Annotated in this window: 51 protein-coding genes and 1 tRNA gene (2 of these 52 only partly in view); 30 read left to right on the forward strand and 22 right to left on the reverse strand. The window is 62.2% G+C overall.

The genetic code is table 11. The features are described 5' to 3' along the window. On the forward strand, window positions 1-1,148 hold the 3' portion of the coding sequence (locus VXM67_RS00035) for a peptidoglycan DD-metalloendopeptidase family protein (RefSeq protein WP_023382643.1). The gene continues 274 nt to the left of window position 1, outside the view; the window shows 1,148 of its 1,422 coding nt (coding positions 275-1,422); its start codon lies beyond the left edge, outside the window; the stop codon is at window positions 1,146-1,148. A 4-nt stretch (window positions 1,149-1,152) separates the two neighbouring features. Next, complete coding sequence (locus VXM67_RS00040) at window positions 1,153-2,244, forward strand: anhydro-N-acetylmuramic acid kinase (RefSeq protein WP_367237426.1); 1,092 nt, start codon at window positions 1,153-1,155, stop codon at window positions 2,242-2,244. A gap of 57 nt (window positions 2,245-2,301) precedes the next feature. Here VXM67_RS00040 and erpA read toward each other — a convergent pair whose 3' ends face one another. Then, window positions 2,302-2,652, reverse strand: coding sequence for an iron-sulfur cluster insertion protein ErpA (gene erpA / locus VXM67_RS00045; protein ID WP_023382645.1), 351 nt, complete (start codon window positions 2,650-2,652; stop codon window positions 2,302-2,304). A 145-nt stretch (window positions 2,653-2,797) separates the two neighbouring features. Next, window positions 2,798-3,832, reverse strand: coding sequence for an N-acetyl-gamma-glutamyl-phosphate reductase (argC, locus tag VXM67_RS00050; protein WP_367237427.1), 1,035 nt, complete (start codon window positions 3,830-3,832; stop codon window positions 2,798-2,800). Between the two features lie 142 nt (window positions 3,833-3,974). Between argC and hemJ the strand changes: the two genes are divergently transcribed. From hemJ to VXM67_RS00080, 6 genes are all read left to right on the forward strand, one after another. Continuing rightward, window positions 3,975-4,400, forward strand: a complete 426-nt coding sequence (hemJ, locus tag VXM67_RS00055) for a protoporphyrinogen oxidase HemJ (protein WP_023382647.1) — start codon at window positions 3,975-3,977, stop codon at window positions 4,398-4,400. 27 nt (window positions 4,401-4,427) lie between these two features. Next, complete coding sequence (locus tag VXM67_RS00060) at window positions 4,428-5,384, forward strand: nitronate monooxygenase family protein (RefSeq protein ID WP_023382648.1); 957 nt, start codon at window positions 4,428-4,430, stop codon at window positions 5,382-5,384. Between the two features lie 67 nt (window positions 5,385-5,451). Further along, window positions 5,452-6,234 (forward strand): SDR family oxidoreductase, encoded by a 783-nt coding sequence (locus VXM67_RS00065; RefSeq protein WP_027907295.1) that lies wholly within the window; start codon window positions 5,452-5,454, stop codon window positions 6,232-6,234. A gap of 64 nt (window positions 6,235-6,298) precedes the next feature. Next, the gene (locus VXM67_RS00070) at window positions 6,299-6,637 is read left to right on the forward strand and encodes a histidine triad nucleotide-binding protein (protein WP_023382650.1); all 339 of its coding nucleotides are present in this window, start codon (window positions 6,299-6,301) and stop codon (window positions 6,635-6,637) included. Between the two features lie 65 nt (window positions 6,638-6,702). Further along, window positions 6,703-7,350 carry a 2-polyprenyl-3-methyl-6-methoxy-1,4-benzoquinone monooxygenase gene (coq7, locus tag VXM67_RS00075; protein WP_023382651.1) on the forward strand — a complete coding sequence of 216 codons (648 nt, stop codon included), beginning with the start codon at window positions 6,703-6,705 and terminating at the stop codon, window positions 7,348-7,350. Between the two features lie 10 nt (window positions 7,351-7,360). Further along, entirely contained in the window at window positions 7,361-8,401 is a 1,041-nt protein-coding gene (locus tag VXM67_RS00080) for a DUF2157 domain-containing protein (RefSeq protein ID WP_367237428.1), read from the forward strand. An 80-nt stretch (window positions 8,402-8,481) separates the two neighbouring features. Here the strand turns inward: VXM67_RS00080 and VXM67_RS00085 are convergent, their stop codons facing one another. Next, window positions 8,482-8,904 (reverse strand): OsmC family protein, encoded by a 423-nt coding sequence (locus VXM67_RS00085; protein WP_004376171.1) that lies wholly within the window; start codon window positions 8,902-8,904, stop codon window positions 8,482-8,484. A 189-nt stretch (window positions 8,905-9,093) separates the two neighbouring features. Between VXM67_RS00085 and crp the strand changes: the two genes are divergently transcribed. Then, on the forward strand, window positions 9,094-9,738 hold the full coding sequence (gene crp / locus VXM67_RS00090; protein WP_367237429.1) for a cAMP-activated global transcriptional regulator CRP: 645 nt from the start codon (window positions 9,094-9,096) through the stop codon (window positions 9,736-9,738). Here crp and VXM67_RS00095 read toward each other — a convergent pair. The 4 genes from VXM67_RS00095 to VXM67_RS00110 all read right to left on the reverse strand — a co-directional run bounded on the left by VXM67_RS00095 (window position 9,735) and on the right by VXM67_RS00110 (window position 12,990). Then, on the reverse strand, window positions 9,735-10,439 hold the full coding sequence (locus VXM67_RS00095; protein WP_027907297.1) for a lipoate--protein ligase family protein: 705 nt from the start codon (window positions 10,437-10,439) through the stop codon (window positions 9,735-9,737). The genes crp and VXM67_RS00095 overlap by 4 nt on opposite strands. Before the next feature lie 68 nt (window positions 10,440-10,507). After that, entirely contained in the window at window positions 10,508-11,341 is an 834-nt protein-coding gene (trpC, locus tag VXM67_RS00100; RefSeq protein ID WP_023382655.1) for an indole-3-glycerol phosphate synthase TrpC, read from the reverse strand. After that, window positions 11,338-12,387, reverse strand: coding sequence for an anthranilate phosphoribosyltransferase (gene trpD / locus VXM67_RS00105; RefSeq protein WP_023382656.1), 1,050 nt, complete (start codon window positions 12,385-12,387; stop codon window positions 11,338-11,340). The genes trpC and trpD overlap by 4 nt, the downstream gene beginning before the upstream one ends. Before the next feature lie 9 nt (window positions 12,388-12,396). After that, window positions 12,397-12,990, reverse strand: a complete 594-nt coding sequence (locus VXM67_RS00110) for an aminodeoxychorismate/anthranilate synthase component II (RefSeq protein WP_027907298.1) — start codon at window positions 12,988-12,990, stop codon at window positions 12,397-12,399. A 381-nt stretch (window positions 12,991-13,371) separates the two neighbouring features. On the opposite strand from VXM67_RS00110, the gene estP reads away from it, so the two are divergent. Then, the gene (gene estP / locus VXM67_RS00115) at window positions 13,372-15,261 is read left to right on the forward strand and encodes an esterase EstP (RefSeq protein ID WP_023382658.1); all 1,890 of its coding nucleotides are present in this window, start codon (window positions 13,372-13,374) and stop codon (window positions 15,259-15,261) included. 99 nt (window positions 15,262-15,360) lie between these two features. Here estP and trpE read toward each other — a convergent pair whose 3' ends face one another. From trpE to VXM67_RS00160, 9 genes are all read right to left on the reverse strand, one after another. Further along, window positions 15,361-16,842 carry an anthranilate synthase component I gene (gene trpE / locus VXM67_RS00120; RefSeq protein WP_023382659.1) on the reverse strand — a complete coding sequence of 494 codons (1,482 nt, stop codon included), beginning with the start codon at window positions 16,840-16,842 and terminating at the stop codon, window positions 15,361-15,363. A 70-nt stretch (window positions 16,843-16,912) separates the two neighbouring features. Continuing rightward, the gene (locus VXM67_RS00125) at window positions 16,913-17,731 is read right to left on the reverse strand and encodes a phosphoglycolate phosphatase (protein WP_367237430.1); all 819 of its coding nucleotides are present in this window, start codon (window positions 17,729-17,731) and stop codon (window positions 16,913-16,915) included. Continuing rightward, a complete protein-coding gene (gene rpe / locus VXM67_RS00130) occupies window positions 17,728-18,402 on the reverse strand; it encodes a ribulose-phosphate 3-epimerase (RefSeq protein WP_023382661.1) in 675 nt (224 codons plus the stop codon). Before rpe ends, VXM67_RS00125 begins: the two co-directional genes overlap by 4 nt. A 132-nt stretch (window positions 18,403-18,534) precedes the next feature. Further along, window positions 18,535-19,362, reverse strand: a complete 828-nt coding sequence (locus VXM67_RS00135; protein WP_023382662.1) for an ABC transporter permease — start codon at window positions 19,360-19,362, stop codon at window positions 18,535-18,537. An 11-nt stretch (window positions 19,363-19,373) separates the two neighbouring features. Next, the gene (locus tag VXM67_RS00140) at window positions 19,374-20,621 is read right to left on the reverse strand and encodes an ABC transporter permease (RefSeq protein ID WP_023382663.1); all 1,248 of its coding nucleotides are present in this window, start codon (window positions 20,619-20,621) and stop codon (window positions 19,374-19,376) included. Between the two features lie 138 nt (window positions 20,622-20,759). Then, on the reverse strand, window positions 20,760-21,794 hold the full coding sequence (locus VXM67_RS00145) for an ABC transporter substrate-binding protein (protein ID WP_023382664.1): 1,035 nt from the start codon (window positions 21,792-21,794) through the stop codon (window positions 20,760-20,762). A gap of 40 nt (window positions 21,795-21,834) precedes the next feature. Then, window positions 21,835-22,959, reverse strand: a complete 1,125-nt coding sequence (locus VXM67_RS00150; RefSeq protein WP_023382665.1) for an ABC transporter ATP-binding protein — start codon at window positions 22,957-22,959, stop codon at window positions 21,835-21,837. 306 nt (window positions 22,960-23,265) lie between these two features. Next, a complete protein-coding gene (locus VXM67_RS00155) occupies window positions 23,266-23,898 on the reverse strand; it encodes a response regulator transcription factor (RefSeq protein ID WP_177325270.1) in 633 nt (210 codons plus the stop codon). 7 nt (window positions 23,899-23,905) lie between these two features. Then, a complete protein-coding gene (locus tag VXM67_RS00160; RefSeq protein ID WP_202675671.1) occupies window positions 23,906-26,293 on the reverse strand; it encodes a PAS domain S-box protein in 2,388 nt (795 codons plus the stop codon). A gap of 95 nt (window positions 26,294-26,388) precedes the next feature. Here VXM67_RS00160 and VXM67_RS00165 point away from each other — a divergent pair, with 95 nt between their 5' ends. Continuing rightward, window positions 26,389-27,387, forward strand: coding sequence for an alpha/beta hydrolase family protein (locus VXM67_RS00165; protein ID WP_023382668.1), 999 nt, complete (start codon window positions 26,389-26,391; stop codon window positions 27,385-27,387). Window positions 27,388-27,450: 63 nt separating this feature from the next. Here VXM67_RS00165 and VXM67_RS00170 read toward each other — a convergent pair whose 3' ends face one another. The 3 genes from VXM67_RS00170 to VXM67_RS00180 are packed head-to-tail and all read right to left on the reverse strand — an operon-like array spanning window position 27,451 to window position 29,892. Beyond that, window positions 27,451-28,215, reverse strand: a complete 765-nt coding sequence (locus tag VXM67_RS00170; protein WP_023382669.1) for a TerB family tellurite resistance protein — start codon at window positions 28,213-28,215, stop codon at window positions 27,451-27,453. A gap of 1 nt (window position 28,216) precedes the next feature. After that, window positions 28,217-28,888 carry an N-acetylmuramate alpha-1-phosphate uridylyltransferase MurU gene (gene murU / locus VXM67_RS00175; protein WP_027907301.1) on the reverse strand — a complete coding sequence of 224 codons (672 nt, stop codon included), beginning with the start codon at window positions 28,886-28,888 and terminating at the stop codon, window positions 28,217-28,219. Further along, window positions 28,885-29,892: a phosphotransferase gene (locus VXM67_RS00180; protein ID WP_104883188.1), complete on the reverse strand. Its 1,008-nt coding sequence runs from the start codon at window positions 29,890-29,892 to the stop codon at window positions 28,885-28,887. The genes murU and VXM67_RS00180 overlap by 4 nt, the downstream gene beginning before the upstream one ends. A 130-nt stretch (window positions 29,893-30,022) precedes the next feature. On the opposite strand from VXM67_RS00180, the gene VXM67_RS00185 reads away from it, so the two are divergent. The 11 genes from VXM67_RS00185 to VXM67_RS00235 all read left to right on the forward strand — a co-directional run bounded on the left by VXM67_RS00185 (window position 30,023) and on the right by VXM67_RS00235 (window position 43,977). Next, a complete protein-coding gene (locus VXM67_RS00185; RefSeq protein WP_023382672.1) occupies window positions 30,023-32,827 on the forward strand; it encodes an LPS-assembly protein LptD in 2,805 nt (934 codons plus the stop codon). Continuing rightward, window positions 32,808-34,127, forward strand: coding sequence for a peptidylprolyl isomerase SurA (gene surA, locus VXM67_RS00190; protein WP_023382673.1), 1,320 nt, complete (start codon window positions 32,808-32,810; stop codon window positions 34,125-34,127). The genes VXM67_RS00185 and surA overlap by 20 nt, the downstream gene beginning before the upstream one ends. Continuing rightward, window positions 34,124-35,113: a 4-hydroxythreonine-4-phosphate dehydrogenase PdxA gene (gene pdxA, locus VXM67_RS00195; protein WP_367237431.1), complete on the forward strand. Its 990-nt coding sequence runs from the start codon at window positions 34,124-34,126 to the stop codon at window positions 35,111-35,113. The genes surA and pdxA overlap by 4 nt, the downstream gene beginning before the upstream one ends. Next, a complete protein-coding gene (gene rsmA, locus VXM67_RS00200) occupies window positions 35,110-35,910 on the forward strand; it encodes a 16S rRNA (adenine(1518)-N(6)/adenine(1519)-N(6))-dimethyltransferase RsmA (RefSeq protein ID WP_023382675.1) in 801 nt (266 codons plus the stop codon). The genes pdxA and rsmA overlap by 4 nt, the downstream gene beginning before the upstream one ends. A 145-nt stretch (window positions 35,911-36,055) precedes the next feature. Then, window positions 36,056-36,436, forward strand: a complete 381-nt coding sequence (gene apaG / locus VXM67_RS00205) for a Co2+/Mg2+ efflux protein ApaG (protein WP_023382676.1) — start codon at window positions 36,056-36,058, stop codon at window positions 36,434-36,436. Continuing rightward, window positions 36,436-37,302 carry a symmetrical bis(5'-nucleosyl)-tetraphosphatase gene (locus VXM67_RS00210; protein ID WP_027907303.1) on the forward strand — a complete coding sequence of 289 codons (867 nt, stop codon included), beginning with the start codon at window positions 36,436-36,438 and terminating at the stop codon, window positions 37,300-37,302. Before apaG ends, VXM67_RS00210 begins: the two co-directional genes overlap by 1 nt. Window positions 37,303-37,316: 14 nt before the next feature. Then, a complete protein-coding gene (gene glpE, locus VXM67_RS00215; protein WP_023382678.1) occupies window positions 37,317-37,649 on the forward strand; it encodes a thiosulfate sulfurtransferase GlpE in 333 nt (110 codons plus the stop codon). A gap of 282 nt (window positions 37,650-37,931) precedes the next feature. Beyond that, window positions 37,932-39,854 carry a PrkA family serine protein kinase gene (locus VXM67_RS00220; RefSeq protein ID WP_023382679.1) on the forward strand — a complete coding sequence of 641 codons (1,923 nt, stop codon included), beginning with the start codon at window positions 37,932-37,934 and terminating at the stop codon, window positions 39,852-39,854. A gap of 119 nt (window positions 39,855-39,973) precedes the next feature. After that, the gene (locus tag VXM67_RS00225) at window positions 39,974-41,245 is read left to right on the forward strand and encodes a YeaH/YhbH family protein (RefSeq protein WP_023382680.1); all 1,272 of its coding nucleotides are present in this window, start codon (window positions 39,974-39,976) and stop codon (window positions 41,243-41,245) included. Then, the gene (locus VXM67_RS00230) at window positions 41,242-42,810 is read left to right on the forward strand and encodes a SpoVR family protein (protein WP_023382681.1); all 1,569 of its coding nucleotides are present in this window, start codon (window positions 41,242-41,244) and stop codon (window positions 42,808-42,810) included. Before VXM67_RS00225 ends, VXM67_RS00230 begins: the two co-directional genes overlap by 4 nt. 60 nt (window positions 42,811-42,870) lie before the next feature. Further along, a complete protein-coding gene (locus tag VXM67_RS00235) occupies window positions 42,871-43,977 on the forward strand; it encodes a multifunctional CCA tRNA nucleotidyl transferase/2'3'-cyclic phosphodiesterase/2'nucleotidase/phosphatase (protein ID WP_202675674.1) in 1,107 nt (368 codons plus the stop codon). 62 nt (window positions 43,978-44,039) lie between these two features. On the opposite strand, the gene folK is transcribed toward VXM67_RS00235, so the two are convergent. Together folK and folB are read right to left on the reverse strand one after the other, a co-directional pair. Further along, window positions 44,040-44,549, reverse strand: coding sequence for a 2-amino-4-hydroxy-6-hydroxymethyldihydropteridine diphosphokinase (folK, locus tag VXM67_RS00240; RefSeq protein ID WP_023382683.1), 510 nt, complete (start codon window positions 44,547-44,549; stop codon window positions 44,040-44,042). Continuing rightward, window positions 44,540-44,896, reverse strand: a complete 357-nt coding sequence (gene folB / locus VXM67_RS00245) for a dihydroneopterin aldolase (protein ID WP_027907305.1) — start codon at window positions 44,894-44,896, stop codon at window positions 44,540-44,542. Before folB ends, folK begins: the two co-directional genes overlap by 10 nt. 74 nt (window positions 44,897-44,970) lie before the next feature. Between folB and plsY the strand changes: the two genes are divergently transcribed. After that, window positions 44,971-45,540, forward strand: coding sequence for a glycerol-3-phosphate 1-O-acyltransferase PlsY (gene plsY, locus VXM67_RS00250; protein ID WP_023382685.1), 570 nt, complete (start codon window positions 44,971-44,973; stop codon window positions 45,538-45,540). A gap of 15 nt (window positions 45,541-45,555) precedes the next feature. Here the strand turns inward: plsY and tsaD are convergent, their stop codons facing one another. Then, window positions 45,556-46,581 carry a tRNA (adenosine(37)-N6)-threonylcarbamoyltransferase complex transferase subunit TsaD gene (gene tsaD, locus VXM67_RS00255; protein WP_023382686.1) on the reverse strand — a complete coding sequence of 342 codons (1,026 nt, stop codon included), beginning with the start codon at window positions 46,579-46,581 and terminating at the stop codon, window positions 45,556-45,558. A gap of 205 nt (window positions 46,582-46,786) precedes the next feature. On the opposite strand from tsaD, the gene rpsU reads away from it, so the two are divergent. From rpsU to VXM67_RS00290, 7 genes are all read left to right on the forward strand, one after another. Continuing rightward, window positions 46,787-47,002 carry a 30S ribosomal protein S21 gene (gene rpsU, locus VXM67_RS00260; protein ID WP_003255575.1) on the forward strand — a complete coding sequence of 72 codons (216 nt, stop codon included), beginning with the start codon at window positions 46,787-46,789 and terminating at the stop codon, window positions 47,000-47,002. Window positions 47,003-47,295: 293 nt separating this feature from the next. Continuing rightward, complete coding sequence (gene dnaG / locus VXM67_RS00265) at window positions 47,296-49,278, forward strand: DNA primase (RefSeq protein ID WP_023382687.1); 1,983 nt, start codon at window positions 47,296-47,298, stop codon at window positions 49,276-49,278. Window positions 49,279-49,345: 67 nt separating this feature from the next. Beyond that, complete coding sequence (rpoD, locus tag VXM67_RS00270; protein ID WP_023382688.1) at window positions 49,346-51,196, forward strand: RNA polymerase sigma factor RpoD; 1,851 nt, start codon at window positions 49,346-49,348, stop codon at window positions 51,194-51,196. A 119-nt stretch (window positions 51,197-51,315) separates the two neighbouring features. Then, complete coding sequence (locus VXM67_RS00275; protein WP_023382689.1) at window positions 51,316-55,059, forward strand: bifunctional diguanylate cyclase/phosphodiesterase; 3,744 nt, start codon at window positions 51,316-51,318, stop codon at window positions 55,057-55,059. Between the two features lie 16 nt (window positions 55,060-55,075). After that, window positions 55,076-55,152: transfer RNA gene (locus VXM67_RS00280), tRNA-Ile, on the forward strand. A 166-nt stretch (window positions 55,153-55,318) separates the two neighbouring features. Next, entirely contained in the window at window positions 55,319-55,780 is a 462-nt protein-coding gene (locus tag VXM67_RS00285; RefSeq protein WP_023382698.1) for an Lrp/AsnC family transcriptional regulator, read from the forward strand. A 276-nt stretch (window positions 55,781-56,056) separates the two neighbouring features. Continuing rightward, window positions 56,057-57,479: the 5' portion of an NAD(P)/FAD-dependent oxidoreductase gene (locus VXM67_RS00290; protein WP_104881124.1), read on the forward strand. The gene runs 260 nt beyond the window's last position; the window shows 1,423 of its 1,683 coding nt (coding positions 1-1,423); the start codon lies at window positions 56,057-56,059; the stop codon falls past the right edge of the window.

Here is a 57,479-nt window from a genome sequence, read left to right on the forward strand (position 1 = left end):
CCCAGCAAGCCCCGGAGGGCCAGCCGGAAACCGCAGCCAAGGACCCTGCCCACCGCGAAGTCACCGTGGCCCGTGGCGATACCCTGTCCACCCTGTTCGCCAAGGTCGGCCTGCCGGCGAACGCGGTCCATGACCTGCTGGCCAGCAACAAGCAAGCCAAGCAGTTCACGCAACTCAAGCATGGCCAAGTCCTGCAGTTCGAACTGGACAAGGATGGCCAACTGGCCAGCCTGCACAGCAAGGTCAGCAACCTGGAAACCATTCGCCTGAGCAAGACCGCCAAGGGCTATACCTTCGACCGCGAGATCAGTAAACCGATCGTGCGCACCGCCTACGCCCATGGCGTGATCAAGAGCTCGCTCTCTGCTTCCGCCCAGCGCGCCGGCCTGTCCCACAGCATGACCATGGACATGGCGCGAGTACTTGGCTACGACATCGACTTCGCCCAGGACATCCGTCCAGGTGACGAATTCGACGTGGTCTACGAACAGAAGGTCATGGATGGCAAGGTCATCGGCACCGGCAACATCCTGTCCGCTCGCTTCACCAACCGCGGCAAGACCTACACCGCCGTGCGCTACACCAACAAGCAGGGCAATACCAGCTACTACACCGCCGACGGCAACAGCCTGCGCAAGGCGTTCATCCGTACCCCAGTTGACTTCGCCCGCATCAGCTCGCGCTTTTCCGCTGGGCGCAAGCACCCGATCCTGAACAAGATCCGTGCGCACAAAGGCGTCGACTACGCAGCCCCTCGCGGCACGCCGATCAAGGCTGCCGGTGACGGTCGCATCGAGCTGGCCGGGCGTCGTGGCGGTTACGGCAACACCGTGATCATCGCCCACGGCAACCGCTACAAAACCCTCTACGGCCATATGCAAGGCTTCGCCAAGGGCATCAAGACCGGCAGCCAGGTCAAACAGGGCCAGATCATCGGCTACATCGGTACCACCGGCCTGTCGACCGGACCGCACCTGCATTACGAGTTCCAGGTCAATGGCGTGCACGTCGACCCATTGAGCCAGAAAGTGCCAATGGCTGACCCGATCGCCAAAGCCGAGCGCCAGCGCTTCCTGCAGCAAAGCCAACCCCTGATCGCACGCATGGATCAGGAAAAGGCCACGCTGCTCGCAGCCAACAAGCGCTGAGCCCATGGCGCTTTATCTGGGGGTAATGTCCGGCACCAGTCTCGATGGCCTGGACATCGCCCTGATCGAACAACGCGAGCAGCCCCGCCTGCTCGCTACCCACTACCTTCCGATGCCCTCAGACCTGCGCCAGGAGCTGCTGAGCCTCTGTGCCAGCGGCCCTGACGAGATCGCACGCGCTGCCCTCGCAGAAAACCGCTGGGCCAGCCTCGCCGCACAGGGCATCCGTCATGTACTGGCCAAGCAAGGGCTCGAGGCTGCTGCAATCCGCGCCATCGGCAGCCACGGCCAGACCATTCGCCATGAACCCTCTCGTGGCTTCACGGTACAAATCGGCAACCCAGCCCTACTCGCCGAACTGACCGGTATCAGCGTGGTAGGTGACTTTCGCCGTCGTGACGTCGCTGCCGGCGGTCAAGGCGCCCCGCTGGTGCCTGCATTCCATGAAACCTTGTTCGGCCACCTCGGCCAGCGCTTGGCAGTGCTCAACGTGGGCGGTTTCAGCAACCTCAGCCTGATCGAGGTCGACAGCCCGGTGCACGGTTTCGACTGTGGCCCAGGCAACGTGTTGATGGACGCCTGGATCGAGCGCAAGCGCGGGCCTTCCTATGATGCCGATGGCGCTTGGGCTGCGAGCGGACAGGTGCAGGTTGACCTGCTCAGCGCACTGCTCAGCGATCCGTTCTTCGCCGGCAGCGGCCCGAAAAGCACTGGCCGTGAGGTGTTCAACCTGCAGTGGCTCGATGGCCACCTGACTCGCCTGCCCCAGTACCGCGATGAAGATGTGCAAGCCACGCTACTGGAACTGACCTGCCGCAGCATCATCGAGTCGCTTCGCAATGCCCAACAGAGCACAGAAGCCCTGCTGGTTTGCGGCGGCGGGGCCCACAACAGAGCACTGATGGCGCGACTGGCTACCTTGCTGCCCGACGCCAAGGTCAGCAGCACAGCCGCCCATGGTGTGGACCCGGACTGGGTCGAAGCGATGGCCTTCGCCTGGCTCGCCCATTGTTGCCTGGAGGGTATTCCTGCCAACCGCCCCAGCGTCACGGCGGCACAAGGGCTGCGCATATTGGGTGCGATCTACCCGGCTTAGTCCCCTGCAGAAAGCAAAACGCCGCGCAATTGCGCGGCGTTTTCGTATGGCCGAAGCTCAGATCGAGAACGAGGAGCCACAGCCACAGGTGGTAGTAGCGTTGGGGTTCTTGATCACGAAGCGCGAGCCTTCCAGGCCTTCCTGGTAGTCCACCTCGGCACCCGCCAGGTACTGGAAGCTCATTGGGTCGACGACCAGGGAAACGCCTTCGCGCTCGACGATGGTGTCATCCTCGGCCACATCTTCATCGAAGGTGAAACCGTACTGGAAGCCCGAGCAGCCGCCACCCGTCACGAATACACGCAACTTCAGGCGATCGTTGCCTTCCTCGGAAACCAGGGTCTTCACCTTTTGCGCAGCCCCGTGAGTGAACTCCAACGCGGTGGGGGTGAAGGTTTCGACGCTCATGTTGATTCTCCCGGCGCACTGCCGCCATAAAACTCGATGGTGCGCATTATCCGCTTCTCCGAGAAAATCGGTCAAGAATTGTGCTGCTTTAGTCGCGCCCAACAAAAAGGCCCGCACAAGGCGGGCCTCAGGAACGAGCTTGCGCTTACGGCAGCAGGCCGGCGTGGGACAGCCCCATGCGCTCGTCCAGGCCGAACAGGATGTTCAGGTTCTGGACAGCCTGGCCGGATGCGCCCTTGACCAGGTTGTCGATGACCGACAGCACCACCACCAGGTCGCCGCCCTGCGGACGGTGAACCGCAATACGGCAGACGTTGGCGCCTCGCACGCTGCGGGTTTCCGGGTGGCTGCCGGCTGGCATCACGTCGACGAACGGTTCATCGGCATAACGCTTCTCGAACAACGCTTGCAGGTCGACCGAGGTGTCGAGGACGTTCGCGTACAGGGTTGCGTGAATGCCGCGGATCATTGGCGTCAGGTGCGGCACGAAGGTCAGGCCGATGTCTTTCCCGGCCGCCAGGCGCAGGCCCTGGCTGATTTCCGGCAGGTGACGGTGCCCCTTGACCGCATAGGCCTTCATGCTCTCACCAGCCTCGCAGAACAGTGAGCCTACGGCAGCGCCACGGCCGGCACCGCTAACGCCCGATTTGCAGTCGGCGATCAATCGCGACGGATCGGCCAGCCCAGCTTCGAGCAGCGGCAGGAAGCCCAGTTGGGTAGCGGTCGGGTAGCAGCCCGGCACTGCAATCAGACGCGCCTGGCGAATCTTCTCACGGTTGACTTCAGGCAAGCCGTATACCGCATCCTTGAGCAGCTCGGGTGCACCATGCGGCTGGCCATACCACTTGCCCCATTCCACGGCATCCTGCAGGCGGAAGTCGGCGGACAGGTCGATCACCTTGGTGCCGGCAGCCAGCAACTCGCCGGCCAGGGCGTGTGCAACGCCATGGGGGGTGGCGAAGAACACGACGTCGCAGGCACCCAGCGTCTTGCTGTCCGGCACACTGAAGGACAGGCCATCGTAGTGGCCACGCAGGTTCGGATACATGTCGGCAACCGCCACGCCCGCCTCGGAGCGCGAAGTGATGACCGCCACCTCGGCCTGTGGATGCTGTGCCAGCAGACGCAACAGTTCGACGCCGGTGTAACCCGTGCCGCCGACGATACCGACCTTGATCATAACGCTTGCCCCTTATCAACGAGCCGACTGGAAAGCGCACGATGATAGGGGGGCACGCCGCCTGTAACAACTCTTGGGGTGCCCCTTTGGGCGCTTGAGCTCTACTATCTGACGACCGTGAAAACCTGAAGGAACTCCCTCCATGCTTTATCTATGGATCAAGGCACTGCACATCATCAGCGTGGTCTGCTGGTTTGCCGGCCTGTTCTACCTGCCAAGATTGTTCGTCTACCACGCCCAGAGCCAGGACAGCATCAGCCAGGAACGCTTCATCACCATGGAGCGCAAGCTGTATCGGGGCATCATGAACCCGGCGATGATCGCCACGTACGTGTTCGGCGCCTGGATGCTCTACCTCACTCCGGGCTGGCTCAGCCAAGGCTGGCTGCACGCCAAGCTCACCCTGGTGATCCTGCTGACCGGCTACCATCATATCTGCGGCGCCCAGCGCAAACGCTTCGCCAGCGGCAGCAATACCCGCAGCCATGTTTACTATCGCTGGTTCAACGAGGTCCCTGTGTTGTTCCTGTTGGGCATCGTGATTCTCGTGGTGGTCAAACCGTTCTGACGACAAACCTGCCCGCAGGAGCCCTCCATGCCTTTGCCTGCCTCGCTTGAGCAACGCCTGCGCCTCCCGGTGGTCGCAGCGCCGATGTTCCTGATCTCCAACCCGCGCCTGGTCCTGGCTTGCTGTGCCAATGGCGTGGTGGGTAGCTTCCCAGCCCTGAACCAGCGCGACAGTGCCGGATTCAAGCGCTGGCTCGAAGAGATCGAGCAGGCTTTGCAAGCAATGGCCGCGCCAGCGCCCTACGCCGTCAACCTTATCGTCCACCCTACCAACCCTCGCTTGCAGGCTGACCTGGCTTTGTGCGTCGAGCACCGAGTGCCGATCGTCATCACGAGTCTTGGTGCGGTGAAGGAGGTGGTGGATGCCGTGCACGGCTATGGCGGCGTGGTGTTCCATGACGTCACCACACGGCGCCATGCCGAAAAGGCCGCCGAGGCTGGCGTCGATGGCCTGATCGCGGTAGCCGCCGGGGCTGGCGGTCACGCCGGCACCTGGAGCCCCTTCGCGCTGGTCGCGGAGATCCGCCAATTCTTCGACAAGACCGTGCTGCTGGCAGGCTGCATCAATCATGGCCATCAGATCCTCGCCGCCCAGCTATTGGGGGCAGACCTTGCCTACATGGGCACCCGCTTCATCGCCACGGCCGAAAGCCAGGCGCAGCCACAGTACAAACAGATGCTGCTCGATGCCCGTGCCGCGGATATCGTGCACACCCCAGCGGTGTCCGGCATTCCTGCCAGCTTCCTGCGCCAAAGCCTGCAGCAGGCGGGGTACGACATGGCCACCCTCGAGCGCGGCCACGAACAAGGCAAGCTCAAGCCGATCGACGACGAAGCCAAGGCATGGAAGACGGTATGGTCTGCTGGCCAGGGCGTGGGTGATATTCAGGACGTGCCTGGTGCAGCGGCACTGATCGAGCGCCTGCACGGCGAGTACCGGGCGGCTCTGGACCACAGCCTGGCGCTGCGTGACAAGGCCCTGTAGCAAAAGGCAACACCTTGCCTGACCAAGCTGTACACTAGGCGCCCTCTTCAGCCCCCAGGAGCCTTGCATGACCCGTTACGCCATGATTACTGGTGCTTCCAGCGGCCTGGGCCTGGCCCTGGCGGAAGCCCTGGCGCGGCGCGGTCGCAATTTGATCCTGGTAGCGCGCCAGCGCGAGACCCTTGAGCCGGTCGCCATCGAGCTCACCCAGCGCTTCGGCGTCGAGGTGCTGTTCCGCGCCTGCGACCTCAGCCAACCCTTGCGACTGTCAGGTTTCGTATTAGAGCTTGAGGAAGGCGAGCGGCGCATCGACCTGCTGGTGAACTGCGCCGGGCTGCGCAGCTATGGGCCATTTCTCGCCCATGAATGGGCCGACGAGCAAGATCTGCTGGAGGTCAACATCCTGGCCATGAGTCGCTTGTGCCACGCGATTGGCAACCTGATGGCGGTGCAAGGTGGCGGGCAGATTCTCAACGTCGCGGGACTGGCCAGCGCGGCCCCCGGCCCTTGGATGGCGACTTATGCCGCCAGCAAGGCCTATGTACTGAGTTTTTCCGAGGCACTGCGCGAAGAGCTCAGGCGCACGGGCATCAAGGTCTCGGTACTCAATCCTGGTCCCGTGCGTTCGTCCAGGCGCCCCATCCCGAGGCTCGAAGGCAAATCCCGTTGCCTGACGCCCGAAGAAGTTGCGCTTTACACCGTAAGAGCCCTCGACAAGAACCGCGCGCTGATCACCCCTGGCCGACGCAACCGCTGGCTGGCCTTCGTCCCACGCCTGCTGCCGCGCTGGCTGGTACGCAAGCTCGCAGGAGTGCTGCATCGGCGCTACTGCCCGATCGGCATGGAATAGCCACTGGGCGAGCGGCGCCCGGCTGAGTAAACTCGGCCCGGAACCTCACCATGGAGCAAGAGCTGTGGACGACTTATTCACCAGAATCATCAACCGGGAGATCCCGGCGAAGATCATCTATGAGGACGACCAGGTTCTGGCGTTCCACGATATCGCCCCCCAGGCGCCAGTGCATTTTCTGGTTATCCCGAAGAAACACATCCGCACCCTGAACGACCTGACCGAAGAGGACAAGGGCCTGGCCGGCCACATCCTGTTCACCGCCCAGCGCCTGGCCAAGGAACTTGGCTGTGAAGACGGCTTCCGCGTGGTCATGAACTGCAACGAACTGGGTGGACAGACCGTCTATCACATCCACATGCATGTGCTTGGCCAACGCCAGATGCACTGGCCTCCGGGCTGATCCAGGGCAAGCGACCCTGATCCGATTGCGGTAAACTGTCGGGCACACTCTAGCGGAGGTGCCCGATGGCTACCGAACGTCACTACTCGCCGCTCGACCGCTTGTTGCTGCAGGCCGATACCGCCATGCGCACCTTGCTGCCTTTCAGCGGCCAACCTTCCCGACCCTCCCCGGCCATCGTCCAGCCAGATGTCGAACTGGATGAAAGCCAGGCTCGTCACATCGCCGGCCTGATGCGGGTCAACCATACCGGTGAGGTGTGCGCCCAGGCGCTGTACCAGGGCCAGGCCCTGACGGCCAAGCTGCCGCAGGTACGCAAGGCCATGGAGCATGCCGCCGAGGAAGAAGTCGACCACCTGGCCTGGTGCGAACAGCGCATCCGCCAACTGGGCAGCCACCCGAGCGTGCTCAACCCATTGTTCTATGGCATGTCGTTCGGCATTGGCGCACTCGCCGGCCTGGTCAGCGACAAGGTCAGCCTGGGCTTCGTGGCTGCCACCGAGCATCAGGTGTGCAAGCATCTGGACGAGCATCTGGAACAGATCCCGCAAGAGGACGAGAAATCGCGCGCCATTCTCGAACAGATGCGCGTCGACGAAGAGCAACATGCCGAATCGGCCCTCGAAGCCGGTGGTTACCGTTTCCCCGCACCTGTGCGCTTTGGCATGAGCCTGCTGGCCAAAGTCATGACCAAGAGCACCTATCGCATCTAGGGCCAATACCATGACGGACCGCATCGACGCCAAGGACCTGGCGCGCGCCGTGCAAGCCGGCATCCTCCAGCCGGGCCAGGACCAGGCCCTGCTGGCATTCCTGCAACAGCCTCCGGTCCCACGCGGCACGCTGCAACTGGCCCACGTGGCGTTCTATTTCGGCGCCCTGCTGATCATGGGTGCCATGGGCTGGTTGCTGACCGAAGCCTGGATGCGTATTGGCGACGGCGCCCTGCTGGCCATCGCCATGCTGTACATCGTGCTAATGACCCTCTTCGCGCTCGGCCTGCAACGACGCCATCAACCCATCGCTGCCGGGGTGCTGGCCGCGGTCGCGGTAAGCATCGTGCCGCTGGCCGTCTTCGCCATCGAGCGTATGGCGGGGTGGTGGCCCATGGGCGACACGCAAACGGATTACCACCAGTACTACCGCTATGTGCAAGGCGGTTGGCTGTTGATGGAGGCCGCCACGGTGCTGGCAGGGCTGCTCATGCTGCGCCTGATCCCCTACCCGTTCATCGTCATGCCGATCGCCTTGGCCTTGTGGTTCATGTCGATGGACCTGAGCGAATGGTTCTACGGCTCGCCGTTGAGCTGGGAGCAACGCCGCACGGTATCACTGTGGTTTGGCCTTGGGCTGCTGCTGGCGGTGTTGATTCTGGACGGACGCACCCGCCAGGATTATGCCCACTGGGGTTATCTGGCCGGGCTGGCGGCATTCTGGGGCGGGCTGACATTGCTGGACAGCGGGAGCGAACTGGGCAGGGCGATGTACTGTGTGATCAACCTTGGGCTGATGGGCATGGCGGTGCTGCTGCGCCGACCGGTCTTCATGGTGCTCGGCGCGCTTGGCGTGGCGGCATACCTGGGTTACTTGTCGTACGACGTGTTCGCCGAATCCCTGTTATTCCCGGTAGTACTGACCTTGATCGGGCTGGGAGTGATCGGCCTGGGTCTGGCGTATCAGAAACGGCGAGAACAACTGAGCCAGGCCGTCCGGGGGCGCTTGCCGCAATGGTTGCTGACTGCCCTGCCAGCACTGCGAAATTGACGACTGCCGGCAAGCCCGCCCTTACAGGCTTGCACCCTCCTTGCCGGCGATGGGCTGCAAAGCAGCCCAAAGGGTGAAAATCAACCCAGCTCTACGATCTCGTAACCGTGGGTGATCTCAACGCCTGCACGCTCCAGCATGATCGATGCCGAGCAGTATTTCTCCGCCGACAGTTCGACAGCCCGTTTTACCTGGGCCTCTTTCAGACCACGCCCCTTCACCACGAAGTTCATGTGGATCTTGGTGAACACTTTCGGGTCTTCACTGGCGCGCTCTGCCTCCAGGAACGCTTCGCAGCTTTCCACTGCCTGGCGCGACTTTTTCAGAATGCTCACTACGTCGAAGCTGCTGCAGCCACCGAGGCCCAGCAGGAGCATTTCCATCGGGCGCACGCCCAGATTGCGACCACCCGCTTCGGGCGGACCGTCCATCACCACGACATGGCCGCTCCCGGACTCGCCGAGGAACATCGCTTCACCGGCCCACTGGATGCGTGCCTTCATCTATCCGGACTCCTAAATATCGGAAAAGGGTGTCAGCTTAGACCTTGTGTGGCTGTCGGAAAAGATCAAGACGTGTCGCAATTGTGCCGAAACATCCCACAGTGTCTGATAAGCTGGCGCCAAATGACTGGCGTCAACCGTCAGGCATCCTAGAAAAAGCTCATACCTCACATCGAACAGGATTTCGTGATGGTTGCCTCAGCCCTACCCGCCAAGATCAAGAACATCGATAAACTGCTGGTCCACTGCCAACGCCGCCGTTATGTCGCCAAGAGCAACATCATTTGCGCGGGTGATCGGGCCGAGACGCTGTCGTTCATCATCAAAGGGTCGGTCACCATCCTGATCGAAGACGACGAAGGTCACGAGATGATCATCGCGTACCTCAACAGTGGCGACTTCTTTGGCGAGTTGGGCCTGTTCGAGCCCGTGGGTAGCGATCAGCAGCGCAGCGCCTGGGTTCGCGCCAAGACCGAATGCGAGGTGGCGGAGATCAGCTACGACAAGTTCCGCGAACTGTCGCGCCACGACCCGGACATCCTCTATGCCCTGAGCAGCCAGATGGCCCAACGCCTGCGCAACACCACGCGCAAGGTTGGCGACCTGGCCTTCTTCGATGTGACAGGCCGAGTGGCGCGCTGCCTGCTCGACCTGTGCAAGCAACCCGACGCCATGACCCATCCGGATGGCATGCAGATCAAGATCACCCGTCAGGAGATCGGTCGCATCGTCGGCTGTTCGCGGGAGATGGTCGGCCGCGTCCTGAAGGACCTCGAGGAACGCAGCCTGGTGCAGGTCAAGGGCAAGACCATGGTGGTCTACGGAACACGCTAGTCCCTGGGCAGTTTCGCCAGCTCATCAGCATAGGCTTGCGACAAGCGCTCGAACCAGGGCGCTTCGGGCACCACTTCATGCAAAGCGATATGGCTGTCGGCGCGGCAGCGCTGCTCCAGGTCGCAACATTCGTTGAAACGGTTGACGGCCGCGACCATCGACTCCCGCTCGTTGTCCAGCAGCAGGGCGCCATGGACCAGCACCACGGCCCGCTTGCCACCCAGTCCCTGGCGCCAGCGCTGAGCGGTGCCGACCAGTTTGCGGCCGTTGAGGTTGACGTTGAAACGCCCGTCGCAGAAAGCACCGTCGATTTCGCCCACCGAAGCCACGCCACCCCATTCGCGCAGCACATCGCACAAAGGCAGGCACAGGCGCTCGTAGGCATGCTCGATTCGCCCATGGTCGCCTTCGCTGCGCGGTGCGACGTAGACCAGCGCGACATTCACCGTCGCGTGGGACTGTGGCACCGGCTCACCACCGGTTTCCCGCAGCAGCACAGGCCATCCGGCAATCGCCAACTCGGCGCATGCAGCCTCGAAGTTTTCCAGCCGGCTCATGCGCCGTGGCATCACCAGGGCATGATCGGTGGGGCGCCAGAACAGCACGCCAGCGTCACGCTCGCCGCGGCAGACGGCCGCCAGCAGTTCCTGCTCGGCGTGCAGGCCTTGTTCGACAGTCAGTGCCAGGGGTTGATCGGTCATCCTTTCACCTTTGTTAGCAGCCATGGCAGGCCTACAAAAAAGCCGGCAATACGCCGGCTTCGTTTCGATCAGTCCAGTTGCTGAACAGTCTTCTTGACCTGATCAGGGAAGAACAACCGCTGCAGCTCCAACCCTGGTTGCTCGGCACGCATGAACGCCTCCCCCACCAAGAAGGTGTAGACCTCGTTGATTTCCATCAGCTCGACGTCAGCACGGTTGAGAATGCCGCTTTCGGTAATGGCCAGGCGATCACGTGGGATGCGCGGCAACAAGTCGAGGGTGGTCTCCAGGCTCACCTCGAAGGTGTGCAGGTTACGGTTGTTGACCCCCACCAACGGCGTATCGAGCGTCTTCAGTGCACGCTCCAGCTCGTCGCCGTCATGCACTTCGACCAGGACATCCAGGCCGACCTCCTTGGCCGTGGCGGCCAGCTCAGCCATCTTCACGTCGTCCAGCGCCGACACGATCAGCAGCACGCAGTCGGCGCCCAAGGCACGAGCCTCGACGATCTGGTACGGGTCGACCATGAAGTCCTTGCGGATCACCGGCAGCGAAACGGCGGCGCGAGCTTGCTGCAGGTATTCGTCGGCGCCTTGGAAGTAGTCCACATCGGTCAGCACCGACAGGCAGGTCGCCCCACCCTTTTCGTAGCTGACGGCAATGTCCGCCGGCACGAAGTCCTCGCGGATCACACCCTTGCTCGGCGAGGCCTTCTTGATTTCGGCAATGACCGCCGCCTGCTTGCGCTTGGCCTGCTCGATCAGGGCATTGGCAAAACCTCGGGGCGCATCGGCCGACTTGGCCAGACGCTCCAGTTCGGCAAAGCTTACGCGCGCGCTGCGCTCGGCCACTTCCTGGAATTTGCGGGCGATGATCCTTTCCAGCACCGTCGGCACACTCATGCTTCGTTCTCCACCTTGAATACCGCCGTAAAGGCACCCAGCTCCTGCAGCTTCTCCCAGGCAAGCCCGGTGTGCAGCACGTCATGGGCCAGTTCCACACCCGACTTGAGGCTCATTGCATGGTCTGCGGCATACAACGCCGCGCCCGCATTGAGCACGATCATTTCGGCGGCTTTCTGCCCGTTCTCAGTCTTGCGACGACCCAAGGCATCGCGTATCAGCGCCAACGAGGCCTCCGGGCCTTCGACAGCCAGGCCATGCAGGCTCTGGCTCTTCATGCCGAGGTCCTCCGGTTCGACCCAGTACTCGGTGATCTGGTCATTCTTCAGTTCGGCCACGAAGGTCGGCGCGGCCAGGCTGAATTCGTCCAGACCGTCCTTCGAATGCACCACCAGCACATGCTTACTGCCCAGGCGTTGTAGCACTTCGGCCAACGGACGGCACAGGGCCTGGGTAAACACGCCGACCACCTGGTGTTTCACACCGGCCGGATTCGTAAGCGGGCCGAGCATATTGAACAGGGTACGCAGCCCCAGGTCACGGCGTGGGCCAGCCGCGAACTTCATTGCCTTGTGGTGGCTCTGAGCGAACATGAAGCCGATCCCCAGGCTGTCGATGCAACGGGCGACCTGGGTTGGATTCAGATCCAGGTAGACTCCGGCGGCCTCCAGCAGGTCCGCGCTGCCGCTCTTGCCGGAGACAGCACGGTTGCCGTGCTTGGCCACAGGGCACCCCGCCGCCGCGAGGACGAAGGAGGATGCGGTGGAAACGTTGAAGATGTTGGCGCCATCACCGCCGGTACCGACGATATCGACCACGCCATCGAGGCTTTGCAGCTCGACCTTGTCAGCCAGTTCGCGCATCACCGAGACCGCACCGACAATCTCGTCGATGCTCTCGCTCTTCATGCGCATGCCCATCAGGAAGGCGCCGATCTGCGCTTCGCTGCATTGGCCGGTCATGATCTGGCGCATGACATCGCGCATTTCTTCGGTGCTGAGGTCAAGGTGGCCGACGATACGGCTCAACGCGCTCTTGATATCCATGTTCGGTCCTTAGCGGCGGCCGCCGGTCTGCTTGAGGAAGTTGGCGAACAGCTCGTGGCCCTGCTCGGTCAGGATCGATTCAGGGTGGAACTGCACCCCTTCGATGTTAAGCGTCTTGTGGCGCAAGCCCATGATCTCGTCGACCGCGCCATCTGCGTGGGCGGTCCAGGCGGTCACTTCCAGGCAGTCAGGCAAGGTTTCGCGCTTCACCACCAGGGAATGGTAGCGGGTCACGGTGAGCGGATTGTTCAGGCCGGCGAACACACCCAGGTCGCGGTGCAACACCGGGCTGGTCTTGCCATGCATCACCTGACGCGCCCGCACCACATCGCCGCCGAAGGCCTGGCCGATGGACTGGTGCCCCAGGCAGACGCCAAGGATTGGCAGCTTGCCGGCGAAATGCAGGATGGCCTCGATGGACACACCCGCTTCGCTCGGTGTGCATGGACCAGGCGAGACGACGATGCGTTCCGGATTGAGGGCTTCGATCTCGGCGATGGTCATTTCGTCGTTGCGAATGACCTTTACCTCGGCACCCAGCTCGCCAAGGTACTGAACAACGTTGTAAGTGAATGAGTCGTAATTGTCGATCATCAGTAACATCGGGATGAACCTCTTGAATCTACTGACTTTTGAATTCGAATCTTCCTACACGCCAGAACAAGCGCAAATGCAGCCGCATCGTGCGGTGGCGGGTGTTACAAAGAGGAAGACAAACGGGGGCGGGCCGGACTTGCCGGCAGGAGATAAAGTCAGGCGCGCCAACGCCAACGGGCGTGGGCCTTGATTACTCGCATCAAGAGTTTGCTGACGATCAACACAGGATAGGTCTCGCTCATACGTCCCGGCACAGTAGCTTACCGGGGCGCCTGGCGCAATATGCCCGTAAACACGGGGTAACGAATGGACTTGTGAGAAAAGACCTTTGCTTTGTTAAGGTCAATCGGGCTGTTCCGATAAAAACAATGAGAAGGATATCTACCCATGCAACGTTCGCATTTCCTGCGCTTCACCCTCTGTACGCTCGCGCTGGCCTGCAGCCAAGCCCTGGCAGCTCCTTCGCCATATTCCACCATGATCGTGTTCGGCGACAGCTTGAGCGATGCCGGCCAGTTTCCCGATCTACTGGGAGGCACTGATGGCATGCGCTTCACCAACCGTGACAGCGACGGCAACTTCGCCCCCGTCTCGCCGATGATCCTCGGAGGACAACTGGGGGTAGCGCCAGCAGACCTCAACCCTTCCACCTCCTTCGGAATTCGCCCGGATGGTAACAACTGGGCGGTTGGCGGCTACACGACCCAGCAAATACTGGATTCGATCACCGGCACCTCTCAATTGATCATTCCCCCTGGCAACCTGGGAGCGGGCACCGTGATTCGTCAGCGACCTGGCTACCTGGCCAATGGCCTGCGCGCAGACCCCAACGCGCTCTACTACCTGACCGGTGGCGGCAATGACTTCCTCCAAGGCCTGGTGAACACCCCCGCGGACGCGGCGGCAGCCGGCGCACGCCTGGCCGCCAGCGCCCAGGCGCTACAGCAAGGAGGGGCACGCTACATCATGGTCTGGCTACTGCCAGACCTCGGCCAGACCCCGAACTTCAGCGGATCGCCCTTGCAAGGCGCCCTGTCACAGCTGTCGAGCGTGTTCAACCAATCGCTGGTCGGCCAGCTCGGGCAGATCGACGCCGAGATCATCCCACTGAATGTTCCCGTGCTACTGCAAGAAGCCGTCACCGACCCGAGCCAATTCGGCCTGGCCACAGGACAGAACCTGATCGGCACCTGCTACAGCGGCAACAATTGCGTTGCAAACCCCGTGTATGGCGCCAACGGCACAGCGCCCGACCCAACCAAGCTTCTTTTCAACGACTCAGTCCATCCGACCATTGCGGGCCAGCTACTGATCGCCGACTACGCCTACTCGATTCTCTCCGCCCCATGGGAACTGACACTGCTGCCAGAAATGGCTCACTCCAGCCTCCGGGCACACCAGGACGAGCTGCGCAACCAGTGGCAGACGCCTTGGCAAGGCGTAGGGCAATGGCAACCGTTCGTTGCAACCGGTGCCCAGGACCTGGACTTCGACGAGCAAGGCAGCGCTGCCAGCGGTAACGGCCATGGCTATAACCTGACGCTGGGCGGCAGCTACCGGTTGAATGACGCTTGGCGACTGGGGCTGGCGGGCGGTGTGTATCGGCAAAAGCTGGAAGCAGGTGCACAGGACTCGAATTACAAGCTCGACAGCTACCTGGCCACTGCCTTCGCCCAGTTCAGACAGGACCGCTGGTGGGCCGATACCGCCTTGAGCGCGGGCCACCTGGACTACCGCGACCTCAAGCGTACCTTTGCCCTGGGGGTGAACGACCGTAGCGAGAAAGCCGACACCGATGGCGAGGCCTGGGCAGTCACCGGCCGCCTGGGCTACAACCTGGCAGCAGCCAGCAGCACCTGGCAACTGTCACCCTTCCTCAGCGCCGATTATGCGCGGGTGAAGGTGGACGGCTACGACGAGAAGAGCGGACGTTCGACGGCGCTTGGCTTCGATGACCAGGAACGTACTTCACGACGCTTGGGGCTGGGGTTGTTGGGCAGTGTGCAGGTATCGCCGAGCACCCGGCTGTTCGCCGAGGTGGCGCGCGAGCATGAGTTCGAGGATGACCAGCAAGAGGTGACGATGCACCTGACCAGCTTGCCGGCGAACGAGTTCACACTGACCGGGTATACGCCGAACAGTAACCTCACCCGGGCCAGTGTGGGACTGACCCATGAGTTGACGGCCGGGGTGCATCTGCGAGGGAACTACACCTGGCGCAAGAGCGATGAGTTAACGCAACAAGGGATGAGCCTGGGGATCAGCGTCGACTTCTAGGACGGTGGGGGCCGCTTAGCGGCCCTTTTGCGACATCAGGCCGCTTCAACTGCTTGGAGACTGCGAAAGGGCTGCAAAGCAGCCCCAGATGCCGACGAACTACTTGGCAGAGGTCTGCTCAGCCAGCGCCACTGCCCGGAACATCGCCCGGCGCTTGTTGATGGTTTCTTCCCACTCCAGTGCCGGTACCGAGTCGGCAACGATGCCCCCGCCAGCCTGCACATGCAACTCGCCGTCCTTTATCACCGCCGTGCGAATGGCGATGGCTGTGTCCATATTGCCGTTCCAGGCAAAGTAGCCCACCGCCCCTCCGTACACACCCCGCTTGACCGGCTCGAGTTCGTCGATGATCTCCATCGCACGAATTTTCGGCGCCCCCGACAAGGTGCCCGCCGGCAGGATCGCCCGCAGCGCATCCATGGCGGTCAGGCCTTGGCGCAGTTGGCCAGTGACATTGGACACGATGTGCATCACGTTCGAGTAGCGTTCGATCACCATCTTCTCGGTCAGGCGAACGCTACCGGTCGAGGACACGCGCCCCACATCGTTGCGACCCAGGTCGATCAGCATCAGGTGCTCGGCGATCTCTTTCTCGTCCGACAGCAGGTCGTCTTCCAGCGCCCGGTCGGCTTCTTCGGTAGCGCCGCGCGGGCGAGTGCCGGCAATCGGGCGCACGGTGACCAGGTTGTCTTCTACCCGCACCAGCACTTCGGGCGAGCTGCCAACGACATGGAAGTCACCAAAGTTGAAGAAGTACATGTAGGGCGTCGGGTTGAAGCAACGCAGCGCACGGTAAAGGTCGATCGGCGCGGCCTTGAAGTCGATGGACATCCGCTGCGACGGCACCACCTGCATGCAGTCGCCCGCCAGGATGTATTCCTTGATCCGCCCAACCGCGTTCTCGTAGTCATCACGGGTATAGCTGGAGCGGAATTCCGGCTCGGCCGCCAGCGGGCCGCTCAAGTCCAGGCCACGGCGTGGCGTGATCGGTTGACGCAGGGTTTCCAGCAAACCCTGCAGGCGCGCCTGGCCCTGCTCGAAAGCCTGCTCCTCGGTCGGGTCGACCAGCACGATCGCATGCATCTTGCCCGCCAGGTTGTCGAACACCACCACGGCGTCGGACACCATCAGCAGAATGTCCGGCACGCCCAGCGGATCTGGGTTTGGGCAAGCGCCCAGACGCTTCTCGACATAGCGCACGCAGTCATAGCCGAAGTAACCGACCAGGCCGCCATTGAAGCGCGGCAGGCCAGGGATGTCGGCGACCTTGTAGCGGTCCTTGAAGGTTTCGACGAACGCCAGCGGGTCTTCCACATCGTGGTTTTCCACTTCGACGCCGTCTTGCAGGATGCTCACATGGTAGCCATGTACACGCATCACGGTGCGCGACGGCAGACCGATCATCGAGTAACGGCCCCACTTCTCGCCGCCCTGCACCGATTCGAGCAGGTAGGAATTGGGTTGGTCAGCCAGTTTCAGGTAGATCGACAGCGGCGTATCGAAGTCGGCCAGGGTTTCACAGGCCAAGGGGATGCGGTTGTAGCCGGCAGCGGCCAAGCGCAGGAATTCTTCGCGGGTCATGGGTAGCCTCGTGGCAAGCAGCAATGGGTTCGGGCAAGCGGACGGACCGGCAGGCGCCGGTGGGCAGAAGTCAGGCGCGCCAGCGCCAACGGGCCAGGGCCTTGATGACTTTCATCCAGAATTTGCCAGTAACCGCCACGGTGGACTCTCTGTCTTGTGAGGCTTGAAGGTCCGCCAACGTTATCCCAGTGGCCAGGTCTACGCAACCAGGCAGCAGGGCGCGCAGGTCGTCGACCACCAGATTGGGTGATTCGTCGTGAATCGGCCGACCGTGGTTGTAGCCATAGGTCAGGCCGACACACTTCACCCCTGCCGCCTTGGCCGCCAACACATCGCTGCGCGAGTCGCCGACGAACAATGACTGCTCGGGGGCAACGCCGGCCATTTTCATGACGAACAACAGCGCGGCTGGGTCTGGCTTCTTCTGGGGCAAGGTGTCGCCGCCGATGATCCAGCGGAAATATCGACCGATTTTCATCTGGTCCAGCAGAGGGCCGACGAAACGCTCGGGCTTGTTGGTGATCAACGCCATCTCCACGCCCTGCTTGCGCAGCCAGCGCAGGGTGTCCTTCACACCGGGGTAGATTTCCGTCAGCTCATGGCTTTGGGCATAGGCGTCCATGAACAGCGCCAGCCCTTGCTCGGCCAGTGCCTCATCCACACCCTCATGCTCGATATCGCCGGCCAGCGCACGGCGCACCAGGACCTGGGCACCATTGCCCACCCATTGGCGCACCGCATCGAGGCCAGCCGGCGGTCGCCCGAGTTCGAGCAGCATACGATCCACAGCGGCGGCCAGGTCGGGGACGGAGTCGATCAAGGTACCGTCCAGATCGAACATCACCAGCCTGGGCAGCGCCCCTGGGAACAGCTGCTCGAAGCCGCTCATGGGCGTGCCTGGGCCAGTTCGGCGCGCATCGTGGCGATGACTTGCTCATAGTCCGGGGCGTTGAAGATCGCCGAGCCGGCAACGAAGGTATCGGCACCAGCAGCGGCGATTTCACGGATGTTGTTGACGTTGACGCCACCGTCGATTTCCAGACGGATATCACGCCCACTGGCGTCGATCAGGGCACGAGCCTCGCGCAGTTTGTCGAGGGTGCCTGGGATGAACTTCTGCCCGCCGAAGCCTGGGTTGACGCTCATCAGCAGGACCATGTCGATCTTGTCCATCACGTACTTCAAGGCGTCCAGGCTGGTGGCCGGGTTGAACACCAGTCCAGCCTTGCAGCCGCCGTCCTTGATCAGTTGCAGCGAACGGTCGATGTGCTGGGAAGCTTCCGGGTGGAAGGTGATGTAGGTAGCGCCGGCCTCGATGAAATCGCCGATGATGCGGTCGACCGGGCTGACCATCAGGTGCACGTCGATCGGCGCGGTCACACCGTACTTGCGCAGCGCGCTGCAGACCATCGGGCCGATGGTCAGGTTGGGGACGTAGTGGTTGTCCATGACATCGAAGTGAACGATGTCGGCCCCAGCGGCCAATACCTTGTCGACGTCCTCGCCCAGACGGGCGAAATCGGCGGAAAGAATGGAGGGGGCAATAGCGTAGGGCTGCATGGCGCACCTGTTGGCAGAATCACGGTGGTGCGCATTGTAACTCAGGGAAACGGATCGGGGCTGATTAGCATCAACCTGTACCGACCTCTTAACAACTAACGCCGCGAAGAGGTCGGTACCGCCACCCCATGATCAGGCGGGTTGTTGGGTTCTGAGCTTCTCGCTACGCCCACGCAACCACTCCAGGGTCAGCAACAACACTACCGAGAAGGCAATCAGCAAGGTCGCCGCCGCGGCAATGGTCGGGCTCAGGTTCTCGCGGATCCCGCTGAACATCTGCCGCGGCAGGGTCGCCTGCTCGGGGCCCGCCAGGAACAGCGTCACCACCACCTCATCGAACGAGGTGGCGAACGCGAACAGCGCCCCCGAGATCACGCCCGGCGCAATCAGTGGCAGCGTCACACGACGGAACGTCAGCAGCGGCGAGGCGCCAAGGCTGGCTGCCGCCCGGACCAGGTTGTAATTGAAGCCCTGCAGGGTGGCCGATACCGTGATGATCACGAACGGCACACCCAGCACCGCATGCACCAGGATCAACGACACGAAGCTGTTGCCCATCCCCAGCGGTGCGAAGAACAGGTAACTGGCCACACCGATGATCACCACCGGCACCACCATCGGCGAAATCACCAGTGCCATCACCAGCGACTTGCCGGGGAAGTCGCCACGCGTCAGGCCGATGGATGCCAAGGTGCCGAACACCATGGCCAGCACGGTAGCCGCCGGGGCGACGATGATGCTGTTCTTCAGCGCGCGCATCCATTCGGCCGAGGCGAAGAAGTCGTGATACCACTGCAGCGAGAAGCCTTGCAGCGGGTAGACTAGGAAACTGCCGCTGTTGAACGACAACGGCACGATCACCAGCACCGGCAATACCAAAAACAGCAGGATCAGGCCGCAAAGAATGCGCAGGCTGTAGAACCAGACCCGCTCCACGGGCGACATGTAAGGGCTCAGCATGACAAGGCTCCTCAGCTCAGGCGCAGACGGCTGGCGCCGACCAGCCAGCTATAGATCAGGTACAACAGCACGGTCGCTAGCAGCAACAGCCCGCCCAGTGCGGTGGCCATGCCCCAGTTGATGCTGGTGTTGGTATAGAAGGCCACGAAGTAGCTGACCATCTGGTCGTTCGGGCTGCCCAGCAGCGCCGGGGTGATGTAGTAGCCGATCGCCAGGATGAACACCAACAGGCAGCCGGCGCCCACACCCGCGTAGGTCTGCGGGAAGTACACACGCCAGAAGCTGGCGAACGGGTGACAACCCAGCGAGATCGCCGCGCGCATGTAGCTCGGCGAAATGCCCTTCATCACGCTGTACAACGGCAGGATCATGAACGGCAGCAGGATGTGAACCATCGAGATGTATACACCGGTACGGTTGAACACCAGCTCCAACGGCTCATCGATGATGCCCATCGCCATCAACGCGCTGTTGATCAGGCCGCCCGATTGCAGCAGTACGATCCACGCCGCTACCCGCACCAGGATCGAGGTCCAGAACGGCAGCAGCACCAGGATCATCAGCAGGTTGCTTTGCCGGGTCGGCAGGTTGGCCAGCAGGTAGGCCAGCGGGTAGGCCAGCACCAGGCAGATGGCGGTGATCACCACACCCATCCACAGGGTGCGGGCGAAAATATCCAGGTAGATGGCTTGATCGGGGGTGGCCTTGGCCAGTTCACCGAGGTCATCGATACGGTGATCGAGCGAAGCCAGCAGGTAGAACGAGGTGACCGAACTGGTGTTGCGACGGATCGCCTGCCAGTAGGCCGGGTCGCCCCAACGCTCGTCGAGGGCCTGCAAGGCATCTTTATAGGAAGCAGGCTCGGCCTTGAACGGCAGTGCCCGTGCAGTCTTGGCCAACAGGCTGCGGTAGCCGGCCAGCTCCATGTTCAGGCGCTTGGAGAGGTCGCCCAATGTCTGGTTCTTGCGCGATTCGGCCAGGTCCTGACTCAGCGCCTTATAGACGTCCTCGCCAGGCAGGCTCTTGCCGTCCCACTGGCTGATCACCTCGACCGTACGCGGCAGGCCGCCCACCACTTCCGGGTTGCCGACGCTCTTGTACAGCAGCGCCGCAATCGGCACCAGAAACACCAGCAGGAGAAACAGCGCCAGCGGCGCGATCAACGCCTGCGCCTTCCAGCGGTTGACCCGCTCGGCGTGCTTGAGGCGCTGCTTGAGACTTGGACCTGCGCCTTCGTTTAGGGGCACTGCAATGGCCATGGCGAACTCCGCGAAACAGAAAAACGGGGGGCGCTGTCGCCGCCGGGTAACGGCGACAGGTTGAGGCTGTGGTGCAGCCCATCGCCGGCAAGCCGGCTCCTACGGACCTGTAGGAGCCGCGCAGCGGCTCCAAGTCGATTACTTCTTCGCCGCCCAGGCGTTGAAGCGCTGCTCCAGCTGCTCGCTGTTGTCAGCCCAGAAGGCCACGTCGATCTGCACCTGGTTGGCGATGTTTTCAGGTGTGGTCGGCATGTCTTTCTTCACCGCATCGGCCAGCAGCGGTACCGCCTTGGAGTTGGCAGGGCCGTAGGCGATGTTCTCGGAGTAGGTTTTCTGCTGCTCGGGCTGGACGCTGAAGGCGATGAATTTCTTCGCCTCTTCGACGTTCTTGGCGCCCTTCGGAATGGCCCAGGCGTCGAAGTCGTAGATACCGCCGTTCCACACCACCTTCAGGTTGCTTTCCTTCTGCACCGCGGCGATACGGCCGTTGTAGGCCGAGCTCATGACCACGTCACCCGAAGCCAGGTACTGCGGCGGCTGGGCGCCGGCTTCCCACCACTGGATGCTTGGCTTGAGCTGGTCGAGTTTCTTGAAGGCACGGTCCACGCCCTCTTTGGTACCGAGCACCTGATAGACGTCCTTCGGCGCAACACCGTCGGCCATCAGCGCGAACTCGAGGGTGTACTTGGCGCCCTTGCGCAGGCCGCGCTTGCCTGGGAATTTCTTGGTGTCCCAGAAATCAGCCCAGCTGGTCGGCGCGGTCTTGAGTTTGTCGGCGTTGTAGGCCAGTACCGTGGACCACACGAAGAAACCGACACCGCAAGGCTGGATGGCACCCTTGACGTAGTCGCTTTCGTTGCCGAACAGCGCAGGGTCGAGCTCCTCGAACATCCCCTCGTCACAGCCACGGGCCAGCTCTGGCGACTCCACCTCCACCAGGTTCCAGGACACGCTGTTGGTGTCGACCATGGCTTTGACCTTGGCCATTTCACCGTTGTACTCACCCGCAACGATCTTGCCGTTGCCAGCCTTTTCCCACGGCTCGTAGAACGCTTTGACCTGGGCCGCCTTGTTGGCACCACCGAACGACACCACGGTCAGGTCCGCCGCCATGGCCTGGCCGGCGGCGAACAGCCCCAGGGCCAGGGCGGTCAGTTTCAACTGCTTGCGCATTCTTATTCTCTCCACAGTACAGGGTTGGTGAAACACTCCATCAATGGGCTTCGGCAATCGGATCGAGCGCGCGGGCGTGCTCCACCTCCCAGCCCAGCGGTACCACATCGCCCACGGCCAGCGCCGGGTCGAGTTCGGCAATCGGCTGTTTGACGAAAAAGTCAGCCTTGCCGCAAACCTCAAGGCGCACACGCACGTGGTCGCCCAGATAGATGAATTCGGCCACCCGGCCAGAGAAGCGGTTGACACAGCGTTCGCTGTGGCCGTTCAGGCGCACGCGTTCAGGACGGATAGACAGCGTGACCGGCTCGCCGGCCTGGCCGACATTCACCGCCAGCGCCTCGACCCGCTCGCCACGCCCGAGCTGCACCTGGCAACGCTTGCCATCGCTGCCCAGTAACGTGCCGTTGATGCGGTTGTTTTCGCCGATGAAGTTGGCGACGAAGGTATTGCAGGGTTCTTCATACAGGGTGCGAGGGTCGGCGATCTGCTGGATCTCGCCCTGATGGAACACCGCTACCCGGTCAGACATGGTCAGCGCCTCGCCCTGATCGTGAGTCACGTAGACCACGGTCACACCCAGCCGCTGGTGGATGTGCTTGATTTCCATCTGCATGTGTTCGCGCAGCTGTTTGTCCAGCGCCCCGAGCGGTTCGTCCATCAATACCAACTGCGGTTCGAACACCAGTGCCCGGGCCAATGCCACGCGCTGCTGCTGGCCGCCGGACAACTGCCCGGGGTAGCGCTTGGCGAAGGCATCGAGCTGGACCATGTTCAGCACGCGCTTGACCCGCTCGCTGATGTCAGTCTTGCTCAGGTTGCGCACGGTCAGGGGGAAGGCCAGGTTCTCGGCCACGGTCATGTGCGGGAACAGCGCGTAGTTCTGGAACACCATGCCAATGTCGCGCTTGTGTGGCGGCACGTTGTTGATCGAGCGACCGGCCAGCTGGATCTCGCCTGCGGTAGGGGTTTCGAAGCCGGCCAGCATCATCAGGCTGGTGGTCTTGCCCGAACCGGAAGGGCCCAGCAGGGTCAGGAACTCACCCTTGCGGATGTCCAGGTTGAGGTCTTTGACGATCAGCGACTCGCCGTCGTAGCTCTTTTGCACACCACGGAAGCTGACCAGCGTCTCGCTGGTGGCCGCGTTCGAATTCGCCTCGCTCATGCCTGCACCTTCTTGTTGGATGACTGCGTGGATACAGACTAGACAAGGTGCAAGCCCCCGAAAATCGGGGGCACTGAGAGAATGCCATCATCCGGATGGAAGACTTCTTGTAGGGATTGCCCTACAAAGATGGCGGGATTGAGATAGCCCGAAGGCCAAATGCCACCGCTGTGTGGCAGCGAGTCCACCCGCGAAGACGCCAGCCCAAGCGCTACAACACGGCAGGCCAGGCGCTTTTCGCCGGTAAAACCGCTCCTGCAGCGTGCACAGCCGTACCTCGGATCGTTGCTGTCGCAACCAGAACAGTCACAACAGCTTGTGCTCCATGGCGTACTTCACCAGCTCTGCCAGCGAGTTGACCTTGAGCTTCTGCATCAGCCGCGCTTTATGGGTACTGATGGTCTTGCTCGAAAGCGCCAGCTGCTGCGCGATGTCATTGACGTTGGCCCCCTGAGCCAGGCGCTCGAACACGGAAAACTCACGCTCGGAGAGCAACGTGTGCAACGGCCGAGTCTCGGTCAGGCCTACCTCGAACACCATGCGGTCGGCCAGGGCCGGGTCGATGTAGCGCCCACCTCCAGCCACCCGGCGTATGGCAGTCAGCAGCAAGGCCGGGTCACTGTCCTTGGTGGCATAGCCCGCCGCACCGGCCTTGAGCGCGCGCGCCGCCATCTGGGCTTCGTCGTGCATCGACAGCATGAGAATCGCTGGGGCGTCGTTGAGCGCGCGTATCCGCGGGATGGCTTCCAGGCCATTCACACCGGGCATGGAGATATCCAGCAAGACCACCTCGCAGGGGGTATGGCGCAGGGTTTCCAGCAATTGCTCGCCGTTACTGGCCTCCCCCGCCACCTGCATGTCCTTGGCCAGGCCAATGAGCTGCTTGATGCCTTCACGGACAATGGTGTGGTCTTCGGCCACCAACACTCGAATCACGATCGTTCTCCTACTCCAACGGAATGGCCACGCTCAGGCTGGTGCCCTCGCCCGGTTCACTGTCCAGGGTCATGCTGCCACCAAGCATCAGCACCCGCTCGCGCACACCCACCAGACCGAACGAGGTCGGTCGGGCCTGGTCGCGACAAAAGCCCACGCCATCGTCACTGACCGTCATGCGCAACTGCCCTGCTTCGCGCACCAGTTCGATTTCCACGCTGTGCGCCTGGGCATGACGCATGACGTTGGTCAGGGCTTCCTGGAGGATGCGGAACAGCCCTGTGGCTTTGGCATCGCTCAATGCTGGCAGATTATCCGGCACTTGCACCAGGCAAGGTATCTGCGTGCGCGCTTCGAAGCGACGGGCCTGCCACTCGATGGCCGAGGCGATACCGGCATCGAGAATGGGCGGCCGCAAGGCAGTGGCGACATCACGCACCAACTGGAACAACTGGGCAATCAGGCGCTTCATGCTGGCAAGGCGCTCGTTCAGGCCGGGGTCCAGTTCGGCATAGGCCAGTTCGCACATCGACAACTCCAGCTTGAGCACGGTGAGCATCTGCCCCAGTTCGTCGTGCACTTCCCGGGCGATACGCGCCTTTTCTTCCTCACGCACGCTCTCCAGGTGCGCCGACAACTCACGCAGTTGCTCCTGGGACCGCGCCAGGGCCAGTTGGGCCTGCTTGCTCTGGGAAATGTCCCAGACGATGCCGTCCCAGACCACCCGACCACTGGCCAGGCGCCGGGCACTGGCCTTGATGTCGGCCCAACGCTCTTCGCCCTCACGGGTCAGGATGCGCCCTTGCCAGGACCAGTCCTGCCCTGAGGCGATGGCCAGGTCCTGCACCTGATGATAATTCGCCCGGTCTTCTGGATGGACCAGGTTACGCAAGCCCATTTGCGGATGCTGGATCTGCGCGGGCGTATAACCCACCAGCGCCTCGCTGCCCTCGCTGATGTAGGGAAACTCCAGGTCGCCCTCGGCAGGGTCCGGTTCCAGTCGGAACACCAGCCCTGGGACGTTGCCCGCGATACCCTTGAGCCGCGCATCGCTTTCACGCAGCGCCGCCAAGGCGCGATGGCGTTCGGTGACGTCAGCCAGGTACACGACCAAGTACTCGGCATCGCGAAAGCGCAGGAAACTCAGCGACAACTCGACCGGAATCAGGCTGCCGTCGGCATGCAGGCAACGCGTCTCGAACTGCCTGACGCCGCCATCGCCAGCACGCGCCGCCCGCCACAAGTCCAGCCAGCGGTCCATGTTCAGGCTCGGCTCGAAGTCGATCAGCGGACGGTCCAACAACTGTGCCTCGCCATACCCGAGCATGCGCTCGACAGCATGGTTGGCATAGCGGATGTGACTGTCCCAGTTAACCCACAGGATCCCCACCGTGCTTTGGTCGATGGCGAATTGGCTCAGGCGCAGGGCTTCTTCGCGGGTCTGGCGTTGCGCCAGGGTTTCGCGGGTGGCCAGGAGGCTGCGCTCGACCTGGCGCTGCTGGCGACGCTGCCAGGCCAAGGTAGCCAGGGCACACAGCAGCAACAGGCCCAACAGTAATGTCAGGTTCTGCCAGAAGCCGGCCGACTCGCTGAAGCGGGGATACTTGGGCTGCAGCCAGCGCTGGTGCAACTGCTCCAGCTCCTTGGCCGGCATGGCCTGCACGCCGCGTTCGAGCACATCGGCCAGCAGTGGCCAGTCGCGGCGCGAACCGATGCGCAGCAGTTGCGGAAGACCGATATCGCCGACCACCGCCAGCTCGCCGAACTCAGTTTCGCGAGACAGCCGACTGAGCTGGGCTTCATCCACCACTGCATAGCTGGCCTGGCCGCCGACCACCAATTGCAGCGCCTCGCGCTCGTTGGGCACCCCTTGCAGGTTAAGGTTGGTGTAGTTGCCACGCAGATAATCAGCCAGTGCGCTCGGCATGCGTACCGCTACACGCTCATGAGCCCCGAGCTTCTCCAGCTCGACAGCCACTGCGCCGGTACGTGTCCCTACCACCAGTTGCGGCACACGCATGTAGGGGTCGCTGAACAGCCACAAGCGCAGGCTTGCCGGCGTCTGGGTCAGGCCGGGGGCAAAATCCACCTCGCCGGCCTGCAGGGCATGCTCGAGACTGGACTGGTCGGGGAAGTTGCGCCAGGTCAGATCCAGGCGCAGCGCTTGCGCCAACCCGTTCACCAGTTCGACGTTGGCCCCATACAGTTGCTGCAGGCGCCGGTCGAACTGGGCATAGGGCGCCTGCAGCACAATGCCGACCCGCAGACTGCGATGGGCCTCGAGCCATTGCTGCTGGGCCGGTTCCAGTGCCACCGGCGCAGGCGCCTGTGACCCAGCAAAGGCGATCAAGGGCAGCCATAACCAGCCGATAACCAACAGGCGACGCACTCGCTTCATCTACACGCTCGTCTTGGCAAGGGCGGCCATGCAGCATGGCCGTCGCGGGCAAATACTATTAGGCTGCCGGGATCATTCTGGCCTTGGGTTGATTCATGTCCACACTTTATCGCACGACGCTGGCAATGTGCTGCCTGGCCTCGCTTCTACCGTTCGGCGCCATGGCAGCCGACGCCGAACAACCGCAGGCCGCAACCGAAACGCCGGCCACCGCCGCCTCGCGCGCCCCCTTGCTCGAACGCAGCCAGGAAGATGCCCTGGCCCTGGAGCGCCTGGTGCCCAAAGCCGAACAACGCACCTTGCAAGCGGGTGCGGACAGTTTTCTGGCCCTTTGGAAACCGGCTAACGACGGTGACCCACAAGGCGCGGTAATCATCGTACCCGGTGCCGGCGAAACGGCCGACTGGCCCAACGCGGTGGGGCCGCTACGGCGCAAGTTCCCGGATGTCGGCTGGCACAGCCTGAGCATTACCCTGCCAGACCTGCTCGCCGACAGCCCGTTGGCACGGGTCGAAGAAAAGCCGGCCACCCCCGCTGAACAAGCCAAGGGCGAAAGCGCACCGGCCAAGGCCACACCAGACGATGCCAATGCCAACGTCGCCCAGGCCACCGCAGCCGACGCCGACACCGCTGAAAGCACCAATGCCGAAGAGGCCGACCAGCAGGCCGATGTGGCTGACGCCGAGCGCATCTTCGCCCGCCTCGACGCTGCGGTGGCTTATGCACAGCAGCAAAATGCCCGCAGTATCGTACTGATCGGCCATGGCAGCGGGGCATATTGGGCGGCGCGCTACCTGAGTGAAAAACAACCACCCCAGGTGCAGAAGCTTGTAATGGTTACGCCGCAGACACCGGCGCGAGTCGAGCACAGCCTGGACAGCCTGGCACCGAGCCTGAAAGTACCGACCGCCGACCTTTATTACGCTACCCGAGCCGGCGACAGTCGGGCCGCCGCACAGCGTCTGCAGGCGAGCAAGCGGCAGAAGGACAGCCAGTACCGACAGTTGACGCTGACGGCGATTCCGGGCAACCAGGCAGCCGAACAGGAGCAACTGTTCCGACGGGTGCGCGGGTGGATCAGCCCACAGGAGTGATCAGCCCAGGCCATTCTGCCCTATCGCCGGCAAGCCGGCGCGGGGTCTTTGCAGGATTGGGCGTCAAAGCCCGCGGCGCTTGCGAATCAACGCATAGGCCAGGTGCAGCTCGCGAGTTCGCTCGGTCGCTTCACGCACCTGGGCCGGGCTGGCTCCGCTGCCTGCCAGTTTGTCCGGATGATGCCGGCTTACCAACCGACGGTACGCCTGCTTGACCTGCGCGCCTTCGGTGTCGGCCTCGACCCCCAATAGGCGCAGGGCCGCCGCATACGTCATGGCGCCACCCTGGACACTGGATTTACGCGGCTCGTACTCCAGCGACATCGCCTGTACCTGACGCCGGCTAAGCCCCAGCTTCTGGCCCCAGTCCAACAACAAGTCACGCTCGCGCTGACCGGCCTTGCCATCGGCCCAGACCATTCGCCAGCAGGCGCGCAACGTACCTTCCGCCGCATGCGGCTGCTCGCGAATACGGCGCAGGTGCCCCGCTAGCCGGTCTTTGCCGGACTTACCCCGGTTGAACGCAGCGATGGCGCGCAATCTGGCGGGTTCAGCCAAGTCCAAACGCACCATTTCTTGTCGCGCTTGCTGAATGTGCTGCTCCGCCACCCGGCCATCGCTCTTGGCCAGACGCCCAAGCAGAACGAACAACAACTCCTCATCACGCAAGGCCGGGCGGCCACCCAGGCGCTCGCGCATGTCCTCCCAACCTTGCAAACGCAGGCGCCGGTCCATGGCCTGGCCCAGCAAAGCCCCCAGCAAGGCACCGGGAATGCTGGCCACCGCAAACCCGGCCCCAGCCCCTATCACCGTGCTCGGCCACCACATGTCAGGTGCGCTCGAGGATCAGACGCTCGGCCTCGGCAAGGCGCTCGCGGGTGCCCACATCGACCCAATGGCCAGGGTGATGCTCACCACTGACCTTGCCCTGGCCCATGGCCTGGCGCAACAGCGGGGCGAGCTTGAACGCGCCCGGCTCGCAACCGTCGAACAGTGCCGGTGCCAGTACCGAGATGCCGCTGAAGGTCAGCGTTCCGGGCGCGTCGTCGCCATCGACCACCTGCTCGCCTACCAGGCGGAAGTCGCCGCGCCCGTGATGGCCAGGGTTGTCGACCAGCACCAGATGCGCCAGGCCCTGCAGCGGCGCTCGCAAGCGCGCGAAGTCGTAATCGGTCCACACATCGCCGTTGACCAGCAGGAACGGCGCTTCGCCCAACAGCGGCAAGGCCTTGAAGATACCGCCCCCAGTCTCCAACGGCTCGCCCTCGGGCGAATAACGGATACTCAGGCCAAATTGACGGCCATCACCCAAATGGTTTTCGATTTGCTGGCCGAGCCAGGCGTGATTGATCACCACCTCGGTGAAGCCGGCGGTCGCCAGGGCGCGCAGGTGGTACTCGATCAGAGGCTGGCCGGCGACCGGCAACAGGGGCTTTGGCGTATGCAAGGTCAGCGGACGCATCCGCTCACCCTTGCCAGCCGCCAGGATCATTGCCTTCATGCACGCGCTCCGGCTTTCAGTTCGGCGATCAGCTCACCCAGTTCCGCCAATTCGGGCCGGCGACCAATCACTTCCTCTATATAGGCGAAGAAACGCGGAACGTCGGCCAGGTAGCGTGGTTTCCCGTCACGATGGCAAATCCGCGCGAAGATACCGATCACCTTGAGGTGGCGCTGCACGCCCATCAGGTCACTGGCGCGCTGGAACGCCTCGAACGAATCCTGCACCGCAATACCCGCGGCCCGCGCTTTCTGCCAGTAGTCGCGCAGCCAGCCCTCTACCCGGGCCTGCGGCCAGCTGAGGAAGGCATCCTTGAACAGACAGGTGATGTCATAGGTCACCGGACCGTAGACCGCGTCCTGGAAATCCAGCACACCAGGGTTCGGCTCGCTCTGCATCAGGTTGCGTGGCATGAAGTCGCGGTGCACCAGCACCTTTGGCTGGGCCAGGGCACTGTCGATCAGCATCTGGCTGACGCGCTTCCAGGTAGCTTGTTGGGTTTCATTGAAGGCAAGCCCCAGCTCACGCCCCACGTACCACTGCGGGAACAGTTCGACTTCACGGCGCAGCAAGGCATCGTCATAGCTCGGCAGCGGTGCATCCATTGGTAGGCGCTGGAAGGCCAGCAACGCGTCGATGGCGTCGTGGAACAAGCTGTCGGCGTTATCGGCGTCGATGACGTCCAGGTACGTCTGACGGCCCAGATCGCCCAGCAGCAGGAAGCCACGCTCCAGGTCTTCGGCGTGAATCACCGGCACATGGACATTGGCGCTGGCCAGCAAGTGGTCGATGGCAACGAAGGGCCGGCAATTTTCCTGCGGCGGTGGCGCATCCATGATCACGAAGCTCTGGCCCGCGCCCTGCCAGCGGAAGTAGCGGCGGAAGCTGGCGTCGCTGCTGGCGGCGGTCAGGCTGCCCTCAGCGGCGTTGATATGGAAAAGTTGTTCGAGCTGCTCGGCGAGCCAGACAGTCAGTTGTTGCAGGCGTACATCGTGATCAGGCATTACAAGGGTCTCCGACGGCCCTAGCCGTCAAGCGGGTCATGCTTTATTATCCAGCATCTTTTTCAGACCATCGAGAGGCGTGCGGCCCCACACGCGGGCAGATGGCACGCAGGAAGCCCGGACTAATAAGATGGCATTGAAATCCCCCGCGTTTCGTAGAAAGTTTCCGTTGCTGGTGACCGGCGGTCTGCTGGCCCTGCAACCTCTGGCCACGTCGTACGTGGTGGCAGCCGAGCAGTTTGACTGCCAAGTGTCCGCCTCCGGTGGTTGGGACTGCAAGCCCAAAACCCCTGTCAGCAACCTTCCGCCGCGCCCGGTGCACGAAGGTGCTGCCGTCAGTTCCGGTACCGAGGCCGAAGCCGCCGATGCCGGCGACAAGCCTGTGCTGGTCACCGAGAGCAAGGGCCGCGGCCTGAAGTCGCGTAGCGAAGACTACAGTCACCTGGACTGGGTTCCGCGCGAAAAGCTCACCGCAGCCCAGCTGGCCGAAACCGGCCCGTATTGCGGTGGCGCCTATATCGAACCGACCCGTCCTGGCATGGCCGACACCACGCCCAAGGACGAGTCGCCGACCTACATCAACGCCAAGGTCTCCAAGTACCAGCAGGAGCAGCAGATCGCGACGCTCGCCGGTGATGTGGTCATGCGCCAGGGCAGCATGCAGGTCGAAGCCGACGAAGCCAACCTGTATCAGGCCGAGAACCGTGGCGAGCTCAAGGGCAACGTCAAGATTCGCGACAATGGCTCGTTGGTGGTTGGCGACGAAGCCCAGATCCAGCTCGACACCGGCGAGGCCCAGGTCGATAACGCCGAATACGTGATGCACAAGTCGCATATCCGCGGCAACGCCCTGTACGCCAAGCGTGGCGAAAACGCCATCATCCGCCTCAAGGATGGTACGTACACCACGTGCGAACCGGGCAGCAATGCCTGGCAGCTGAAGGGCAACAACATCACCCTGAACCCGGCCACCGGCTTCGGTACCGCGACCAACGTCACCCTGCGGGTCAAGGATTTCCCGGTGTTCTACACACCGTACATCTACTTCCCGATCGACGACCGTCGCCAGTCCGGCTTCCTGCCGCCGTCGTTCAGCTCGACCAGTGACAGCGGCTTCACGCTGGTCACGCCGTACTACTTCAACCTGGCCCCGAACTACGACGCCACGTTGTACCCACGCTACATGACCAAGCGTGGCCTGCTGATGGAAGGTGAGTTCCGCTACCTGACCAAGTCCAGCGAAGGCCAGTTCGGCGGTGCGTACCTGAACGACAAGAACGACGATCGCAAGGACCAGACTGATTACAAGGATCAGCGCTGGATGATCAACTGGCAGCACAAAGGTGGCCTGGACGAGCGCCTGATGACTGAGGTTGATTACACCGACATCAGCGATCCGTTCTACTTCCAGGACCTGGAAACCGACCAGATCGGTGTTGAAAGCCGTGACGTGGTGAACCAGCAGGGGGCACTGACCTACCGTGGCGACACCTACCGCGCGCGCCTGAATGTGCATGCCTACGAGATGGCGACCATCTCCCGGATCACGCCGTATGATCGTCTGCCGCAGATCACCTTCGACGGCAAGTTGCCGTACAACCCGGGTGGCCTGGATTTCACTTACAAGACCGAGGCGGTTCGCTTCGATCGTGATCTGAAAACCGGTCCGGTGTTCAATGAAGATGGCGTGCTCGATACCACTGCTGGCGCAGATGGCCGCAGGCTCGACGAGAACATCTTCGGCCTGGCTCGTGCCAACGGCACCCGTCTGAACCTGGCGCCTGCCGTCAGCTTGCCGATGGAAGCCAGCTATGGCTTCTTCAAGCCGACGCTGAAGTACGTCTACACCCATTACGACCTGGACCTGGACAGCAAGGGCAAGACCGACCTGGCCAACGCCAGCGCCACTACTCGTGACCTGCGCGGCGACTTCTCCAGCAGCCAGGAACGTAGCGTTCCGGTATTCAGTGTCGACAGCGGCCTGTACTTCGACCGCGACACCCAGTACTTCAGCAAGAACTACCGCCAGACCCTCGAACCGCGTCTGTTCTACCTCTACGTGCCGTATGAGGACCAGAAAGACATCCCGGTCTTCGACACCAGCGAAACCTACTTCAACTACAGCTCGCTGTTCCGCGACAACCGCTTCAGCGGTGGCGACCGCATCGGCGACGAGAACAAGCTGTCGTTGGGCGTGACCTCGCGCTGGATCGAAGAAAACGGCTTCGAGCGCCAGCGCGTCAGCGTCGGCCAGGCCCTGTACTTCCAGGACCGCAAGGTGCAGATGCCAGGCATCGACTGGCGTACCCGTTCGGACTCGCAGACCGATGTCTCGCCGTACGCACTTGAGTACATGTTCGCCTTCAACCGCGATTGGCGCCTGAACGCCGACTACAACTGGGACCCGGACACCCACAGCCCTCGCTCGGGTAGCGCGGTGTTCCACTACCAGCCGGAAGACAACCCGAACAAGATCGTCAACCTGGGCTATCGCTACCGCAACGACCTGGTCCGCTATGACCAGCTGACCGGTACCTGGCAGGTCGGCGGTGGCGACTACGGCACTCCGGGCAGCCCGAACTACATCAAGGACTACTACAAGATCGAGCAGCATGACTTCTCCGTCATTTGGCCGATCGTCCCGCAGTGGAGCGTCATCGCTCGCTGGCAGCACGACTACAACCGCAACCGCACCCTGGAAGCCATGGGCGGTTTCGAGTATGACAACTGCTGCTGGAAGCTGCGCCTGATCAACCGTTACTGGATCGACTACGACGACTTCAGCCAGGCCGTTCCGGACAACGAAAAAGGCGACCATGGCATCTTCCTGCAAATCGTGCTGAAAGGCCTCGGTGGCGTGGTAGGCAACAAGGTCGAGTCGTTCCTCGATGAAGGCATTCAAGGTTACCGTACACGTGAAGACCAAGCTTATTGATCGTCTGCGCCCGCTGCTGGTGGGCGCTGCACTGCTGAGCAGCGCGGTTCACGCCGCGGTGCAACCTCTGGACCGTGTGGTGGCCATCGTCGACAACGACGTGGTCATGCAAAGCCAACTGGACCAACGTGTCCACGAAGTCCAACAAACCATCGCCAAGCGCGGCGGCGGCGTGCCGCCGACCGGCGCCCTGGAGCAGCAGGTACTGGAACGCCTGATCGTCGAGAACCTGCAACTGCAGATCGGCGAACGTTCCGGCATCCGCATCACCGATGAAGAACTGAACCAGGCCATCGGCACCATTGCCCAGCGCAACGGCATGTCCCTGGACCAGTTCCGCGCCGCCCTGGCCCACGACGGCCTGTCGTTCGATGACGCCCGCGAGCAGGTCAAGCGCGAGATGATCATCAGCCGTGTGCGCCAGCGCCGTGTGGCCGAGCGCATCCAGGTGTCCGAGCAGGAAGTGAAGAACTTCCTTGCCTCGGACCTGGGCAAGATGCAGATGTCGGAAGAGTATCGCCTGGCCAACATCCTCATCCCGACCCCGGAAGGCGCCAATTCGCAAGACATCCAGAACGCTGCCCGCAAGGTTGGCGACGTGTACCAGCAACTGCGCCAAGGCGCGGACTTCGGCCAGATGGCGATTGCCAACTCAGCCAGCGAAAACGCCCTGGAAGGCGGCGAGATGGGCTGGCGTAAAGCGGGCCAACTGCCGCCGGAATTCGCCAAGCTGCTGAGCACCATGTCCACTGGCGACATCACCCAGCCACTTCGCATTCCCAGCGGCTTCATCATCATCAAGCTCGAAGAGAAGCGCGGTGGTAGCGAGAACGTGCTGCGTGACGAAGTCCACGTGCGCCATATCCTGATCAAGCCGAGCGAAATCCGCAGCGAAGCGGCGACCGAACAACTGGCGGAGCGCCTCTACGAGCGCATCAAGAATGGCGAAGACTTTGGCGAGCTGGCCAAGAGCTTCTCGGAAGATCCGGGTTCGGCGCTCAACGGCGGCGACCTCAACTGGGTCGACCCGAACAGCCTGGTTCCCGAGTTCCGCGAGCAGATGGCCAACGCCCAGCAAGGCGTAGTGACCAAGCCGTTCAAGACCCAGTATGGCTGGCACGTTCTGGAAGTGCTGGGCCGTCGCGCCACCGACAGCACCGAGCAAGCTCGCGAAATGCAGGCGATGAACGTTCTGCGTAACCGCAAGTACGACGAAGAGCTGCAGACCTGGCTACGCCAGATCCGCGACGAAGCCTACGTTGAAATCAAGCTGCCTGGCGCCGACCAGGCCACCCAGTGAAGCCGCTGCGCTTCGCCGTCACCCCCGGTGAACCAGCCGGCATAGGCCCGGACCTGTGCCTGCTGCTCGCCGCCGACGCCCAGCCCCATCCCCTGATTGCCATCACCAGCCGTGACCTGCTCGCCGAGCGGGCCACGCAGCTGGGGTTGGCGGTCGATCTGCTGCCGGTTGCGCCGGGCCAGTGGCCCGACCAGCCCGCACCTGCCGGTAGCCTGTACGTATGGGATACCCCCCTGGCAGCGCCCGTGATACCAGGCCAGCTCGACAAGGCCAATGCCGCCTTCGTCCTGCAAACCCTGACGCGCGCTGGCCAAGGCTGCCTCGACGGGCATTTTGCCGGGATGATTACAGCCCCCGTGCACAAGGGTGTGATCAACGAAAGCGGTATCGCCTTTTCCGGCCATACCGAGTTTCTCGCCGAACTGACGCATACCGCCCAAGTGGTGATGATGCTGGCCACACACGGGCTGCGCGTGGCCCTGGTGACCACGCACCTGCCACTTCGCGATATCGCCGATGCCGTCACCGCCGAGCGCGTGGAGCGGGTCATCCGCATTCTCCACGCTGACATGCGCGACAAGTTCGGCGTCGCCCAGCCACGCATCCTGGTATGCGGGCTCAACCCCCATGCGGGTGAAGGCGGCCATCTGGGCCGCGAAGAAATCGACATCATCGAACCAACCCTGGCACGCCTGCGCACCGAAGGCATGGACCTGCGTGGCCCGCTGCCAGCCGATACCCTGTTTACCCCCAAATATCTGGAGCACTGCGACGCGGTGCTGGCGATGTACCACGACCAAGGCTTGCCCGTACTCAAGTACAAAGGCTTCGGCGCCGCGGTCAACGTGACGCTGGGCCTGCCGATCATCCGCACCTCGGTCGATCACGGCACCGCCCTGGACCTCGCCGGTACCGGCAAGGTCGACACCGGCAGCCTGCGGGTCGCGCTGGAAACCGCCTACCAGATGGCCGAGAACCGACCATGAACGAGCACTACCAACACCGCGCGCGCAAGCGCTTCGGCCAGAACTTCCTGCACGACGCCGGCATCATCGACCGCATCCTGCGCGCCATCAACGCCAAGGCGGGTGAACACCTGCTGGAAATCGGCCCGGGCCAAGGCGCACTCACCGAGGGCCTTTTGGGCAGCGGCGCACAACTGGATGTGGTCGAACTGGACAAGGACCTGGTGCCGATCCTGCAGCACAAGTTCGCCGGTCGCGATAATTTCCGCCTGCACCAGGGCGATGCCCTGAAGTTCGATTTCAATCAGCTGGGCGTACCGCCCCGCAGCCTTAAGGTAGTCGGCAACCTGCCCTACAACATCTCAACCCCGCTGATCTTCCACTTGCTCAGCCATGCCGGGCTGATTCGCGACATGCACTTCATGCTGCAGAAAGAAGTGGTCGAGCGCATGGCCGCTGGCCCCGGCGGTGGCGATTGGGGCCGTCTGTCGATCATGGTGCAGTACCACTGCCGCGTGGAGCACCTGTTCAATGTCGGCCCGGGCGCGTTCAACCCGCCACCGAAGGTGGATTCGGCCATCGTCCGCCTGGTCCCCCATGAAGTGCTGCCGCACCCGGCCAAGGATGCGCAACTGCTCGAACGCGTGGTGCGCGAAGCCTTCAACCAGCGCCGCAAGACCCTACGCAACACCCTCAAAGGCCTGCTCGACAGCGCGGCCATCGAAGCTGCGGGTGTGGACGGCAGCCTGCGCCCTGAACAACTGGACCTGGCGGCCTTCGTGCGCCTGGCTGACCAGTTGGCGGATCAGCAAGCCTGATATCGCTTGTACCTCCCCTATCGCCGGCAAGCCGGCGATAGGGGCGGCCCTGACAACACCGATCCCCGAGCCCTTCTACCGCTGGCCCTCCCCCCGCTCAATGGCCTAGACTGCATTATTGCGTCAGTTCTCCCAAGGCCTTTGCATGTCCGATCCCCGCTACAAGATCGACGTCAGCGTCGTGACCCGTTATCTCAAAGACCAATCCGACCCCGAAAACAGTCGCTTTGCCTTCGCCTATACCATCACCGTGCAGAACAACGGCCTGGTCAAAGCCAAGCTGATGTCTCGTCACTGGCTGATCACCAACGGTGACGGCGAGGTAGAGGAGGTTCGCGGCGCAGGCGTGGTTGGCCAGCAACCGACCATCGAACCCGGCCAGAGCCATACCTACAGCAGCGGCGCGGTGATCAGCACCCGTGTCGGCACCATGCAGGGCAGCTACCAGATGTTCGCCGAAGACGGCAAGCGCTTCGACGCCCAGATCGCCCCCTTCCGTCTGGCGGTGCCAGGGGCGCTGCACTGATGGCCACCTACGCTGTCGGTGACCTGCAAGGCTGCCTGCAACCGCTCAAGTGCCTGCTGCAACGAGTGAACTTCAACCCAGACGTCGATCGCCTGTGGCTAGTCGGCGACCTGGTAAACCGTGGGCCGGAATCACTGGAAACCCTGCGTTTTCTCTACTCGATCCGCCACGCGCTGGTCTGCGTGCTGGGCAATCACGACTTGCACCTGCTCGCTGTCTGGCACAACGTCGAGCGCCTGAAGAAAAGCGACACCCTGCGTGAAATCATCGAAGCACCAGACGCCGACCAACTGTTCGACTGGTTGCGTCGGCAAAAGCTGCTGCATTACGACGAGCCACGCGGCATCGCTCTGGTCCACGCAGGCATTCCCCCCCAATGGACACTCGGCAAGGCCCTTGAACTGGCGGGCGAAGTCGAGGAAGTGTTGCGTGACGATGAGCGCCTGAAGCTGTACCTCGATGGCATGTATGGCAACGAACCGAACAAGTGGAGCAAGAGCCTGGCCGGCGTCGAGCGCCTGCGCGTCATCACCAACTACCTGACGCGGATGCGCTTCTGCACCGCCGATGGCAAGCTCGACCTCAAGAGCAAGGAAGGCCTTGGCACGGCGCCAAAGGGCTACAAGCCCTGGTACGCGCACAAGGACCGCCGCTCACGCCACGTGAAGATCATCTTCGGCCACTGGGCAGCCCTGGAAGGACGTGTCGACGAACCCGGCGTGATTGCCCTGGACACCGGTTGCGTGTGGGGCGGCGCCATGACCCTGTACAACCTCGACAGTGGCGAATACCACCGCTGCGACTGCGCCGACGACGGCACCGTACGCCAAGCGGCACAACCCACTAGAATGAACGACCAACCCTGAAGGAAACCGTACCCATGAGCGAATTCAAGCGCATCCCCCCAGAGCAGGCCTTGGAGCTTCGCAAAAAGGAAGGTGCGGTCGTCGTCGACATTCGCGACCCACAAGCCTTTGCCGCAGGCCACATCACCGGCGCCAAGCATCTGGACAACCATTCGGTCGCTGACTTCATCCGCAACGCCGACCTGGACGCCCCGACCCTGGTGGTCTGTTACCACGGCAACTCCAGCCAGAGCGCTGCCGCCTATCTGGTAGGCCAGGGCTTCTCGGACGTCTACAGCGTCGATGGCGGCTTTGAGCTGTGGCGCGCCACCTACCCGGCCGAGACTGCCCAAGGCTCCGCCGAATAATTTTTTCATTTTTGCTGCAGCCCGCGCCCCATGCGGGCTTGCGCCTTTTCTGACGAACGGTCGAAAGCAACTTCTCGGCCCCGCGCCCTTGACCTTGCGTATTACCAACTATCCTTAAGCGCAGGCCATCCAAAAAAGGGGAGAGCCGGTACACCGGCGTGCGGGTCATCGGTAGCGTTACAAGGTGTTCTGGGGGGTATACAGCAATCGGCCCAGCCGCTTGCATGCCAGCATCAGCTGACTGATCCGGCGTCGTCTCCACGTATCGAGCGAGGTGACGTCATGAGCATTTTTAGCCACTTCCAACAACGTTTCGAGTCAACACGCCAGGAAGAACTCTCGCTACAGGAGTACCTCGAGCTGTGCAAAGAGGATCGTAGCGCCTACGCTTCGGCGGCCGAACGGCTGTTGCTGGCCATCGGTGAGCCCGAGCTGATCGACACCTCAACCAACTCCAGACTGTCGCGGATCTTCTCAAACAAGGTAATTCGCCGCTATCCAGCCTTTGCCGACTTCCATGGGATGGAAGAGTGCATCGACCAGATCGTGTCGTATTTCCGCCATGCCGCTCAGGGCCTGGAAGAGAAGAAACAGATCCTCTACCTGCTGGGTCCGGTGGGCGGCGGCAAGTCGTCGCTGGCCGAAAAACTCAAGCAGTTGATGGAGAAAGTGCCGTTCTACGCCATCAAGGGCTCGCCGGTCTTCGAGTCACCCCTGGGCTTGTTCAATCCCGCCGAGGACGGCGCCATTCTCGAAGAGGAATACGGCATTCCGCGCCGCTACCTGAACAGCATCATGTCGCCTTGGGCTACCAAGCGCCTGCAGGAATTCGGCGGCGACATCAGCAAGTTCAAGGTGGTCAAGCTGTACCCGTCGATCCTCAACCAGATCGCCATCGCCAAGACCGAGCCGGGTGACGAGAACAACCAGGACATCTCCGCACTGGTGGGCAAGGTGGATATCCGTAAGCTTGAGGAATTCCCGCAGAACGACGCCGATGCCTATAGCTACTCGGGCGCGCTGTGCCGGGCCAACCAGGGCCTGATGGAATTCGTCGAGATGTTCAAGGCGCCGATCAAGGTCCTGCACCCGCTGCTGACTGCCACCCAGGAAGGTAACTACAACAGCACCGAAGGCCTCGGCGCGATCCCCTACTCCGGGATTCTGCTGGCCCACTCCAACGAATCGGAATGGCACACCTTCCGCAACAACAAGAACAACGAAGCGTTCATCGACCGTATCTACATCGTCAAGGTGCCGTACTGCCTGCGCGTCAGCGACGAGATCAAGATCTACGACAAGCTGTTGGTCAACAGCTCGCTGGCCAAGGCCCACTGCGCGCCGGATACGCTCAAGATGCTCGCCCAGTTCACGGTGCTCTCGCGACTCAAGGAGCCGGAAAACTCCAACATCTACTCCAAGATGCGCGTCTATGACGGCGAAAATCTCAAGGACACCGACCCGAAAGCCAAGTCTATTCAGGAGTACCGCGATGCCGCGGGCGTCGATGAGGGCATGAACGGCCTGTCGACCCGCTTCGCCTTCAAGATCCTGTCCAAGGTGTTCAACTTCGACCCTCATGAAGTGGCCGCCAACCCGGTGCACTTGCTGTATGTGCTGGAACAGCAGATCGAACAGGAACAGTTCCCGGCCGAAGTGCGCGAACGCTACCTGCGCTACCTGAAGGAATACCTGGCGCCGCGCTACATCGAATTCATCGGCAAGGAAATCCAGACCGCCTACCTGGAGTCCTACAGCGAATACGGCCAGAACATCTTCGACCGCTACGTGCTGTACGCCGACTTCTGGATTCAGGACCAGGAATACCGCGACCCGGAAACTGGCGAGATCCTCAACCGTATCGCCCTCAACGAGGAACTGGAGAAAATCGAGAAGCCGGCCGGCATCAGCAATCCGAAGGATTTCCGCAACGAAATCGTCAATTTCGTGTTGCGCGCCCGGGCCAACAACAATGGCAAGAACCCGAGCTGGCTGAGCTACGAGAAGCTGCGGGTGGTCATCGAGAAGAAAATGTTCTCCAACACCGAGGATCTGTTGCCCGTCATCAGCTTCAACGCCAAGGCCAGCAAGGAGGACCAACAGAAACACAACGACTTCGTCACCCGAATGGTGGAACGTGGTTACACCGACAAGCAGGTGCGCTTGCTGTCGGAATGGTATCTGCGGGTCAGGAAATCGCAATAAAGCGGCAAGCTACACGCCGCGCGCCCTTGGCTGCCCAGTCAGCCTCGGGCGGCGGCGGCTGCTTTTACGTGCAGCTCGTAGCTTGAAGCGTGCAGCTGTTCCCAGCTACCGGAGGGACCATGAGCTACGTTATCGACCGACGCCTGAACGGCAAGAACAAGAGCACGGTCAACCGCCAGCGCTTCTTGCGGCGTTACCGTGAACACATCAAGAAAGCCGTCGAAGAGGCCGTGAGCCGCCGCTCCATCATGGACATGGAACATGGCGAGCAGATCAGCATTCCGGGACGGGACATCGACGAGCCGGTGCTGCACCACGGTCGTGGCGGCAAGCAGACCATCGTGCACCCAGGCAACAAGGAATTCACTGCCGGCGAACACATACCACGGCCCCAGGGTGGCGGCGGTGGTGGCGGTCGCGGCAAGGCTGGCAACTCTGGCGAGGGCATGGACGACTTCGTCTTCCAGATCACCCAAGAGGAATTCCTCGAATTCATGTTCGAGGACCTGGAGCTGCCCAACCTCGTCAAGCGTCACCTGACGGGCGCCGACACCTTCAAGACCGTACGTGCGGGTATCGCCAACGAGGGCAACCCCTCGCGCATCAACATCGTGCGCACCCTGCGCTCGGCCCACGCCCGCCGCATCGCCCTGACCGGCAGCAGCCGTGCCCTGCTGCGCGAAGCCCAGGCGGAACTGGCACGGCTGAAAGTCGAAGAGCCTGACAATTTCACCGATATCCAGGAAACCGAAGCCGAGATCGAACGCCTCAAGGCACGCATCAACCGCCTGCCGTTCCTCGATACCTTCGACCTCAAGTACAACCTGCTGGTCAAGCAACCCAACCCCAGCTCCAAGGCCGTGATGTTCTGCCTGATGGACGTCTCCGGCTCGATGACCCAGGCCACCAAGGACATCGCCAAGCGCTTCTTCATCCTGCTGTACCTGTTCCTGAAGCGGAACTACGACCGCATCGAGGTGGTGTTCATCCGTCACCACACCAGTGCCCGCGAAGTCGACGAGGAAGAATTCTTCTACTCTCGGGAAACCGGCGGCACCATCGTCTCCAGCGCGCTCAAGTTGATGCAGGAGATCATGGCCGAACGCTATCCGGCCAGCGACTGGAACATCTATGCCGCCCAGGCCTCCGACGGAGACAACTGGAACGACGACTCGCCGATCTGCCGCGAGATTCTCTCCAAGCAGATCATGCCGCACGTGCAGTACTACACTTACGTCGAAATCACCCCGCGTGAGCATCAGGCGTTGTGGTACGAGTACGAGCGAATCGGCGAGGCCTTCCCCGACACATTCGCCCAGCAGCAGTTGGTTTCGGCCGGCGATATCTACCCGGTCTTCCGTGAACTCTTCCAGCGCAGGTTAGCCACATGACCGCCAGAGCACAGAGACGCCAACCCATTTCCACCGGGTCCGAGTGGACGTTCGAGCTGATCCAGACCTACGATCGGGAAATCAGCCGGCTGGCCGAGCGTTACGCCCTGGACACCTATCCCAACCAGATCGAGGTGATCACCGCCGAGCAGATGATGGACGCCTACGCGTCCGTCGGCATGCCGCTGGGTTATCACCACTGGAGCTACGGCAAGCAGTTCCTCAGCACTGAGAAGTCTTATAGCCGCGGCCAGATGGGCCTGGCCTACGAGATCGTGATCAACTCGGATCCCTGCATCGCCTACCTCATGGAAGAGAACACCATGTGCATGCAGGCCTTGGTGATCGCCCACGCCTGCTATGGCCACAACAGTTTCTTCAAGGGCAACTACCTGTTCCGCACCTGGACCGACGCCAGCTCGATCATCGATTACCTGGTATTCGCCAAGCAGTACATCGCCCAGTGCGAAGAGCGCCATGGCATCGATGCGGTCGAAGACCTGATCGACTCTTGCCACGCCCTGATGAACTACGGTGTCGACCGCTATAAACGCCCCTACCCCATCTCCGCCGAAGAGGAGCGTCGGCGGCAGAAAGAGCGCGAAGAGCACCTGCAACGGCAGATCAACGACCTCTGGCGCACCATTCCCAAGAGCGCAGAGAAAGGCAATGAGCGCGATGATGCGCGCTTCCCCGCCGAACCTCAGGAAAATATTCTCTATTTCATCGAGAAGAACGCGCCACTGCTCGAGCCCTGGCAGCGCGAAGTGGTGCGCATCGTGCGCAAGATAGCCCAGTACTTCTACCCGCAACGCCAGACCCAAGTGATGAACGAAGGCTGGGCGACGTTCTGGCACTACACGCTGATGAACGACCTGTACGACGAAGGCCTGATCACCGAAGGCTTCATGATGGAGTTCCTGCAGTCGCACACCAGCGTGGTGTTCCAGCCCGGCTTCGACAGCCCGTACTACAGTGGCATCAACCCTTACGCACTGGGCTTTGCGATGTATACCGACATCCGGCGCATGTGCGAGAACCCGACCGAGGAAGATCGCCGCTGGTTCCCAGACATCGCTGGCAGCGACTGGTTGTCGACCATCAAGTTCGCCATGAGTAGCTTTAAGGACGAGAGCTTCATCCTGCAGTACCTGTCGCCCAAGGTGATCCGCGACCTCAAGCTGTTCAGCATCCTCGATGACGACCAGCGCGACGACCTGCTGGTGCCTGCTATCCATGACGAAGCGGGCTACCGGATCATCCGTGAGCAACTGGCCGCCCAGTACAACCTGGGCAACCGCGAGCCCAACGTGCAGATCTGGAGCATCGACCGCCGTGGCGATCGCTCACTGACCCTGCGCCACCAGCAACACAACCGCAAGCCACTGGGCGACTCCACCGATGAAGTGCTCAAGCACCTGCACCGGCTGTGGGGCTTCGATATCCACCTGGAAACCGTGCAAGGCGACCAGGTCATGAAAACCCACCACATGCCGCCACGCGGCGAGCACAGTGACAGCGGCGATTATGGCCGCATGGACCTGGCCGTGGTTCATCACCTTTAAGCTCGACGCACCGCCATAACTGCCAACAGGGTATCCTGTGGGCAGTTATGGAGGCTGCACATGCAAATTTACAAAGTCGGTGGCGCGGTGCGTGATCGTCTGCTCGGGCGCGCGGTCAGCGATATCGACTGGCTGGTGGTGGGCGCGACGGTCGAGGAAATGCAGGCCAAGGGTTTTCGCCCGGTCGGCGCGGATTTTCCGGTGTTCCTGCACCCGCAGACGGGCGAGGAATACGCGCTGGCACGCACCGAGCGCAAGAGTGGACGCGGCTATGGCGGCTTCACCTTTCATGCCAGTCCAGAGGTCACGCTCGAAGAGGACCTCATACGCCGTGACTTGACCATCAATGCAATGGCGGAGGATGACCAGGGCAACGTACTGGATCCCTACCACGGCCAGGAAGACCTTGAACACCGCCTTTTACGCCATGTTTCCCCCGCGTTCGCCGAAGATCCTTTGCGTGTGCTGCGCGTCGCCCGCTTCGCCGCACGGTATGCGCCATTGGGCTTCCAGGTAGCTGACGATACCCTTGAGTTGATGCGCCAGATCGCCGCGTCCGGCGAACTGCAAGCGTTGACTGCCGAGCGCAGCTGGAAAGAGATCGAGCGAGCATTGATGGAGGAACAGCCACAGGTGTTCATCCAGGTGCTGAACGACTGCTCGGCACTTCAGGAGTTGATGCCCGAGCTCCACTGTGACGCGGATTCGCTGGCAGCGCTGGTACAGGCAGCCAAGCATCGACAACCTCTGCACGTGCGTTGGGCGTGCCTGTTGGATAGGGTGCAGCCGGCAGCCATCAAGGCACTCAACCAGCGATTCAAAGCCCCGCGTGAATGCCAGGAACTGGCCGTGTTGACCGGTGAGTTTTCCGGTCGTGCCGATGCAGGAATGGCGCTTGAGCCTTCAGGCTTGCTGGAGATGCTGCAGAAATTCGACGTCTATCGGCGGCCACAGCGCTTCGAGGACTTCATAGTCACGTGCGAAATGAGGGCGCTTGGGCGCGGGGAGCAAACGTATCCACAGGCCGAGTACCTGCGTGGAGCGGCGGCAACGGCCAGGGCAGTTAATGTGAAGCCGTTGGTGGACGCAGGCCTGGCCGGACAGGCGCTGGGAGAGGCCCTCAAGAACGAGCGACTGAAAGCGATCGAGGCGTACAAACGCCGCTGACCACGCGGCCCGCCCGCTCCAGGCGCGGCCTCGTGTCGCGCCTACGACGATCGCGAAAAAGCTCAAGCCGGGGTCAACTGCACACCCCGCCACTCGAACGCCACCGGTGCCAGCACCTGGTCGATGTTCGCCTCCTCCCACAACTGCGCCATGCGCTTTCCAGCCCCTGGGTGCACCAGCTCAGGCGCTAGCAACGACAGTGGCCACAGCACGAACGCGTTCTTCAGAATTTCCGCCCTGGGCAGCACCAGCCCATCGAAGGTACCGTACAGATCGTCATACATCAGCACATCGATATCCAGCGGCAAGCCCTTGCGATCCGGTGCGTAACGGCCGTTGTCCGCCTCAATGAACTTGAGCCGGCGATCCAGCTCCATCAGCGGAAGATCTGTCTTGCCGGTGACCACGAAATTGATGAAGGGGCCACTCTTGATCCCCACGGCCTGGCTCTCGAACGCCGGAGAACAACGCATGTCCTTGAGGATGCCAGCCAAGGCGTCGAGCCCAGCGCACAGGTGCGCCTGGCGGTCGATATTGCTACCCAGGCCCAGGTAAACCGTGCTCAGAGACATCCGCGCTCGATCTCCACGCCAACACCGCCACGGGCTGCCGGGACAGCTCCTGGCTTGGTCAGTTTCAGGCGTACCCAAGGAATGTGGAACTCTTCCATCAACGCTGCCACCAAGCGCTCGGCAAAGGTTTCCACCAGCTCGAAGCGCGCCTGCTCGGCGAAAGCCTGGATGCGTGCCGATACGCTGGCATAGTCCAGCGCCAGGCTCAGATCGTCACCGGCCGCCGCTGGGCGGTTGTCCCAGGCGAAACTCAGGTCAAGGCGCAGGCACTGGCGAATATCCCGCTCCCAGTCATAGGCACCGATGACGGTATCGACTTCCAGGCCTTCGATGAACACTCTGTCCAAGCACTTCTCTCCACAGCACGACAAGGGCGACTGGCGCCGTTAGAATCAGGGCGTCCTCGCCCGGAATAGTTAGCATGTTTTGGTTATTGGCGCTGCTCGCCTACCTGCTCGGCTCGCTGTCCTTCGCCATCGTCCTCAGCCGCCTTTCAGGCAGCCCGGACCCGCGTTCCAGCGGTTCAGGCAATGCCGGCGCCACCAACATGCTACGCCTGGCAGGCCGTAAACTGGCGATCCTGACCCTGCTTGGCGACCTGTGCAAGGGACTTTTGCCCGTCTTGCTGGCCCGTCTCGCTGGCCTTGACCTGCAGGAGCAGGGCTGGGTCGGCGTCTGCGCGGTGCTCGGCCACCTGTTCCCACTGTACTTCAACTTCAAGGGTGGCAAAGGTGTCGCCACCGCGGCCGGCATGCTGATGGGCCTGTACTTTCCCGCCGCATTGCTGGCCATCGGCGCCTGGCTGCTGACCTTCTACCTGACTCGAACCAGCTCGCTGGCCGCGCTCATCGCCACTCCACTTACCCTACCGCTGCTGGCCTGGCGCGAGCCCGAAGCGCTGCTGCCGATCAGCGTCCTGACCGTGCTGATCGTCTGGCGCCACCGTAACAACCTGCGGGATTTGTTCGCCGGGCGCGAAAGGCATTTCTAACGCACCCATCGACCTTCACACCGGCGGCAACTGCTCCATCGGCCAGCGCGCCTGCACGCTGATCGCCAGGTCCTGCTGCTGCCCGGCCAGCAAGCGCTGACAACCGGCGTAGGCGATCATGGCGCCGTTGTCGGTACAGAACCGCGGGCGGGCGTAGTAAACATTGCCTTTGATACCGGCCAGCATCTCTTCCAGCGACGCCCGCAGCGCCTTGTTGGCACTCACGCCACCGGCGATGACCAAGCGCTTGAGCCCGGTCTGCTTGAGGGCTCGCTTGCATTTGATGGTCAGAGTCTCCACCACCGCCTGCTGGAACGCCAGGGACACGTCGCAACGGGTTTGCTCACTGTCGTCACCAGCATCGCGGCATTGCTGCCAGGTGTTGAGCGCGAAGGTCTTGAGGCCGCTGAAGCTGAACTGCAGGCCTGGGCGATCGGTCATCGGTCGCGGGAATACGAAACGCCCGGGCACGCCGTGTTCGGCCAGACGGGCAATTTCCGGCCCACCCGGATAGTTGAGGCCGATCAGCTTGGCGGTCTTGTCGAACGCCTCGCCGGCCGCATCGTCCAGGCTCTCGCCCAACAGTTCGTAACGCCCGATGCCATCGACGCGCACCAGCTGAGTGTGCCCGCCGGACACCAACAAGGCGACGAACGGAAACTCAGGAGGCTGCTCCTCGAGCATGGGTGCGAGCAAGTGGCCTTCCATATGATGAACGCCGATCGCTGGAATATCCCAGGCGAACGCCAGGGCCTGGGCGCACGAGGCACCCACCAGCAGCGCCCCGACCAGGCCAGGGCCTGCGGTATAGGCAATGGCGTCGATCTCGGTGGCCACGCAGCCGGCCTCGTCCAGCACCTGGCGGATGAGCGGCAGCATGCGCTTGACGTGGTCACGCGAAGCAAGCTCCGGCACCACCCCGCCAAACACGCGGTGCAGGTCGATCTGACTGAACAGCGCGTCGGCCAACAAACCGCGCTCGCTGTCGTATAATGCGACGCCGGTTTCGTCGCAGGATGTTTCCAATCCCAGTACTAGCATGGGTTCGTCCCTTGTGGGGGCTGAATTCGAAGCCGCGCATGATAGTCCCCGTGCCGGGTGCCGACCAGCGGTTTTCGATCAGAGGCTTTGCATTCCGGCCAGCTAAGGGTTAACATCCGCAACCCTTGAAAACCGACGTTCTCCAGCACACCTTTTGTTTTGCCAGGAGCACGTCTACCCCGGTAATGAATTAAGGTAGCCCTGGATGCCAGCCGTCAAAGTTAAAGAGAACGAACCCTTCGACGTAGCTCTGCGTCGTTTCAAGCGCTCCTGCGAAAAAGCCGGTGTACTGGCTGAAGTTCGTAGCCGCGAGTTTTACGAGAAGCCGACCGCCGAGCGTAAGCGCAAAGCAGCTGCTGCTGTTAAGCGTCACGCCAAGAAAGTTCAGCGCGAACAGCGCCGCGCCGTTCGTCTGTACTAATACAGACGTTCTACGCAGAGCTTCTGCCCAGCCCGGCACCATGCCGGGCTAATGGCAGCAGTTGCTTTACCCCTTGAGCCCTCGCTTGAGGCGCCCAAATGCAGTGTCCTTGCATAGCGGCAACCTGCCTTAACACGTCAGAGCTGGTCTACGACCAGTCGTGCACGTCCTGACTGACGAGCCCTCACCGGCTGGCGACGAGCACACATTCCCTCGCATTTCCCCAAGCAGCAACCACTCCGATGTGGCGCGTTAGCGATTAGACTTGCCAATTGCCAGATGACGAGACTGCCATGGCCGGGCTGATTCCCCAGAGTTTCATTGACGACCTTATCAACCGCCTCGACATCGTCGACGTGGTGAGTTCGCGCGTCCAGCTGAAAAAGACCGGCAAGAATTACTCCGCCTGCTGCCCGTTCCACAAGGAAAAAACGCCGTCCTTCACGGTAAGCCCCGACAAGCAGTTCTACTACTGCTTCGGCTGCGGGGCCGGCGGCAACGCCCTGGGCTTCGTCATGGACCACGACAACCTGGATTTTCCCCAGGCCGTGGAGGAACTGGCCCGCGCCGCCGGCATGGAAGTACCCCGCGAGGAAGGCCGGCGCTCGCAAAAAACCCGCCAGCCGACCGACTCACCGCTGTATCCGCTGCTGGAGGCGGCCGCCGGCTTCTATCGCCAGGCCCTGCGCAGCCACCCGACCCGCAAGGCCGCGGTGGATTACCTCAAAGGCCGAGGCCTGTCTGGCGAAATAGCCCGCGACTTTGGCCTGGGCTTCGCCCCACCCGGCTGGGACAACCTGCTCAAGCACCTGGGTGCCGACAGCCTGCAACAGAAGGTGATGATCGACGCCGGCCTGCTGATCGAGAACGCCGAAAGCGGCAAACGTTACGACCGCTTCCGCGACCGGGTGATGTTCCCGATCCGCGACAGCCGTGGCCGAATCATCGCCTTCGGCGGTCGGGTGCTGGGCGACGACAAGCCCAAGTACCTCAACTCCCCGGAAACCCCTGTCTTCCACAAGGGCCAGGAGTTGTACGGGCTGTACGAGGCACGCAAGCACAACCGCAACCTCGACGAGATCATCGTCGTCGAAGGTTACATGGACGTCATCGCCCTGGCCCAACAAGGCCTGCGCAATGCCGTGGCGACACTTGGCACCGCCACCAGTGAAGAACATCTCAAGCGCCTGTTCCGCGTGGTGCCAAGCGTACTGTTCTGCTTCGACGGCGACCAAGCAGGGCGCAAGGCCGCCTGGCGCGCCCTGGAGTCGACCCTGTCGGCCCTGCAGGATGGCCGTCGGGCACGCTTTCTGTTCCTGCCCGAAGGCGAAGATCCGGACAGCCTGGTCCGCGCCGAAGGCACCGATGCCTTCATGGCACGCATCAACCAGCACGCCCAGCCGCTGGCAGATTACTTCTTCGAGCAACTGAGCAACGAGGCCGACCCGCGCTCACTGGAAGGCAAGGCCCATATGGCCACCCTGGCCGCACCGTTGATCGAAAAGATTCCGGGTGCCAACCTGCGTCAGCTGATGCGCAATCGCCTGAAGGAAATCACCGGCCTCGATCCGCAGCAGGTCGAGCAACTGGCCCAGCATGCCCCGGCGCCGAACAGTGTGCCGGACTACGACCCTGGCTACGACTACGACGCCATGGCCAGCTTCACCCCCGACTACGGCGACCTGGCGCAGCACGACTACGCCCCTGCCCATCAGGCGCACGAGTGGAAGTCCAACAAGGGGGGCGGTAAGAAGCCGTGGAGCGACAAGCCCTGGGACAAGAACCGCAAGGGCGGCAAGCCATGGCAGCAGCGTGACGAAGCCCCGCCCCGGGTGCCGGCACCGGTGGAACCGCCTACCCTGGCGGCCCTGCGCACCCTGCTGCACCACCCGCTGTTGGCCGGAAAGGTCGAGGACGCCAGTCATTTCGCCGACGAAGAGCATCTTTACAGCCAGCTGCTGGTCGCACTGATCGAAGCCGCACAGAAAAATCCTGGGCTAAGCTCAATGCAGTTGATCGCACGCTGGCACGGCACCGAACAAGGCCGCCTGCTGCGGGCCTTGGCGGAAAAGGAATGGCTTATCGTAGCCGACAACCTTGAACAACAGTTTTTCGACACTATAACTAGCTTGTCCGCCCGCCAACGCGAGCGCAGCCTGGAACAACTGCTCAGGAAATCACGTCAAAGCGAATTGACCAGCGAGGAAAAATCTCAGCTCCTCGCCCTGCTGAGCCGGAATGTTCCCGCACAAACGCCGACCTCATCTGGCGCGTGAGGCCCATGCTCGGGTATAATCCTCGGCTTGTTTTTTGCCCGCCAAGACCTTCAGTGGATAGGGTGTTATGTCCGGAAAAGCGCAACAGCAGTCTCGTATCAAAGAGTTGATCACCCGCGGTCGTGAGCAGGGCTACCTGACTTACGCGGAGGTCAACGACCACCTGCCTGAGGATATTTCAGATCCGGAACAGGTGGAAGACATCATCCGCATGATCAACGACATGGGGATCAACGTATTCGAGAGTGCTCCGGATGCGGATGCCCTTCTGTTGGCGGAAGCCGACACCGACGAAGCCGCGGCCGAAGAAGCCGCCGCTGCGTTGGCGGCCGTTGAAACCGATATCGGCCGCACGACCGACCCGGTGCGTATGTACATGCGCGAAATGGGTACCGTCGAGCTGCTGACTCGCGAAGGCGAGATCGAAATCGCCAAGCGTATCGAGGAAGGCATCCGTGAAGTCATGGGTGCTATCGCCCACTTCCCGGGCACTGTCGACTACATTCTCGGCGAATATGACCGCGTCACCAGCGAAGGTGGCCGTCTGTCGGATGTTCTCAGCGGTTACATCGACCCTGACGACAACATCGCCGCACCGACCGAAGAAGTGCCGATTCCTGGCGCCAAGACCGCTGCCGCGAAAGAAGAGTCCGAAGACGAGGACGAAGAAAGCGACGACAGCGGTGACGACGAAGAGCAGGAAAGCGGTCCGGATCCGGAAGTCGCTCGCCAGCGTTTCGGCGCCGTCGCCGACCAGCTCGCCATCACCCTCAAGGTGCTGAAGAAGCATGGTCGTGATCATGCCGACAGCATCGCTGCGATGCAGGCCCTGGCCGATCTGTTCATGCCGATCAAGCTGGTGCCCAAGCAGTTTGACGCATTGGTCGAGCGTGTACGCGATTCGCTGAACCGCCTGCGTCAGCAAGAGCGCGCCATCATGCAGCTGTGCGTACGTGATGCGCGCATGCCGCGTGCCGACTTCCTGCGCCTGTTCCCGAGCAACGAAACCGACCAGACCTGGTCCGGTGATCTGGCCAAGCGCAACACCAAATGGGCTGCCGCCCTGGGTGAAAAGGACGCCGCCATCGTCGCCTGCCAGCAAAAGCTGATCGACCTCGAGAACGAGACCGGCCTGACCGTCGCCGAAATCAAGGAAATCAACCGTCGCATGTCCATCGGCGAGGCCAAGGCCCGTCGCGCCAAGAAAGAAATGGTCGAGGCGAACCTGCGTCTGGTGATCTCCATCGCCAAGAAATACACCAACCGTGGCCTGCAATTCCTCGACCTGATCCAGGAAGGCAACATCGGCTTGATGAAGGCGGTGGACAAGTTCGAATACCGTCGTGGTTACAAGTTCTCGACCTACGCCACCTGGTGGATCCGCCAGGCGATCACCCGCTCGATCGCCGACCAGGCGCGCACCATCCGTATTCCGGTGCACATGATCGAGACGATCAACAAGCTCAACCGTATTTCCCGGCAGATGCTGCAGGAAATGGGCCGCGAACCGACTCCGGAAGAGCTTGGCGAGCGCATGGAAATGCCTGAGGACAAGATCCGCAAGGTATTGAAGATCGCCAAAGAGCCGATCTCCATGGAAACCCCGATCGGTGACGACGAAGACTCGCATCTGGGCGACTTCATCGAGGACTCGACCATGCAGTCCCCGATTGACGTGGCCACGGTCGAAAGCCTCAAGGAAGCGACCCGCGACGTACTCTCGGGCCTGACCGCACGCGAAGCCAAGGTGCTGCGCATGCGTTTCGGCATCGACATGAACACCGACCACACCCTCGAAGAGGTGGGCAAGCAGTTCGACGTGACCCGCGAGCGGATCCGTCAGATCGAAGCGAAGGCGTTGCGCAAACTGCGCCACCCGACCCGCAGCGAGCACTTGCGCTCCTTCCTCGACGAGTGATGACGAACCCCGGCCCAGGCCGGGGTTTTTCTTGTGCAAAAAAAGGTTGTGGTACACAGCTACCCCAGACGAAATGCCCGTCTACACTCGACTTCAGATCACCTGAATGCGAGGCCGCTATGCCCCTTATGCCGGCCATTCTGTTGCTGCTCCTTATCCTTTGGAACACAACGGCCGGCGCCCTGACCCTGACTGACGAGGAAAAGACCTGGCTTGCTGCCCACCCGCAGCTGAGGCTGGGTGTCGATGCTTCCTGGCCACCTTTCGAGTTCCGCGACCAGGAGGGCAGATACCAGGGATTGGCCGCCGATTACATCGCCATGATTCAGGAGCGCCTCGCAGTGGCGCTCAAGCCCATCGAGCCCAGCAGTTGGACCGAAGTACTGGAGCAAGCGCGTACCAGTCGCATCGACCTGCTACCCGGCATCATGTCGACGCCTGAGCGTCAGGACTACCTGGCTTTCACCCGCCCCTACCTGGATTTCCCCATCGTCATTCTTGCCCATGAAGGCGGGCCGCAACCTCGCACCCTAAAGGACCTGTACGGCCTGAAGATTGCCGTGGTGGAAAACTACGCGCCCCACGAGCTGCTGCGCACCCACCACCCAGACCTCAACCTGGTGGCCATGCCCAATGTCAGCTCGACATTGCAGGCCCTGGCCACCGACGAAGTGGACGCAGTGGTCGGCGACCTGGCCTCAAGCATCTGGAGCTTGCGCCAGCTGAAGCTCGACGGCCTGTACGTCAGCGGCGAAACCCCCTATCGCTACCAGCTGGCAATGGCAGCCCCCAAGGACAAGAAGATCCTGGTGGGCATTCTCGACAAGGTCATGGCCGACATGTCCAGCGGCGAGGTCAGTCAAATCCAGCAGCGCTGGGTTGGCAATGTGGTCGACCAGCGTACCTTCTGGCACGACATGCTGCTCTATGGCCTGCCAGGTGTGCTGATCCTGGTGGCCATACTCGCTGCGATGATTCGTGTAAATCGCCGGCTCAGTTCGGAGATCTCCCGTCGCATTGCACTGGAGCAGGAGCTGCGCAGCAGTGAGTACCACTATCGCGGGCTGGTCGAGAGCCTGTCGGCGATTGCCTGGGAAGCCGACGCGAACGATTTCACCTACAGCTACGTTTCACCCCATGCCGAGAACCTGCTCGGCTACCCTCTGCACGACTGGCTCAAACCCGGGTTCTGGCGCAGCATCCTGCATCCTGAAGACGCACTGTGGGCCCAGGCCTTCAGCGAAAGCGAAACTGCCGCGGGCCGCGACCACAGCCTGGACTACCGGGTGATGCGAGCCGACGGGCAACCGGTATGGATTCGCAACATCGTCAGTATGATCGAGCACGGCCACCGGCCACTGATGCGTGGGCTGATGATCGACATCAGCGAAACCAAGCGCACCGAAGATGCCCTGCGCCTGTCCGAGCAGAAGTTCGCCTCGGTCTTCCAGCAGTGCCCCGACATCCTGCTCATCGCCCGCCACAGTGACGGCTGCCTGTTGGAAGTCAACGAAGCCTTCGAGGAACAGATAGGCCTGCCACCCGGCCAGGTGATCGGCCGCACCGCCACCGAATTGAACCTGTGGGGCGTCGACGGAACCGGCCCGTTGCTGCTCGAGCGCCTGCATCGAGGCGGCATCCGCAACCTTGAAATGAGCTTCAGGCGAAGCAATGGCCAGCTGTTCACAGGCCTGACATCGGCCGAAACCTTCGACCTGGACGGCACCCAGGCATTGGTCGTGGCCGTGCGCGACATCAGCCAACTCAAGGAAACCCAGCAACAACTGCAAACCTCGGAAGAAAAGTTCGCCAAAGCGTTCCACGCATCGCCTGACGGCCTGCTGCTGTCGCGCCAGAGCGATGGCCTGCTGATCGAGGTCAACGAGGGCTTCTGCCGCCTGACCGGCTATGACTTTACCCCCAGCATCGATCAGACCTCCCTGGACTTAGGCATCTGGGTCGACCTCAACGAGCGCAAGCGCTTGATCGAGCTGCTCAACCGCGATGGTTTCGTCCGCGACTTCAGCTGCCTGATCCGCCGAAGCGATGGGCAGATTCGCCTGTGCGAGCTCTCTGCGCGTCCGCTGCCGATCGCTGGCGTCGATTGCATGCTGACCATTGCCCGTGACATCACCGAACGCCACCTGATGCAGGAAAAGCTGCAACTGGCCGCAACCGTGTTCGAGAACACCGCAGAGGGCGTGCTGATCACCGACACCGACCAGCACATCAGCGCGGTCAACCGCGCGTTCAGCGAGATTACCGGCTACAGCGAAGTCGAAGCCCTCGGCCAGACCCCACGCCTGCTCGCTTCAGGCCAGCACGACAGCGCCTTCTACGCAGCCATGTGGCACCAGCTGACCGCAGAGGGACATTGGCAAGGCGAGATCTACAACAAGCGTAAGAACGGCGAGCTGTACCCAGGCTGGCTGACTATCAGCAGCGTGCGCAACAGCGATGGCGAGATCACTCACTTTGTCGCGGTGTTCGCCGATATTTCCAGCCTCAAGCACGCCCAGGCCAAGCTTGATTACCAGGCGCACCACGACCCACTCACCGGCCTGCCCAACCGCGCCCTGTTCGAGAACCGCCTGCAAGCCGTGTTGAGCTGCGCGCAAGTCTCCAACCGGCAGGGTGCGGTGCTGTTCCTCGACCTCGACCGCTTCAAACACATCAACGACAGCCTTGGCCACCCAGTCGGCGACTTACTGCTCAAGGGCATCGCACAACGCCTGAAGGAGCAAGTTCGCGATGTCGACACCGTAGCGCGGCTGGGCGGCGATGAGTTCATCATTCTCCTGCCAGGCTTGCACAAACCCAGCGACGCTAGCGCCATCGCCAACAAACTGCTGGCCTGCTTTAGCGCGCCGTTCCAGGCAGGCGAACATGAGTTCTTCACCAGTGCCAGCATCGGCATCAGCCTGTATCCGCAGGACGGCACCGACGTCGCCACGTTGATCCGCAATGCCGACGCGGCCATGTACCGTTCCAAGGCCAAAGGCCGCAACCGCGTCGAGGCCTACACCCGCGACCTGACCATCCAGGCCAGCGAGCGCATCGCCCTGGAGCACGAACTGCGGCGCGCCATCGAACGCAACGAAATGAGCCTGAGCTTCCAGCCCAAGTTCAGCTTAAAGACCCAGAGCCTGGTAGGCGCCGAAGCCTTGCTGCGCTGGAGCCACCCCACCTTCGGTGAAGTTCCGCCGGAGCACTTCATCCACCTGGCCGAAGAAAACGGCACCATCCTGCAACTGGGCGACTGGGTGCTGGAGCAAGCCTGCCGGCAGATGCATGCGTGGAAGAAGCGCTACAGCGCCTTCGGCCCACTGTCGATCAACCTGGCTGGCGCCCAGCTCCGCCACCCCGGCCTGGCCAAACGCATCGAAAGCCTGCTCAAGACCTACCAGCTCAAGGCCGGCGACCTGCAACTGGAGATTACCGAGAACTTCATCATGAGCCAGGCTGAAGAAGCCCTGGCCGTGCTGCATCAGCTCAAGCAACTGGGCGTACAGTTGGCCATCGATGACTTCGGCACCGGCTACTCCTCGCTCAGTTACCTCAAGCGCCTGCCGCTGGACATCCTCAAGATCGACAAGTCATTCATCCGCGGCCTGCCCGACGACCCGCACGACGCGGCCATCGCCCGCGCCATCATTGCCCTGGGCCGCAGCATGCAACTGACCATCATTGCCGAGGGTGTGGAAAGCCAGGCTCAGCAACGTTTCCTGGCCAGCGAAGGCTGCGAACAGATCCAGGGCTACATCGTCAGCCTGCCGCTGTCCCCGGAAGAGTTCGCTGCTACGTTTCTTCGCATAGCACTGTCCGATCTTTCGGATGGCACGCTTTCAAAACCCTCGTTATAATCCGCCCACCTTCTGAGGGCCTATAGCTCAGTCGGTTAGAGCAGAGGACTCATAATCCTTTGGTCCACGGTTCGAGTCCGTGTGGGCCCACCAAGTACCAGAAAGCCGCGCATCAGCGCGGCTTTTTCGTATCCATTGCCCATCAGTGGATGGCGGCACTACTTCGGCTCAGGTTCAATGCCCATCCCGGACATGTCGCCAGCCTTGCCCTTGCCACCTCTGGCTGGCTAGGCTAACGCGCCCACCACAGAGACTCACCATGTCGGACTCCCGCGCCATTACCCTGGACGAAATCGACCGCCAACTGATCGCGCTTCTGCAGATCAACGCACGCGAAAGCGTCGCCACCCTCGCCCGTCAGCTCGGCATCGCCCGCACCACGGTCAACTCACGGCTGGAGCGGCTGGAGAAGAACAAGGTCATCACCGGCTATGGCGTGCGCCTCGGCCAGCGCTTGGTCGGCGGTGGTCTGCAGGCCTATGTGGGCATCAAGGTCCAGCCACGGTCCGGCAAAGAGGTGGTGCGGCGTTTGGGGGCCATGGGGCAAGTTCAGCAGCTGTGCGCGGTGAGTGGCGAGTTCGACTATGTGGCCTGGCTGCGCAGCGATTCGCCAGAACAGCTCGACCAACTGCTCGATCAAATTGGCAGCGTGGAGGGCGTGGAGAAGACCACAACATCGATCATCCTCAGCAGCAAGGTCGATCGTGGGCAGCCCGTCTGACACGACTGGCCTGCCCGCTTGCCCGCGAACCTGGGCTCAGCCGGTGCCCAACACCGTGGTGCATGCTTCGTGGAGGAACGCACCCCTATCGCTTCGCTGCACCTGGTTATCGCCATCCTCGTCATAAGTAGAAGAACTCCCGTCACTTAGACGAACATAACTACATACCGCCACCACTCTGCATCTTAATTACGAACACCCCTCGCCATAAAATGACCTCCAGCCATCTCCTATACTCAGGCTCCGCCCTCGCGCAGCCCTCTGGCAAGGTCATTTATGAACAAGAAAAACCGCCACCCCGCCGACGGCAAGCAACCGATCACCATCTTCGGCCCAGACTTCCCTTTCGCCTTCGACAACTGGCTGGAACACCCCGCCGGCCTGGGCAGCATTCCGCCTGAGCGCCATGGCGAGGAAGTCGCCATCGTCGGTGCCGGCATCGCTGGCTTGGTGGCGGCGTACGAGCTGATGAAGCTGGGTCTCAAGCCTGTGGTGTACGAAGCCTCGAAGCTGGGTGGACGGTTGCGCTCCCAGCCGTTCAACGGCACCGATGGGATCATCGCTGAGCTGGGCGGTATGCGCTTTCCGGTGTCGTCCACGGCCTTCTACCATTATGTGGACAAGCTTGGCCTTGAGACCAAACCCTTCCCCAACCCGCTGACTCCCGCCTCAGGCAGCACGGTGATCGACCTCGAAGGCCAGACCTACTACGCCGAAAAGCCAGCCGACCTGCCCGCGTTGTTCCATGAGGTGGCCGACGCCTGGGCCGATGCGCTTGAAAGCGGTGCCCAATTCGCCGATATCCAGCAAGCGATCCGCGACCGCGACGTACCTCGCCTGAAAGAACTGTGGAACAAACTGGTGCCCCTGTGGGACGACCGCACCTTCTACGATTTCGTCGCCACCTCGCGCTCGTTCGCCAAGCTGAGCTTCCAGCACCGTGAAGTGTTCGGTCAGGTTGGCTTCGGCACCGGCGGCTGGGACTCGGACTTCCCCAACTCGATGCTGGAAATCTTCCGCGTGGTGATGACCAACTGCGACGACCACCAGCACCTGATCGTCGGTGGTGTCGAACAAGTGCCCCAAGGCATCTGGCGTCATGTACCTGAGCGCTGCGCCCACTGGCCAGAGGGCACCAGCCTGAGCACCTTGCATGGCGGCGCGCCGCGTACGGGGGTCAAGCGCATAGCCCGCGCCGCCGATGGCCGCCTGGCCGTGACCGACAACTGGGGCGATACCCGCCACTACAGCGCCGTGCTCGCCACCTGCCAGAGCTGGCTGCTGACCACCCAGATCGACTGCGAAGAGTCGCTGTTCTCGCAGAAGATGTGGATGGCCCTGGATCGCACCCGCTACATGCAGTCGTCGAAAACCTTCGTCATGGTCGACCGTCCTTTCTGGAAGGACAAAGATCCGGAAACTGGCCGCGACCTCATGAGCATGACCCTCACCGATCGTCTGACCCGGGGCACCTACCTGTTCGACAATGGAGACGACAAACCCGGGGTGATCTGCCTGTCGTACGCCTGGATGAGCGACGCGCTGAAGATGCTGCCACACCCCGTGGAAAAGCGCGTGCAACTGGCCCTCGATGCACTCAGGAAAATCTACCCCAAGACCGACATCGCCGGGCACATCATCGGCGACCCGATCACCATTTCCTGGGAAGCCGACCCGCACTTCCTCGGGGCGTTCAAGG

This window comes from Pseudomonas sp. Rh2 (assembly GCF_040762985.1).
In the GTDB taxonomy this organism is placed as follows: domain Bacteria; phylum Pseudomonadota; class Gammaproteobacteria; order Pseudomonadales; family Pseudomonadaceae; genus Aquipseudomonas; species Aquipseudomonas taiwanensis.

What these genes read in the sequence shown, in the direction of transcription:
- VXM67_RS00040 (WP_367237426.1), top strand. Translation starts at nt 1,153, where the DNA reads ATGGCGCTTTATCTGGGGGTAATGTCCGGCACCAGTCTCGATGGCCTG.
- erpA (WP_023382645.1), bottom strand. Translation starts at nt 2,652, where the DNA reads ATGAGCGTCGAAACCTTCACCCCCACCGCGTTGGAGTTCACTCACGGG.
- argC (WP_367237427.1), bottom strand. Translation starts at nt 3,832, where the DNA reads ATGATCAAGGTCGGTATCGTCGGCGGCACGGGTTACACCGGCGTCGAA.
- hemJ (WP_023382647.1), top strand. Translation starts at nt 3,975, where the DNA reads ATGCTTTATCTATGGATCAAGGCACTGCACATCATCAGCGTGGTCTGC.
- VXM67_RS00060 (WP_023382648.1), top strand. Translation starts at nt 4,428, where the DNA reads ATGCCTTTGCCTGCCTCGCTTGAGCAACGCCTGCGCCTCCCGGTGGTC.
- VXM67_RS00065 (WP_027907295.1), top strand. Translation starts at nt 5,452, where the DNA reads ATGACCCGTTACGCCATGATTACTGGTGCTTCCAGCGGCCTGGGCCTG.
- coq7 (WP_023382651.1), top strand. Translation starts at nt 6,703, where the DNA reads ATGGCTACCGAACGTCACTACTCGCCGCTCGACCGCTTGTTGCTGCAG.
- VXM67_RS00080 (WP_367237428.1), top strand. Translation starts at nt 7,361, where the DNA reads ATGACGGACCGCATCGACGCCAAGGACCTGGCGCGCGCCGTGCAAGCC.
- VXM67_RS00085 (WP_004376171.1), bottom strand. Translation starts at nt 8,904, where the DNA reads ATGAAGGCACGCATCCAGTGGGCCGGTGAAGCGATGTTCCTCGGCGAG.
- crp (WP_367237429.1), top strand. Translation starts at nt 9,094, where the DNA reads ATGGTTGCCTCAGCCCTACCCGCCAAGATCAAGAACATCGATAAACTG.
- VXM67_RS00095 (WP_027907297.1), bottom strand. Translation starts at nt 10,439, where the DNA reads ATGACCGATCAACCCCTGGCACTGACTGTCGAACAAGGCCTGCACGCC.
- trpC (WP_023382655.1), bottom strand. Translation starts at nt 11,341, where the DNA reads ATGAGTGTGCCGACGGTGCTGGAAAGGATCATCGCCCGCAAATTCCAG.
- trpD (WP_023382656.1), bottom strand. Translation starts at nt 12,387, where the DNA reads ATGGATATCAAGAGCGCGTTGAGCCGTATCGTCGGCCACCTTGACCTC.
- VXM67_RS00110 (WP_027907298.1), bottom strand. Translation starts at nt 12,990, where the DNA reads ATGTTACTGATGATCGACAATTACGACTCATTCACTTACAACGTTGTT.
- estP (WP_023382658.1), top strand. Translation starts at nt 13,372, where the DNA reads ATGCAACGTTCGCATTTCCTGCGCTTCACCCTCTGTACGCTCGCGCTG.
- trpE (WP_023382659.1), bottom strand. Translation starts at nt 16,842, where the DNA reads ATGACCCGCGAAGAATTCCTGCGCTTGGCCGCTGCCGGCTACAACCGC.
- VXM67_RS00125 (WP_367237430.1), bottom strand. Translation starts at nt 17,731, where the DNA reads ATGAGCGGCTTCGAGCAGCTGTTCCCAGGGGCGCTGCCCAGGCTGGTG.
- rpe (WP_023382661.1), bottom strand. Translation starts at nt 18,402, where the DNA reads ATGCAGCCCTACGCTATTGCCCCCTCCATTCTTTCCGCCGATTTCGCC.
- VXM67_RS00135 (WP_023382662.1), bottom strand. Translation starts at nt 19,362, where the DNA reads ATGCTGAGCCCTTACATGTCGCCCGTGGAGCGGGTCTGGTTCTACAGC.
- VXM67_RS00140 (WP_023382663.1), bottom strand. Translation starts at nt 20,621, where the DNA reads ATGGCCATTGCAGTGCCCCTAAACGAAGGCGCAGGTCCAAGTCTCAAG.
- VXM67_RS00145 (WP_023382664.1), bottom strand. Translation starts at nt 21,794, where the DNA reads ATGCGCAAGCAGTTGAAACTGACCGCCCTGGCCCTGGGGCTGTTCGCC.
- VXM67_RS00150 (WP_023382665.1), bottom strand. Translation starts at nt 22,959, where the DNA reads ATGAGCGAGGCGAATTCGAACGCGGCCACCAGCGAGACGCTGGTCAGC.
- VXM67_RS00160 (WP_202675671.1), bottom strand. Translation starts at nt 26,293, where the DNA reads ATGAAGCGAGTGCGTCGCCTGTTGGTTATCGGCTGGTTATGGCTGCCC.
- VXM67_RS00165 (WP_023382668.1), top strand. Translation starts at nt 26,389, where the DNA reads ATGTCCACACTTTATCGCACGACGCTGGCAATGTGCTGCCTGGCCTCG.
- VXM67_RS00170 (WP_023382669.1), bottom strand. Translation starts at nt 28,215, where the DNA reads ATGTGGTGGCCGAGCACGGTGATAGGGGCTGGGGCCGGGTTTGCGGTG.
- murU (WP_027907301.1), bottom strand. Translation starts at nt 28,888, where the DNA reads ATGAAGGCAATGATCCTGGCGGCTGGCAAGGGTGAGCGGATGCGTCCG.
- VXM67_RS00180 (WP_104883188.1), bottom strand. Translation starts at nt 29,892, where the DNA reads ATGCCTGATCACGATGTACGCCTGCAACAACTGACTGTCTGGCTCGCC.
- VXM67_RS00185 (WP_023382672.1), top strand. Translation starts at nt 30,023, where the DNA reads ATGGCATTGAAATCCCCCGCGTTTCGTAGAAAGTTTCCGTTGCTGGTG.
- rsmA (WP_023382675.1), top strand. Translation starts at nt 35,110, where the DNA reads ATGAACGAGCACTACCAACACCGCGCGCGCAAGCGCTTCGGCCAGAAC.
- apaG (WP_023382676.1), top strand. Translation starts at nt 36,056, where the DNA reads ATGTCCGATCCCCGCTACAAGATCGACGTCAGCGTCGTGACCCGTTAT.
- VXM67_RS00210 (WP_027907303.1), top strand. Translation starts at nt 36,436, where the DNA reads ATGGCCACCTACGCTGTCGGTGACCTGCAAGGCTGCCTGCAACCGCTC.
- glpE (WP_023382678.1), top strand. Translation starts at nt 37,317, where the DNA reads ATGAGCGAATTCAAGCGCATCCCCCCAGAGCAGGCCTTGGAGCTTCGC.
- VXM67_RS00220 (WP_023382679.1), top strand. Translation starts at nt 37,932, where the DNA reads ATGAGCATTTTTAGCCACTTCCAACAACGTTTCGAGTCAACACGCCAG.
- VXM67_RS00225 (WP_023382680.1), top strand. Translation starts at nt 39,974, where the DNA reads ATGAGCTACGTTATCGACCGACGCCTGAACGGCAAGAACAAGAGCACG.
- VXM67_RS00230 (WP_023382681.1), top strand. Translation starts at nt 41,242, where the DNA reads ATGACCGCCAGAGCACAGAGACGCCAACCCATTTCCACCGGGTCCGAG.
- VXM67_RS00235 (WP_202675674.1), top strand. Translation starts at nt 42,871, where the DNA reads ATGCAAATTTACAAAGTCGGTGGCGCGGTGCGTGATCGTCTGCTCGGG.
- folK (WP_023382683.1), bottom strand. Translation starts at nt 44,549, where the DNA reads ATGTCTCTGAGCACGGTTTACCTGGGCCTGGGTAGCAATATCGACCGC.
- plsY (WP_023382685.1), top strand. Translation starts at nt 44,971, where the DNA reads ATGTTTTGGTTATTGGCGCTGCTCGCCTACCTGCTCGGCTCGCTGTCC.
- tsaD (WP_023382686.1), bottom strand. Translation starts at nt 46,581, where the DNA reads ATGCTAGTACTGGGATTGGAAACATCCTGCGACGAAACCGGCGTCGCA.
- rpsU (WP_003255575.1), top strand. Translation starts at nt 46,787, where the DNA reads ATGCCAGCCGTCAAAGTTAAAGAGAACGAACCCTTCGACGTAGCTCTG.
- dnaG (WP_023382687.1), top strand. Translation starts at nt 47,296, where the DNA reads ATGGCCGGGCTGATTCCCCAGAGTTTCATTGACGACCTTATCAACCGC.
- rpoD (WP_023382688.1), top strand. Translation starts at nt 49,346, where the DNA reads ATGTCCGGAAAAGCGCAACAGCAGTCTCGTATCAAAGAGTTGATCACC.
- VXM67_RS00275 (WP_023382689.1), top strand. Translation starts at nt 51,316, where the DNA reads ATGCCCCTTATGCCGGCCATTCTGTTGCTGCTCCTTATCCTTTGGAAC.
- VXM67_RS00285 (WP_023382698.1), top strand. Translation starts at nt 55,319, where the DNA reads ATGTCGGACTCCCGCGCCATTACCCTGGACGAAATCGACCGCCAACTG.